Source organism: Aeromonas sp. 30P, assembly GCF_051919805.1.
Lineage (GTDB): Bacteria > Pseudomonadota > Gammaproteobacteria > Enterobacterales > Aeromonadaceae > Aeromonas > Aeromonas veronii.
Genome location: NZ_JBQBEA010000001.1, coordinates 4,483,224 through 4,537,500, shown reverse-complemented (window position 1 = coordinate 4,537,500; position 54,277 = coordinate 4,483,224). Strand labels below are relative to the sequence as shown.

Genomic DNA, 54,277 nt, shown 5'->3' with positions numbered 1-54,277 from the left:
TCCTGACTGACCGATAGTGAACCAGTACCGTGAGGGAAAGGCGAAAAGAACCCCTGTGAGGGGAGTGAAATAGAACCTGAAACCGTGTACGTACAAGCAGTGGGAGCCCTTCGGGGTGACTGCGTACCTTTTGTATAATGGGTCAGCGACTTACATTTTGTAGCGAGGTTAACCGTATAGGGGAGCCGTAGGGAAACCGAGTCTTAACTGGGCGTCTAGTTGCAAGGTGTAGACCCGAAACCGGGTGATCTAGCCATGGGCAGGTTGAAGGTTGAGTAACATCAACTGGAGGACCGAACCCACTAACGTTGCAAAGTTAGGGGATGACCTGTGGCTGGGGGTGAAAGGCCAATCAAACTCGGAGATAGCTGGTTCTCCCCGAAAGCTATTTAGGTAGCGCCTCGGACGAATACTACTGGGGGTAGAGCACTGTTTGGGCTAGGGGGTCATCCCGACTTACCAACCCCATGCAAACTCCGAATACCAGTAAGTAATATCCGGGAGACACACGGCGGGTGCTAACGTCCGTCGTGAAGAGGGAAACAACCCAGACCGCCGGCTAAGGTCCCAAAGTTCTGGTTAAGTGGGAAACGATGTGGGAAGGCTCAGACAGCTAGGATGTTGGCTTAGAAGCAGCCATCATTTAAAGAAAGCGTAATAGCTCACTAGTCGAGTCGGCCTGCGCGGAAGATGTAACGGGGCTCAAACCAGGCACCGAAGCCGCGGATTCATACTTATGTATGAGTGGTAGGGGAGCGTTCTGTAAGTCTGCGAAGGTGTATCGAGAGGTATGCTGGAGATATCAGAAGTGCGAATGCTGACGTAAGTAACGATAAAGGGGGTGAAAAGCCTCCTCGCCGGAAGACCAAGGGTTCCTGTCCAACGTTAATCGGGGCAGGGTGAGTCGACCCCTAAGGCGAGGCCGAAAGGCGTAGTCGATGGGAAGCAGGTTAATATTCCTGCACGACTTGTAATTGCGATGGGGGGACGGAGAAGGCTAGGTGGGCCAGGCGACGGTTGTCCTGGTGAAAGTGCGTAGGTGGTGTTTCTAGGCAAATCCGGAGACACAACACTGAGACACGAGACGAACACACTACGGTGTGGAAGCCATTGATGCCCTGCTTCCAGGAAAAGCCTCTAAGCTTCAGATTACAAGTCATCGTACCCCAAACCGACACAGGTGGTCGGGTAGAGAATACCAAGGCGCTTGAGAGAACTCGGGTGAAGGAACTAGGCAAAATAGAACCGTAACTTCGGGAGAAGGTTCGCTCTTGACAGTGAAGTCCCTCGCGGATGGAGCAGTTGGGAGTCGCAGTGACCAGATGGCTGGGACTGTTTATCAAAAACACAGCACTCTGCAAACACGAAAGTGGACGTATAGGGTGTGACACCTGCCCGGTGCCGGAAGGTTAATTGATGGGGTTAGCGCAAGCGAAGCTCTTGATCGAAGCCCCGGTAAACGGCGGCCGTAACTATAACGGTCCTAAGGTAGCGAAATTCCTTGTCGGGTAAGTTCCGACCTGCACGAATGGTGTAACCATGGCCATGCTGTCTCCACCCGAGACTCAGTGAAATCGAATTCGCCGTGAAGATGCGGTGTACCCGCGGCTAGACGGAAAGACCCCGTGAACCTTTACTACAGCTTGGCACTGAACATTGAACCTACATGTGTAGGATAGGTGGGAGGCTTTGAAGGCGTGACGCCAGTTGCGCTGGAGCCGTCCTTGAAATACCACCCTTGTATGTTTGATGTTCTAACGCAGGGCCCTGAATCGGGCTCGCGGACAGTGCCTGGTGGGTAGTTTGACTGGGGCGGTCTCCTCCCAAAGAGTAACGGAGGAGCACGAAGGTTGGCTAATCCTGGTCGGACATCAGGAGGTTAGTGCAATGGCATAAGCCAGCTTAACTGCGAGACGGACAGGTCGAGCAGGTACGAAAGTAGGTCATAGTGATCCGGTGGTTCTGAATGGAAGGGCCATCGCTCAACGGATAAAAGGTACTCCGGGGATAACAGGCTGATACCGCCCAAGAGTTCATATCGACGGCGGTGTTTGGCACCTCGATGTCGGCTCATCACATCCTGGGGCTGAAGTCGGTCCCAAGGGTATGGCTGTTCGCCATTTAAAGTGGTACGCGAGCTGGGTTCAGAACGTCGTGAGACAGTTCGGTCCCTATCTGCCGTGGGCGTTGGATGATTGAAGGGAGTTGCTCCTAGTACGAGAGGACCGGAGTGAACGAACCTCTGGTGTTCGGGTTGTCACGCCAGTGGCACTGCCCGGTAGCTAAGTTCGGAATCGATAACCGCTGAAAGCATCTAAGCGGGAAGCGAGCCCTGAGATGAGTCATCCCTGACCCCTTGAGGGTCCTAAAGGGCCGTTGGAGACCACAACGTTGATAGGTGGGGTGTGTAAGCGCAGTGACGTGTTGAGCTAACCCATACTAATTACCCGTGAGGCTTAACCATACAACACCCAAGAAGTGTTCTAAGGCTTGTAGCAAATACGAACGAATTACTTACGTCAGCTTTCTCAGATTGAAGAATTTGCCTGGCGGCCATAGCGCCGTGGAACCACCTGATCCCATGCCGAACTCAGAAGTGAAACGCGGTAGCGCCGATGGTAGTGTGGCATTCGCCATGCGAGAGTAGGACACTGCCAGGCACCCAATTTAAGAACCCCGCTCATCGAGCGGGGTTTTTTATTGCCTGAAATCCTGGCGTCTGGTTTGCTGTTATCAGCACTGGTTTGCAGCCTGCTCCTACCAATCTCTTCTATAAGTAAACTTATCATTATAAATCATGATGTTATATAGCATCTGCCTCATGCTTCGCGTTCAAGCGGATTTAACTATAATTGCTTAAATGATAATGATTATTGTTTGATTGATCTTGCCCTGGTCGTTACAATCCCGACCGATTAATAATTTGCGTTTCAAATAAGCATTTATTAATCACCGTTCCCGGCAGGAAGCCGGGTCTTGTAACGAGTGAAGTAAGGGAATACGCCACTTTCCTACTTGAAACGTTCAGGCCAAATCATGACAACAATACAACCAAGCAAGCTTGCCTTGCTGATCTGCTCCCTTCTTGCGACCCAGGCCTATGCTGCCGAACAAGAGGTGATGGTCGTCACCGCTTCTGGCTTCCAGCAGAAGATTGAAGACTCTGCCGCCTCCATCTCCGTGATTACCCGTGAGCAGCTGGAAAAACGGGCATATCGCGATGTGACCGATGCCCTGAAGGATGTGCCCGGTGTTGTGGTGACCGGCGGTGGCAGCAGCAGTGATATCAGCATTCGTGGTATGGGGTCGAAATACACCCTGATGCTGGTTGATGGAAAGAAGGTGGATAGCCGTGGCACTCGCCCGAACAGCGATGGTCCGGGTATCGAGCAGGGCTGGCTGCCGCCACTGCAGGCGATTGAGCGCATTGAGGTCGTCCGTGGCCCCATGTCATCACGTTATGGTTCCGATGCCATGGGGGGCGTGATTAACGTGATTACCCGCAAGACCACCGGCCTGGCCTGGCAGGGCTCGGTTCATGCTGATTCTACCTTCCAGGAGAACAAGGATGCCGGCAATAGCTTCCAGACCGATGCCTATACCGCAGGTTCACTGATCGATGGCGTGTTGGGGTTGCGTTTCAATGGTCAGCTTGCCCATCGTGGTGAAGACAAATTTACCCAGGGTTTTGCCGAGCAGGAGACTCGCAGTGGCACGGCCGTGCTCAGCTTCAAGCCTGATGACCATAACCGCTTCGATCTGGAAGCCAGTCGCAGCCTACAGGATCGGAATCGCACGGCCGGCAATTCGCTGGCTGCCAAGGCGAAAGATAACCTTTATCGCTACGAGCGCACCAACTATGCGCTGACCCATGATGGCCAGTATGATTTCGGCTCTTCCAGCAGCTATCTGCAGCAGGAGACCAACAGCAACCCCGCTCGCAAGATGGAGCTTACCAACACCATCGCCGATACCCATACCCAGTTTATTCTGGGGGATCACTACCTGAGTGTCGGTGGTCAGTATCGCTATGAGGATCTGCACGACCAGGGCAATAACCTGAAAGTAGCCAACCCTGCCGAGCAGCTGACCCGCTGGAGTTGGGCGATGTTTGTCGAGGATGAGTGGTCACTTACTGACAGCTTTGCCCTGACCGGGGGCGCACGCATGGATCGGGACCAGAACTACGGTTCTCACTGGAGCCCGCGTCTCTACGGCGTCTGGCATCTGGATGATAGCTGGACCTTGAAAGGGGGCGTATCAACCGGTTACCGCTCTCCTGACTTGCGGATGTCAGCGGCCAACTGGGGTCAGGTCACCGGTGGTGGTAGCCTGGATGGCATGCTGGTCGGTAATCCTGATCTCAAACCCGAGACCAGCGTGAGTGAAGAGATCGGCCTGCTGTGGAATGGCCATCAGGGCTTCAACGCCGGAGTGACCCTGTTCAACACCGACTTCAAGAACAAGATCTCCGAAGTGCGTCGCTGCACCAGCAAGAGTGATCCCGCCTGTACCCTCAATGGGTACAGTTATGACTTCATCAGTGATAGGGTCAACGTCGACAAGGCGAACATGCGCGGTGTCGAGGGGATGATGGATTGGGCCATCAATGAGGATTGGTCGGTCAGCTCCAGCTACACCTTTACCCAGTCCGAGCAGAAAAGTGGTCCACTGGCGGGTCATGCCCTCAACCAGATGCCCCGCCATATGTTCAACGGCAGCGTAGACTGGCAGACCACCGAGGATCTCAGCCTCTGGTCACGGGTCAACTTCCGTGGCGAGACCTCCGAGTACCTGAGCCGGGTCAAGATGGCGGAGGGGACCCCTTCCTATACCTTCTTTGACATGGGCTTGGTCTACAAGGCCAACAAGCATCTGGATCTGACTGCCGGGGTCTACAACCTGTTCGACAAGACGGTGGATTACAGCAGCTATGGCACTGTGCTGGATGGTCGCCGCTACAACCTGGGCGTGACCTACAACTTCTGATAGGGAACCTCTCATGCGGCCGCCATCTTCCGATGGCGGCCGTTTTTATTGCGCCTCCGTCAGGGGGCTATGCCTGATAGGGGGCGGCTTGCCAGGTATTGCGCCCCAGTCCCTTGGCCTGATACATGAGGGCGTCAGCCTGCCGTAGTAGCTGGTCGGCATCAGCCTCTCTCTCTGCGGCGACCCAGACTGCCCCGGTGCTGATGGAGAGGGTCACCTCGCCGCTGCTGGTGTGCAGGGTTTGCCGGTTGCTCTCCAGGCAAATACGCTCGGCCCATTGCTCTGTCTCAGCCAATGTAGCCAGCGGCAGCAGCAGGCAAAACTCCTCGCCGCCGATGCGGGCCAGCAGAGCCTCTTCGGGCAACAGGTTCGTCACAGTCGTGGCCAGCTTTTCCAGCAACAGATCCCCGATGCCATGACCAAAGCGGTCATTGGTCTCCTTGAAGTGATCCACATCGAACAGCAACAGGGCACAGGGCATGCCGCTTGCCAGCCGCTGCTCCATGGCAGGCATGAATGCCCGTCGGTTGAGCAGGCCGGTCAGGGGATCTGTACTGGCTTGTTGCTCCAGTCTGGCGTTGGCGCGGCTCAACTCGGTGGTGCGGCTGGCAACAGCGCGGCGCAGTTGCACTATGTAGGCCACCATGATCAGCACTCCGGCCAACAGCAACCAGGGACCGAGATGGATGGGGTAGACGGTTTCGACATGCATCCACTTGCGGATGATCCGCTCGCGATCGCTCTCTTTGATCTTGGCGAATCCCTCTTCCAGCCGGTGTAACAGGGCAAGGTCGCCTTTTTTCACCGCAAAGCGGATCTGGTCGGTATAGAGGTGGCGAACCGGAATAAAGCGGGTGGGATCGTCCGAGGTATAGATGTAGAAGTTGGCGACCTGCAGATCGGCGATAAAGGCTTTTATGTCGCCCCGAAAGGCCGCCGCCAGCAGGGTGTCATTGTCATTGAAGGTTTGCAGTCTGGTGCCGGGGAAGTAGCGTCTGGCGTAATACTCCTCGTAGCCACCGGCTACCACACCCACCGTTTCATGGAGCAGGTAGTAATGTACATCGGTGCCGCGCAATTCGCTCGAGAAGAAGAGCTGGGAGTCGAGCTGGGCGAGAGGCCGGCCATAGTCGAACAGTTTGTCCCGCTCCGGTGACCAGAGCAGTCCGGCGTGAACGTCCGCGTTCCCCTCATGGAGCAGGTCGAGGGAGCCTTGCCAGTCGACCAGCCTGAACTCGATCTTCTGGCCGGTCACCCGGGCATATTCACGCCACAAATCGATCAGCAGGCCATCCGGCTGGCCCGACTCATTGATATAGGAGAAGGGCTGCCAGGCTTTGGAGTTGGTAATGATGATCGGCTCTTCCGGGGCTTTGGCCCATGCAGGCAGGGCAAGGGCGAGCAGCAGGAGCCCCCACCCGATACTGACTATGACTCCTGTCCTGGAAGAGGCCATCCTTGCTCCAATCCGTTGCCGTATACCGTCCAGTGGTCATCGATTATCACCGCCTTTCTCATCGAAGAACAAGCGCCCAAATGATGAAGTTTGCATGATGCAAATGGTGCCATGACAAGGCTGGCGGATAGAGTAACTACTTACAGCGGCAGGCTGATCCGCGCCTCAAGTCCCCCCTGTGGCCGATTGAGCAGGGTCAGCTCGCCGCCGTGCTGATGGACCAGGGTGCGGGCGATGGAGAGGCCCAACCCCACACTGCCGGACTCGGTGTTGCGCGCTTCATCGAGTCGCACGAACGGCTTGAACACATCCTCCAGCCGCGCCGGATCGATCCCCGGCCCGTTATCGCAGACCCGGATCAACAGCTCCTCCTTGCGCCGCTCCAGCGACACTTCGGCGCTGCCGGCATATTTGATGGCGTTGCCGATCAGATTTTGCAGCACCCGGCGCAGGGTGTTGGCCCGACAGGCGTAGACCTCTTTGCCCTCCGCCAGACAGGTGACCGGCTGGCCGGTATCGGCATAGTCATCGCACAGGCTGACCAGCAGGCTGACCAGATCCAGCTCGCGGGTGGCCTCCTGCTGCCCCTCCTCGCGAGCAAAGCTGAGGGTGGCCGCCAGCATCTGCTCCATCTGTTGCAGGGTCTGCTGGATGCGCTCCTTGTCCTCGCCATCGGCCAGAAACTCGGTGCGCAGCCGCAGGCTGGTGATGGGGGTGCGCAGATCGTGGGAGATGGCCGCCAGCATCCGGGTTCTGTCCTGCACGAAGCGGTCGAGCCGGGTGTGCATCCGGTTGAATGCCTGAATTGATTCGCGGATCTCGGTCGGCCCCTCCTCTTTCAAGGGCTCGATATCCTCGCCCCGTCCGAGCCGCTCCGCATTGCCTGCCAGCTGCTTGAGCGGGCGGGTGGCGCGGCGAAACAGCAGCACCATCAGCCCGATCACCAGACTGGCGACCAGCATCAGGTTGAGGGTGGTCTGCCACGACCAGCTGCCCGCCTCCTTGTCGACCAGCGAACTGAACTGCAGCCAGCCCCCCTGCGGCAGTTCGATGGAGCCATAGAGCCGCATATCCCGCGGTGGGGGCGGCCCCTTGCGATCCCGCATCATGCGGGCATGATGTTCCCACGCCTTGCTGCGCTGAGTATCCTCTTTCAGCTCGGCGCTGATCTCGACCGTGAGGCCGGGGGGATAGTTGAGGCGCGAGCGCACCAGCTGCTCGAAGCGGGGGCTGCGGTTATCCGGTTGCAGCGGCTCGTCGGAGAGGCGCAGCAGCAGGGTCTCGCTGCGGCTCGCCTTGAGGATCTCGTCATAGAGGGACGGGGGGAGAGGGAGAGCAGTCTGACCACAGAGATGATCCGCTGCATGGCGTTGCGGCTGTTGACGAAGCCGAGCGCCTCCTCCCGATCCGTGCGGTAGATCTGGATACTGAGCAGCTGGATCAGGATCAACCCCGCCAGCGCCACCAGAATGATCTGGCCGGTCAGCCCCTTGGGCCACATCCGTGCCCACAGTCGTCGCAAGGTGCCCACTGCTTAAACCTGCGTCACGTCGGCTGAGAACATATAGCCGCCACCCCAGATGGTTTTGATCAGTTCCGGATTCTTGGGATCCCGCTCCAGCTTGCGGCGCAGGCGGCTCACCAGGGTATCGATGGCGCGATCAAAGGCTACCGCCTCGCGGCCACGGGCCAGGTCCAGCAGTTGATCCCGGCTCAATACCCGCTGCGGGCGTTCGAGAAACACCTTGAGCAGATCAAACTCGGCGGTGGAGAGGCTGAGGCCCACCCCATCCTCATCCACCAGCTCCCGGCGATTGACGTCGAGTAGCCAGCGATCGAAGCGCAGATCCCGGGTCAGGGTTTCGGCGGCAGGCTGGGTTTCGGCCTGGGTGCGGCGCATCACCGCCTTGATCCGCGCCAGTAACTCGCGCGGATTGAAAGGCTTGGCCAGATAGTCGTCGGCCCCCATCTCCAATCCGATGATGCGGTCGGTCTCTTCTCCCATGGCAGTCAGCATGATGATAGGTAGGTTCGATTTGACCCGCAGCTCGCGGCAGAGGGTCAGGCCATCTTCACCCGGCATCATCAGATCCAGCACCAGCAGGTCGAACTCCCGCTCCTCCAGCAGCCGCTTCATCTCCTTGCCATCCCGGGCACAGCTGACTCGCAGGCCGTGCTGTTCCAGAAAGCGCTTCAACAGATCGCGGATCTCGCTGTGATCGTCGACCACCAGAATGTGGGTGTTGCCCTGGTTCATGAATACCTCCCCTGCTTGGCGTTGGCACGAGTATACGAAAATCCGCCCGGCGGTTTGTGTCAAAGTGTGCCAGATCCGCACGATGCCACACTCTGCTACAAAAAAGGGCGATGCTGGCAAAGTTCAGACACCGATAGGGTGTTTACTTGAGGGCAAGGCAAGAGCGCCGAACCAGAATCATCCCTACAGGAGATAGACCATGAAAAAGCTGACCAAAACCCTGCTGACCGCCACCCTGATCCTTGGTCTGCCGCTGGGCGCCTATGCAGCCAGTGAAGCAGCCCCCACCGGCCAGCCCGGTGCCATGGTGGATTGCCCGATGGACGGCGGCATGATGGGTGGCAAACACCACGGTGGTCGCCACGACAAGATGGCCCGCATGCAGAACATGACCCCGGAGCAGATCCAGGCCAACCTGCAGCAACGTTATGACCGCATTGAAGATCCTGCCAAGAAGGCGGAATTCATCAAGAAGCTCAACGAGCGTGCCGCCGGCATGACCAAGCACGCCGAAGCGATGAAGCAGTTTGCCGAAGCGAACCAGTAAGCCATACGTGACAAGGTGTGCCGAAGATGAGAGAGGGGGAGCACGTTGCTCCCCCTCTCTTTGTTATGGCGAATGGCGCTGGCAAAGCAGTGTTGATTCACCGCCACTTTTTTAAAACAGTTTGGGTATCTCCCGCACCAGCCAGCTTTTGGCCTTGCCCATGGTGTCTCGCCGCCAGGCCAGCACGACCTGGATCTGATGGCGATATTCGGGGCTGATCACCTTGAGTCGTCCGGCCCGGATGTCCTCCTCAATCCAGCTCTGTGGCATGGTGCCGACCCCGATCCCTGCCAGCAGGGCATCCCGTTTCTCCGTCATGGTGCTGACGGTGAGGCGCGGCTGCTTGTCCAGCAGGCGGTAGGTGAGCACCGGCTTGCGCAGCGCGGTATCGGCGACGGCGATGGCGCGGTAGCGGCGCAGGGTCTCGTCGGCCAGAGGCTCCGGCTCCTGATGTAGCGGATGATCGGGATGGGCGACATAGAGCATCACCTCCTCTTTCAGCACCTGATGCTTGATGCCGGTCATCATGATGTCCGGGTTGATGGAGGAGATCAGCAGGTCGGCGCGGCCATCTTCCAGACACTCCCAGCTACCCGCCAGCACCTCGGCCCGCAGCCGCAGTCGGGTATCGGTCTGCTCGGCCAGCTTCTCCACCAAGGGGTAGAGGGCCTGCACCGGGACCAGCGCATCGACGGCGACTGTGATGTCGGTCTCCCAGCCTCGGGCCAATGCCCGGGTCTCGCCTACCAGATGTTCGGCTGCCTCCAGCAGTACCCGGCCGCGCTCCAGCAGCATGCGTCCGGCCGGGGTGAACTTGGTGCGGTGGCCGCTGCGGTCAAACAGCATAGCATCCAGTTCGTCTTCCAGCTTCTGCACCGTATAGCTCAATGCCGAGGGCACCTTGCCCAGCTCGTCGGCCGCCGCCGCAAAGCTGCCGCGGCGGTCGATGGCGTCCAGCACCCGGATTGCCTCCAGGGTCAGCGCCCGCTCCTTGTTCGATTCCTTGGCCATTCCTCACCTTCAATTTTTTTGAATATGTTTGCCAGTTTATCTCGCTAACAAGTTAGGTCATGTCACTTTAATATTCAATCAACGCTTAGGCAGGAACGTCGAGCGGCCAAATATGCGGGTAGTTCCGCACTGTGACACACCAAATCGGTCTGTCTGATGTCGGTGAAAGAACAACACACTATTTGAATAACCTCTTGCATGGATGCATTGATTCTGGCCGAAAAGGCCTTGGCAATGACATATAAAATAAGAGAGTGAATGAACATGAAAAACGTAATCAAGATGCTGGCCGTTGCAGGCCTGATGACCACTGGTTTCGCCCAAGCTTCCGTACCGGCTGACTTCAATGCCATGCCCGGCGTGCTGTTTGTGAACTGGAACGCCACTGCCGCAATGGATGGCAAAGCCAATCCGATGCTGGAAGTGCGTGACGAGTCTGGCGATCTGCTGGCATCAGTCCACGCCAATCTGACAGGCACCCAGCAGGTGCGGATCCCGAGCCGTACCCAGGGCAACCTGACCGTCAGCCTGGCTGACCAGAGCAGCGAATACCGTATTCCGTTCGGTATCGGTAGCGGCAAACAGCGTTAATCAACCGTCCCGGTAGGTGAGGAGCAGACCATGATGCAATTGAGAGCCGCAGAAGCGCGGGGCAAGGCCAACTTTGGCTGGCTGGACGCACGCCACAGTTTCTCCTTCGGTCACTACTATGACCCGGAGTGGATGGGGCACTCGGTACTGCGGGTGATCAATCAGGATTTGGTTGCGCCGGGTGGCGGATTCGCCACCCACCCTCACGCCAATATGGAGATCCTCACCTGCGTGCTGCAAGGCACCATAGAGCACAAGGACAGCCTCGGCCATGCCGAGCAGATCCCGGCAGGGGATTTCCAGCTGATGAGTGCAGGCAGCGGGATCCGCCACAGCGAGTACAACCCCTCGCAGACGGATCCTCTCTCCCTGTTGCAGATCTGGATCGAGCCGAACGAGTTCGGCACGCCACCCGGGTATCAGCAGAAGAAGATCGAGTCCAGACCGGGCATGACGCTGGTGGCGTCACCGGATGGCGAGGCGGGATCGCTGCGGATCCGCCAACAGGCCCGCGTATGGCGGCTGGAACTGGCCCCGGGCGAGACGCTCGAATGGGCACTGGCTGGCCGACACGGTTACCTGCAGATGATTTCAGGGGAGTTGACCGCCAACGGTCTGGCTGCCCGACCCGGCGACGGGGTACTCAGTCGTGATGAATACCGGTGGGAGCTGGTTGCGACCAGTGCCAGCCAAGCTCTGTTATTTGACCTACCCTGAAGCAGTCAGCGGTGATGTGACACAAACGAGGAATATGAAATGGACAAGATGAAAGATGTAGCGCTGCTGGCGGGTCGTGTACTGCTGGCGCTGATGTTCGTAATGGCGGGCTGGAGCAAGATCGGCGGCTATGCCGGTACTCAGGGCTATATGGAAGCGATGGGCGTACCGGGTTTTATGTTGCCGCTGGTAATCCTGCTTGAGCTGGGTGGTGGCCTTGCCGTCGTGCTCGGTCTCTTTACCCGCAGCCTCTCCGTGCTGCTGGCCGGTTTCACCCTGATGGCTGCCTTTATTTTCCACTATCAGCCTGCCGAACAGATGCAGATGCTGATGTTTATGAAGAACGTCTCAGTGGCCGGTGGTTTCCTGGCGCTGGCGGCGGCCGGAGCAGGGGCTTTCAGTGTGGATGCCCGTCTCGGCAAAAACTGGTAATGCCCTGAAGAGTCAAGTTTTCCAATGCCTTTTGGCCGGTGCAACTGCACCGGCTTTTTTCTGTCTGCGTTTTCCGAGGCTGTGAGGCAGCTGCACAAATCTGCGGCCCCCCTCATGGTTCAGCGGTTTGCCCGCCTGCTGGCCACAAGAGCCTTTTGCATCTTCCCCCTCGATCCCCGACAATTCTCACTCTTGTGAAGTGACGGAAATGGCTCGCCTTTTCCCTCGCCCCCTCTCATCCACAGGCGGGAATTGCTCATGTTTACCCTCTACCACTCCAATCAGCTGGATCTGCTCAAAGAGCTGCTGGTGAGCCGCATCCGGCAGGCCCCTCTCTCTCACCCCTTCGATCGGGAGCAGATCCTGGTGCAGAGTCCGGGCATGGCCCAGTGGCTCAAGCTGGAGCTGGCCAAAGCCTTCGGCATCGCTGCCAATATCGACTTTCCGCTGCCCGCCAGCTTTATCTGGGAGATGTTCACCCGGGTGCTGGCGGATGTGCCGCGCCAGAGCCCCTACAACAAGGGATCCATGAGCTGGCAGCTGATGACCATTCTGCCTGCCTTGCTGGAGCGGCCCGCCTTTGCCCCGCTCGCCGCCTATCTGGGCGGTGGAGATGAGGAGGATCCCGCCCAGGATCCCGAGCAGGTGCGGCTGTGGCAGCTCTGCCAGAAGGTAGCGGATCTCTTTGACCAGTATCTGGTCTACCGGCCGGACTGGATCGCCCGTTGGGAAGAGGGGGAAGGATTGAGTCAGGAGCTGGCCGGGGTGAGCGGTCAGGATTGGCAGCCGGAGCTGTGGCGTGAGCTGGTGGCCCGCACGTTGGCGCTCTCTCCGAGCGGTTACCACCGCGCCAACCTCTACGAGGAGTTTATCCACGAGCTGGCACGCACCGCCGATCTGCCGGGCAAGCTGCCGCAGCGGGTCTTTGTGTTCGGCATCTCGGCGCTGCCGCCGCGCTATGTGGAGGCGCTGCGGGCCCTCGGCAGCCGGCCTGAGGTGGAGGTACACCTGTTCGTCACCAACCCCTGTCGCTACTACTGGGGGGATCTGCTGGATCGCAAGACGTTGGCGCGGCTGGAGAACAAGCTCAAACCCGGTACCGACATCGAGACATTGCAAGGCCCCGCCAACCCGCTGCTCGCCTCCATGGGCAAGCTGGGGCGCGACTACCTGCATCAGCTGATGGAGCTGGAGGTGCCGCAAATCGAGGCATTCGTCGATATCGACGAGGTGGATGGCAAGGGCAATGTCAGCCTGCTGCGCGCCATCCAGAAGGATGTGCTGGAGCTGGCCGAGCGAGGCGCCGGTCAGTTCGATCTCGACAGCAGCCATCACAAGAGCCCGATCGATCCGGCGGATGGATCCTTGCAGATCCACGCCTGCCACGGCCCGATGCGGGAACTTGAAGTGCTGCACGACCGGCTGCTGGCGCTGTTCGAACAGGATCCCACCCTCACCCCGAAAGATGTGGTGGTGATGATGCCGGATGTGAACAGCTACGGCCCCTACATTCAGGCGGTGTTTGGCGCGCGGGGTCAGATCCCGTTTGCGGTCTCGGATCGGGCGGCGAGTCAGGAGAGTCCGCTGCTGCAAAGCTTCCTCGCCCTGCTCAGACTGCCCAACGCCCGCTTCGGGGCAGGGGAGCTGCTCGCCATTCTCGAGGTGCCCGCCGTGCTGCGCCGCTTCGAGCTGGATGACGACGAATTCAACCAGCTGCGGGTCTGGGTGCAGGAGACCGGCATCCGCTGGGGGCTGGATGACGGTTACCCAGTCCGCTTCGATCTGCCGCCCATGTCCGGCAACAGCTGGCTGTTCGGCCTGCGCCGCATGCTGCTCGGCTTCGCCATGGGGGATGGCGAGCCGGTGGCGGGCATTCTGCCCTACGCCGATATCGAGGGTCAGCAGGGGCTGGCACTCGGCAAGCTCGCCTGGTTCGTCGATTCGTTGGCCGAATTTTTGCCCCGCCTGCAACAGGCGCAGCCGCTGGTCGAGTGGAACGCCTGCCTGCTGGCGCTGCTGGAGCGCTTCTATCTGGCCGACGAGGATGAAGAGCGTCAGCTTCAGCTCATTCGCAGTCAGCTGGCCGAGTGGCAGACCCAGCTTGGCGAGGCCCGCTTCGAGCAGCCCATCACCGCCGATCTGCTGCAGGATTACCTCGGCAGCGTGCTGGGGGAGTCCCGCTCCAGTCAGCGCTTCCTCGCCGGTCAGGTCAACTTCTGTACCCTGATGCCGATGCGCTCCATCCCCTTCAAGCAGGTCTGCCTGCTCGGCATGAACGACGGCGTCTACCCGCGCACCCTGGCCCCCATGGGGTTCGACTTGATGGCGGTGGCGTCGCGGCGGGGGGATCGCTCCCGACGCGATGACGACCGTTACCTCTTCCTCGAGGCGCTGCTCAGCGCCCAGCAGGGACTCTATATCAGCTATCAGGGTTTCAGCGCCCAGGACAACAGCGACAAGGTGCCCTCGGTGCTGCTGGCGGAGCTGATCGACTATGTGCGGCAGGGCTTTGTGCTGGCGGGGGATGAGGATCTCGATGACGAAACCTCCGGCAAGCGGCTGCTCAACCACCTGATGGTGGCGCATCCGCTCACCCCCTACAGCCGCAACTACTTCTATCCGGAGGCGGGTTCGCGCCTCTTTACCTATGCCGCCGACTGGTTGCCCGCCCTCAATCCGGTGCGTGGCGCGGCCAACTTCCAGAGCGGCGAGCTGCCTTTACCTCCCGAATGGGGCAAGGAGCAGGGGCTGGAGCTGGCGGAGCTGCTGCGCTTCTATCGCCAGCCCACCAAATATTTCCTCAACCGCCGTCTCAAAGTGTGGTTTGAGTTGAACGAAGCCAACATCGAGGACAGCGAGCCGTTCGAGCTGGATGGCCTGCAACATTATCAGCTGAAAGATCTGCTGCTCGATGCCCATCTGGCGGAAGGTGAAAGTACCGAGCGTCGCGAGCGGTTGCAGCTCACCGGCCTGCTGCCGCAAGGGTGGTTCGGCAGCCTGCTGCTGGACGATCTGGATGCCGAGATGGGCAAGCTGGCGGATCGGCTGCGGCCATGGGTTGCGGCCAATGAGTCAGAAAAACAGGCGGTGGAGATCGATATCGCCCTCACTCAGGGCCAGCTGCAAGGGTGGATCGACACTCAGAAGGGGCGCTTGCTGGTGGTCAAACCCGGCAGCTTCAACGGCAAGGATCTGCTGCTGGGCTGGATCCAGCACCTCTGCCTCTCATTGAGTGGCACCCCCGGCGACACCCTGTTGTTCGATGCCAAACAGAGTCTGCGACTGCCTGCTCTTGCTGCCGACGAGGCGCGCCCCAAGCTGGCGGCGCTGGTGGCGTGCTGGGCGCAGGGGATGAAGCGGCCGCTGCCGTTCTTCCCCAACACCGCATGGGATTGGCTCAAGGCGATCGAGAAGGATCCCGACAAGCCGGAGGCGGCCGACAAGGCGGCCCTCACCCGTTTCAACGGCGGCTGGATGATCAACGGGGAGGGGCAAGATCCTTACGTCGCCCGCTGCTTCCCCGAACTCGATGATGAGGTGCTTGGTCAGTTGCAGGCGCTGGCCCGCGAACACCTGACCCCGCTGCTCAAGACCCTGGAGGAGCTGAAATAATGGCTAACCCGCTCAATACCCTGCGTTTTCCCCTCCATGGTGAACGACTGATCGAAGCCTCCGCCGGTACCGGCAAGACCTACACCATCGCCGGTCTCTACCTGCGCCTGCTGCTGGGCCACGGCCCGCTCATCGAAGAGGGCGCCGATGTGGGTCAGCCGAGCGCCCATGAACGGCCGCTCTCGGTGACCGAAATTCTGGTGGTGACCTTTACCGAAGCGGCCACCGCCGAGCTGCGCGGGCGGATCCGCGGTCGCATCCACGAGGCGCGGCTCGCCTTTATGCGCGGCCATAGCAATGATGCCCTGCTGGCCCAATTGCTGGCAGAGGTGGCGGATCACGAGCTGGCTGCCCGCCGCCTGCTGGCCGCCGAGCGGCAGATGGACGAGGCGGCGGTCTTTACCATCCACGGCTTCTGCCAGCGGATGCTGAAACAGAACGCCTTCGAATCGGGTGCTCTCTTTGAAACCGAATTTCTTACCGACGACAGCCAGCTCAGGCTGCAGGCGGTGAGCGACTACTGGCGCGCCGAGTTCTATCCGGTGGATAAAGCCCTCGCCAGCGCGGTGCGCGCGCTCTGGCCGAGCCCCGCCGCCCTGCTGCGGGAGATGGGTAGCTGGCTCGACAACAGCGAGCTGGAGATCCACCCCGCGCTGGGGGATGAGACCCTTGCTGCCCGCCATCAGGCGGCCATGAGCCGCATCGCGGCGGTGAAGAGCGAATGGCTGGCGCAGACGGACGAGATCCGCCGCCAGACCGACGGCCAGATCAGCCGCTACACCGGCAAGAACTACGAAGGGTGGCTTGCCAAGATAGCCGACTGGGCACAGGACGAGGCCAGTGGTTACGCCATTCCCAAGGAGCTGGAGCGCTTCGGCCAGACGGTGCTGGAGGAGAACCTCAAGAAGGGGGGCGCAGTGCCGACCCTGCCGCTGTTCAGTCAGATAGACGAGCTGCTGGCCAGCCGCCCCGGTATTCGGGATCTGATCCTGCAACGGGCCGCCAAGGTGGTGCGCAGCCGGATGCAGGCCAGCAAGCGGCAGGCTCATCAGCTCTCGTTCGATGACCTGCTCAAAGATCTCGACGGGGCGCTCGGCTCCAGCCTTGGCGAGCGGCTCTGCGAGCGCATTCGCGCCACCTATCGGGTGGTGATGATCGATGAATTTCAGGATACCGACCCCCAGCAGTACCGCATCTTCCATCGGCTTTACGGCGGCCACACAGACACGGCGCTGTTGATGATCGGTGACCCCAAGCAGGCCATCTACGGCTTTCGCGGCGCCGATATCTTTACCTACATTCAGGCGCGGCGAAATGTGAGCGCCCACTACACCCTCGGGCGCAACTGGCGCTCCAGCAGTGCGCTGGTGGGGGCGGTCAACGGCTTGTTCGAACGGGCCAAGGATCCCTTTATCTACGAGGCGGATATCCCCTTCCTGCCGGTGGAGGCGCAGGGCAAAAGCAAGGCGCTGCAGCTCGATGGCGTTACCGCCCCAGTGCTCCATTGCTGGCAGCTGACCGGCCAGCCCACCTTCAATCGGGGGGATTACCAGAGCAAGATGGCCCGCGCCACCGCCGCCGAGATCCACCGCCTGCTGACCCTGGCCCGCGAGGGTAAGGCGCTGATCGGTGACAAGGCGGTAAAGGCCGGGGATATCGCCGTGCTGGTGCGCACTGGCGCCGAGGGCAAGCTGGTGCAGCAGGAGCTGGCGCGCCTCGCCATCGCCTCCGTCTATCTGTCGAACCGCGAGAGCGTGCTGGAGCAGGTGGAGGCGCGGGAGATTTTGCTGATTTTGCACGCCTGCCAGAACCCGAGCGAAGAGCGTAGCCTGCGGGCGGCGCTCGCCACCGGGTTGTTTGATCTCGATGCCAAGGCGCTCGATGGGCTGGCCAGCGACGAGCGGGCGTGGGAGAGCGCGGTGCAGGAGTTTATGGAGTACCGCAAGGTCTGGCACCGCCGCGGCGTGCTGGCCATGCTGCGGGCCCTGCTGCACCGGCGCAATCTCGCCTCTTCGCTGTTGGCGAGCCCCTATGGCGAGCGGCGGCTGACCAACTTCCTCCATCTTGGCGAGCTGCTGCAACAGGTGAGCAGCGAGCTGGACGGGGAGTACGCCCTGCTGCGCTGGCTGGGGGAGGCGGTGAGTCGCCCCAACGGGCAGGATGCGGAGCAGGTACTGCGCCTCGAGTCCGAGCGGAAATTGGTGCAGATCGTCACCATCCACAAATCCAAGGGGCTGGAGTACCCGCTGGTGTTCCTGCCCTTTCTCTGCAGCCACAGAACCGCCGAGACCCCGCTCTATCACGAGGCGGACGAGGCGGGAAATCGCACCATTCTCGATCTGACCGGCGCCGACTCGTCGCTCGCCGAAGCGGACAGGGAGCGCCTTGCCGAAGATTTGCGGCTGCTCTATGTGGCGCTGACCCGGGGCGTCTACGCCACCTGGCTGGGGCTGGCGCCGGTGCGGGCGGGGGCGGGCAAGTCGGAGAAGACCGACCTGCACCACACCGCCATCGGCTACCTGTTGCAAAAGGGTGAAGAGGGGGATGCGCAGACGCTGGCGACCGCGCTGACCGAGCTGGCGCAGGCGCTGCCCGGGGTGGCCGTCGGTGAGCCCTCGCTCACCCGTCCGGCCCCGCTGCCGCCAGAGGAGGAGCAGCTGGGCGAGCCGCAGGTGCGCCATTTTAGCGGTTCCCTTGAGCGGGACTGGTGGATCAGCTCCTACTCCGGGCTGGCGGCGCAGGGCCACGGTCACAGCAAGGGCGTGCTTGCCAATCCCGGCTTCGATGACGAGGTGGTGACCGAGGCGGCCGCGCTGGTTTCCGAGCAACCGGAGGAGGCTCCCCAGCCCTCCATCTTCACCTTCCCGAAAGGCGCGCGCCCCGGCACCCTGCTGCACAGCCTGTTCGAGACCATCGACTTTCAGAGCGCCGCGGGCGAGCCGCTGGCCGAGCATATCGCCAGCTTGTTGACGCAGGATGGTTTCGACGAGAGCTGGGCCCAAGTGCTGCAACAGCAGGTGGAGGCGGTGCTGGATACCCCGCTGGAAACGGGCTTTGGTGAGCCGGTGCGGCTGCGGGATCTGGCGCCCGAGCGCAAGCAGGTGGAGCTGGAGTTCTTCCTGCCCATGGGGCGGGTGACGGCACCGGCGCTGACCGCCCTCTGCCAGCAGCACGACCCGCTGTCGCGGGGCAACAAGCCGCTCAGCTTTGCCACCGTGCAGGGGATGCTCAAGGGCTTTATCGATCTGGTGTTCGAGTGGCAGGGGCGCTGGTATCTGCTCGACTATAAATCGAATCACCTTGGCATGAGCCCCGCCGATTACAGCCGTCCGGCGCTGGAGCGGGCGATGGCCGAGCACCGCTATGACCTGCAATACCAGCTCTACTCGCTGGCGCTGCACCGGCTGCTCACCCTGCGCCTGCCGGGCTACGACTTCGAGCAGCATTTTGGCGGGGTTTTCTATCTGTTCCTGCGCGGCATGCCGCAAGGGGGCATTTTCCATACCCGCCCGAGCCGTGAACTGGTGCTGGGGCTGGATGAGTTGTTTAGAAATGGTGATCGCTCTGGCGGTGTTTCATCAACAGAATTAAACGAGGTAGAAGCATGAGCGGCACCATGATCAGCACCGCGACCAGCGCAATGATGGTTGAACGGCTCAAAACGCTGGCGCTGGCTGGCCGCATCCGCCAGCTGGATCTGCAATTTGCCCGGCTGGTGGCCGACCTTGGCGGTAGCCCCGAGCTGGTGCTGGGGGCGGCGCTCACCTGCTTCGAACTGGGGCGCGGCCATGTCTGTTTGCCGCTGGAGATGCTCGCTACCGGATCCCTGCGGCCGTTCGGGCTGGATCCCCAGCAGAGCCGGGATCTGTTGGCTGATCTGGCGGATCCTGCCCGCTGGCCCACCCTGTTTGCGGCCAGCCCCCTGGTGGGTACCGAGCAGGATGAGGGGCTCGCCCCGCGCTGGCCGCTGCGGCTGTGGCACGGGCGGCTCTACCTCACCCGCTACCACGATTTTGAACTGGGGGTGGCCCACCATCTGCGCGCTTTGAGCGAGCGCGCCGAATGGCCGGAGATTGCTCCGGCCCTGTCGCGGCTGTTTGCCCGCGACTACGGACTGGTGTTCGCGGCGCTGCTCAAGGCCCGCCTCGCCCCCGACTTCTCGGCCCGTCACTTTACCCTGAAGTATCTCGATCTGGTGTTCCCGAGCGAGGTGGATTGGCCCGCCATCGAAGGGCTGCTGGCCAGTGCCCAGGCGGCGAGCGACCTGAGCAAGCTGGATAAGCTGGTGCCCGAGGCGCTCTGCTGCAACGGCCAGAAGCTGGCGGCGGCCACCGCGGCAGCGCGCCCCTTTGCGGTCATCTCCGGCGGCCCCGGCACCGGCAAGACCACTACGGTCGCCAAACTGCTCGCCATTCTGGTGGAGACCGGCCTGCAAGCGGGCAAAGCCCCGGCGATCCGGCTGGTGGCCCCCACCGGCAAGGCGGCGGCGCGCCTCACCGAGAGTATCGGCTCTGCCCTGCAGGCCCTCGATCTGCCCCCAGAATGGGTGGAGGCCATCCCCACCGAAGCGGGCACCTTGCACCGGCTGCTCGGGGTCATTCCGGGGCGCAGCCAGTTCCGCCACCACGCGGGCAACCCGCTGCACCTCGACTTGCTGGTGGTGGATGAGGCCTCCATGGTCGACTTGCCGATGATGGCGCGCCTGCTCGATGCGTTGCCGAGCCACGCCCGCCTGATCCTGCTCGGTGACAAGGATCAGCTCGCCTCGGTGGAGGCGGGGGCCGTGCTCGGCGATATCTGCAGCTTTATCGAACAGGGCATCAGCCCGGCGCAGGCGGACTGGCTCTCCCGCCAGACCGGCTACCGCCTGCAGGGCACGCCCGCAGGGGCGCCGGTGCGCGACAGCCTCTGCTTGCTGGCCAAGAGCTGGCGCTTTGATCAGCACTCCGGCATCGGTCAGCTGGCGCGCGCCTGCAACAGCGGCGATGCCACTGCGGTGGAATCAGTCTGGGGCGCAGGATTCGCCGATATCAGCCTGCACCCCTGGGCCGGGGAGGCCTACGATGCCCTGATTGCCCAGGGGGTAGCCGGTTACGGCAGCTATCTGAAGGCGGCCCGCGCGGGGGAAGCGCCCGCCGCCGTATTCAAGGCATTCAACAGCTTCCAGATCCTCTGCGCCCTGCGCGACGGCCCGTTCGGGGTGCTGGGGCTTAACGAGCGGCTCGAACTGGCCCTGTCACGGGCCGGCCTTATCGCCCGCGATGGCGACTGGTATGCCGGTCGCCCGGTGATGGTGGTGCGCAACGACCACGGGGTCGGCCTCTACAACGGCGATATGGGGCTCTGCCTGCCCGACGGAACTGGCCGGTTAAAGGTATGGTTTGAGCAGCCGGACGGCACCCTGCGGGCGCTTTTGCCAAGCCGCTTGCCGCCCCACGAGACTGTCTACGCCATGACCATCCACAAATCCCAGGGGTCCGAGTTTGCCCATACCGTGCTGGTGCTGCCCGACTGCCCCAGCCCGCTGCTGACCCGCGAGCTGGTCTATACCGGCATCACCCGCGCCAAGGCCCGGCTCGATCTCTACGGCGATCGCGCTCTGCTGGCACAAGCGGTACGGAAAAAGACCGAGCGTTATTCCGGATTGGCACAGAGGTTGGGGGAGTGATTGATGGCGGCGGTAAAGGGATTTACCGGTGTTTGATTACGTTTCACTCATAAGAACTAAGACTATCTGGGGTTATTTTGGATGAAAATTAAAGAATTAAACTTTTTTGACGACTATCTGATGACAGTTCAGTTTGAATTGGATGGTGATGAATATGTTGGTTCATTAGTAATAGGTAAATCAAAGGCCCCGACGCTACAAATAAAGACAAATAACCCTGCCATTCTGTTTGATGAACGTAGGTTAATTTCTTCACCAATAACTTGTAAAGAGGTTGGAACAGGACAGGTTTATAGACTTCATGATTCATCATTGTGGAGAGGTGTCATATACTCAGAGTTCGTTGAGTCCATAATTATGGACGCAGAAAATCATGATTTTTATGATATCATTGAAGTATCTCTTACTGGAATATCTGAACAATGCGAAAGCTGGCGCACCTATGAGTTATCTCAAGATGAATTTAAAAGAGAGTTGGGGGTAGATAAGTTTTCAATTGAATTTTCCTTTAAAGGGAATTGGTATCGTATAAATAACACCAGAAATGTTTCAGCTGAGCAGATTAGTCTCGCAGAACAGGTAATAAAAATACAAGATGGATTCGTTATCAAGAAAATAAATGCTAGCTTTTCATTTAACGAAATAAAAGATCTTTCACAAGAGATTAGAAATTTATTTTCTCTCATTTTCGGCGGCGCCCTGTCAATCAGGTCAGTATATCTTTCGTCATCTTTAAGTAAGGTTTTTTATAGTTCTTTGATATTTCCTTGTATAACATACGAGCCAAATCCAATGGGTCGTGTTCGTCAAGCTATATGTGACTTTAGCAACATATTTAGGTGGCAGCTATGGGATACGATATTTAATAACTATTTCAGTAAAAAATCATTCAGAGAGATATGGTGTCGTATAGTGCCATCATTATCCGATAAACTTATTGGATATTGGGAGCACAACATATTGTCAGTGGTGGTTACACTAGAGATGTATTGTGAGTTGACATCTAAAGGGCATGGGCACAAGTTAAACACTGTGCAGTTCAAAGCATTGAAGGAGCAGCTCACTGAGGTACTAACTAATTTTGAAAAGACAGAAGAATTATCCGTTGATGATATAAGTCTCATTCATAATTTGGCGGGTGCCATTAAGCAGTTAAAAAATACATCACATGCAACGCTACAGAATAAGTATGACTTTTTAATGGGGCAAACATCACTACAAATTAGAGACGTTATTGGTTTTAGTGAGGTTGACTTCAATATAATTAAAAAGCTAAGAAATAGTGTGGCTCATGGAACGATATATAAGACGGTAGAGGAAGGTGAGATAACCAAAGAGCTTGAAATTAAGGATAAACTGTTAGTGTTGCTTATGTACTTTGTGTTTAATGAATTAGGGTTTAGTGACATACAAATCGCCCAGTTATTTGACAGAACTAGAAATGAAATAATTATGCGGGCTGGTTTGAATGAAAAAGCAAGGGATAGAATTACTGGGAATGCAAAATTTATAACATTAGCTGGCATGGCAAATATTGATGGATTGAAATATTATCAACCTATAGTTATTATCTATAATCAAGATGACGATGAATATCATCTTGACGATCGACTTACTCATAAGACTCAGAATGAGTGGCATAACAGTGGATTTAGTGATGTTCGTGATTTCGTGAAATCTTTAACATCAAAAGATCAATATTCAAAGTTAGAGTACTTGAACAAAATCTATCTTGTGCTTCAGGGGCATGAGCATCTTTTTATGGGCGCAATTTTGTTAACTAAGTAATTTTTATATCTTGTAGGTTGGATGTATCTCATATGCGGGGCTTCGCAGACTCAGCACCAATCTACCGATTGTGTAGGTTGTGGCTGAGCCTAGCGAAGCCCAACGTTTACCGTGAAATCTCTTTTTCTTTCCCCTTATCCCCGACCCCTCTCCTCCTTTTTAATAAATGGGAGAAGGGAACAATTCCGTTACCGCTGTCCGATTACGCTTCGCTAATCGAACCTACACGGCTGACGATCATATTTCCGGTGCTGCTTTATCCCCTCTCCCTTTGAGAGATGGTCAGGGTGAGGGGAGCGGGTTGGCACAATATGCTGCACTTGGTCACCCCTCTTGCTCAGCCCGATTATTCCATCCCCCAAATGACTGAATCGTGAGTTAAATCCGGTAAATGGGGTGCGCTTGAGCCACACTTATGACCACCCTGATTCAGCCTGTGCCGTGAGTGGCCGATAACCGGGGAAACGGTGGTGCGGTAGGGTTCTGGCTGACAGATCTGTTGCAATATGCCAAGGTAGCGCCTCACGACAACAGTGCGATTCCCCGTGGTGGCGCGGGGCGGAAGAACAAGGATAACTGCTATGGTGCAGGACAGTGACACGATCAGGATCTCGGATGTCAGCGAGGCCGTGGTGCATGGCATTCTGGAGGTGACCAGCGATGGCATCTGGGATTGGCATGCCAATACCGGTTTTGTCTATCGCAACCCCGGCTGGTACCGGATGCTGGGTTACGAGCCTCACTCCCTCGGCAATACCGTCTTCACCTGGGAGAACGTGATCCACCCCGACGATCTGGCGGCAGTGATGGCGAAGTTCGATCTCTGTCTAAGCGGCAGCGCCCACGAGTATCGCGCCGAGTACCGTTGCCGCTGCCGGGATGGCAGTTACCTCTGGATTGAGGATTGCGGCCGCATCATTGAGCGCAATCCCGATGGCTCTGTGGCGCGGATGATCGGCGCCCATCGCGATATCCACGCCAGCAAGCTGTTGCTGGAGCAGCTGGAGCGGCGCAATCAGTCGCTGGAGCAGCAGGTTGCCGAGCGTACCGCCGAGCTGGTGCGACTCAACGAGGCGCTGCAACAGAAAGCCGAGGAGAACCGTCTGCTGGCAGAGACCGATGCCCTGACTGGCGCCGCCAGCCGCTATCGGCTGGAGCGGGCATTGCAGCTGGAGTGCGAGCGGGCGCGCCGCTTCCATCAGCCGTTTACGGTGATCGCCATGGATGTGGACAACTTCAAGCAGATCAACGACAGCTATGGCCACAACGCCGGGGATCAGACCCTGATCAACATAGTGGCGCTGGTGCGCCGCCATATCCGCGAGATCGATCTGCTGGCCCGCTGGGGCGGTGACGAGTTTATGGTGTTGTTGCCCAACACCGGCCGCGAGGATGCGCTGGTGGTGGCGAGCAAGTTTCAGGCATTGATGGCGAGCGAGCCCATCTGCCCCCACGCGCCCGCTACCATGAGCTTCGGGTTGGCGGAGTATCAGCAGGATGAGCAGAAGGAGAGCCTGATGGTGCGTGCCGATCGGGCGCTCTATCAGGCCAAGCAGCTGGGTAAAGACCAGATCTGCTAACGCGGGTTACGGAAAGAAGAACAGTAGAAAGGGCCGCAGGTTTGAAACCTGCGGCCCTTTTGTATTGTTACTAACGCGGCGCGACTTAGAAGTGGTAGCGCAGACCCAGCTTGAAGGTATCCAGAGAGTAGTGCTCGTCACCCAGGCTCAGGGCGTCGAACTGGCGCTCGTAACCGATACCGGCAGAGAAGTGGTCGTTGAAGGCGTAGTCCAGACCTACTTCCAGATTGGGGTGTACCTTGCTCTTGGTTGCGCTCTTGCTTACCTGATCGCTGAAACCGAGGAAGGTGGCGTTGCCGACAACTTCCAATTCGGTGCGGGTGTAGGCGATACCCGGTTTGGCATAAGCGCTGAAGCCCCAGGCCAGCGGCTGGCTCAGCTTGGCGGCCAGGCTGATGCTGCGGGTTTCGATGGTGGTGTCGGCAAAGCCGCTTGCAATCGGGGAGGTTACCCAGGTCAGCTGATCCATCTGTTGGGCGTGCAAGCCACCTTCAACCGCCAGCCAGGGTTTGAAGCTGTAACCCACGATCAGGCTGCCGCCGTCGAGCTGGTCGTCGATCACTTTGGCGTCATAGGCGTCTTTGGCAGCACCATCGAGATCCATCTTGGAGGTGGTCAGATCCAGACCTACATACCAGCCTTCGGCATGGGCGCCGCCATTCATGGCCAGAGCAAGCAGGGAGAAAGCGGCAATTTTATTAAACTTGTTCATGGATAAATAACCTTGTGTTGCGTGAACTGCGTGTGATTTATATTGCTCAATCCATGAAGCTTTTTATATTTCCGTCATTGCTCTGCTTTCACAGAGGGGCCGCAGTATAGTCAGCGAATTTCTGAATAACAAGAGAGTGATTTTCCCATTCTTCTAAATATGACTGGCTGCAAGCAGGGGCATTTTGTTTAATAAATGGTGTTATTAGAGTTTTAGCTTTATTGAGGTTTAAATAATTAACTGGTGAGGCAAATGACAGGCTGCGAGTTCGATTTTGATTCTATGTGATTGATTTGTATCAGCATTAAATTTTCATTCGAGCGTAGCCGTGATGAGTTGTCTAAAAATTGGCATCTCAGATGTCACTCACAGGTGTCAGGCTCTTTTCGATGATTTTTTGAACGCCTCACAAGGTGAAACCGTGAGAAAAAAACCTATCTTTTTGCCTGTTTTTTGCTCTTTTCTAGGGTTGGGATTGTTCCCATTGCAGATTTTGGTGGTCTTTTGAGGCTGTTTTGCGAAGGCGATGCTACCCATCAGATACGCGAATGGGCTCTTTGGGTGGCTTTTCTCTTCACCCGGTAGCAGTTGTTGGGGTGGGAGCGGGGAGTGATAAGTAAATATTGGTAGTACTGGTTGATTAATTTTGTTGTCTTATATATACAAGCCATTTAAAAGATAGGTTTTTGGAGTTTTAAATAACTTTAATATATTCGTTTCTATATTTGGAGAAGCTTTCCAAGCAGGCCATTTAAATATATTGCATAGCAATACCACGGTATTGATGATCGTTTAGGATACCTTGCCAGAACGGTCGTGGTGGCTGGCGCATCAGTGGGCGGCGGGTGGCCGGTGACACTTCCCCTTGCCGGGGCCCTTGACCTGACCTGCGAATTCAGGGAAAAGAAAAGGGCGGTGCTATCAGCGCCGCCCAATGCCAGGAAAGAGAAAAAACCTTACGGTTTAAAAGATAAAAATTTGGAAGCAAACAATCGATTTCTCAACCAGGAAGGGTCTTGAATTCGATACGTTTCGATTATGCGCGATGTTCTATGCAGCACTAGCAAAATGTTTGCGGGTTGAAAGATATGCACTGTCTGGTGTCAGATTTTGCGACCTCATCGTTCAACTGGTCTGTCCTGATGGGCTTTACAGGAGATTTTTTCTCTAGGCTGTTTTTTCGGTGTCAATATCTGAGCCTTGAAGGTAAAAACAGGTCAGAAGCTGACTCGGCATAACCATGCAATGAAAGTGCGATAACAAGGAAGAGTGGCATGACCTACAGCCAGACCCTGGCCAACAATATTCTCGACACCCTGAAGAAGACCCTGACCGACAAGGGGATCCGCTATCAGACCCTGGCAGAAGCCATGGGTGTCTCCATCGCGACCGTGAAGAGGATGATGAACAAGCCCTCCCTGCCGTTCGATACCCTGCTGGAGATCTGCCATCTGGTGGGGCTCTCGTTCGAGGAGCTGCTGGATCGCACTCAGGACGCTCAGAGCCGCCGCGCCGTCTTTACCCAGGAGCAGGACGAGGCGTTTCACAACGAGCCGGGGCTCTACGCCTTTCTCGCCAATATCTTCTGGCGCGACAAGACGCTGATCGATCTCAAGCGGGAGTACGGCCTGACCGATGCCTCCTGCTACCTCTATCTGCGCAAGCTGGAGAAGCTCGGCATTTTGCAACTCGGTATCGACAACAGTTACCACTTCCTGATCAGCGAGCGGATCAGCTTCGAGCAGCACAGCCGCTTCGCCCGCCAGCAGGCACGGCAGGCGATGTCGGTGCTGGGGGAGTATCTGGTGGAGAACATGCACAAGTCGAACAACTATATGGCGCTCTGCCAGCTGCACCTCAACGAGGGAGAGGCGATGGCGCTGATCGACCGGATGAAGGAGTACTGGCATCAGGAGATCAAGCTCAACCGCCCCGCCATCGGCCAGCAGGAGCACGCCAAGACCTACACCATGTCGCTGCAACTGGCCGACTGCGGCTATCAGAGCTTTGACGACATGATCCCCAATATCGACAACTGATCCCGTCGGATCCTGCGGGATCCGCTCTGTTGGCTGGAGTCTAATCGGCGACCCGGGTTTGTTGCAGCTTGCCTGCGATCGGTTGCAGCGCTCGGGTATCCAGACAAATGCGGATGGCATCCGGTCGCCAGTGTTCGATATCGCAATCCACCAGACCGCCTCGCTCGTCATAGTTGACCCGCACCAGCCGCAGCACGGCGCTCCCCTCCGCCAGATTGAGGGCGCGGGCGATGGCGCCGCGCGCTGCCGAGGGGGTGATCTCGAGACTCGCCCCGCCCTGGCCTATGCCATAACGCTGCTGATAGAGCTCGGTGAGGGAGCTGGCCAGCGGCGCGCTGGCGATATCGGGAAAGCGGCTCGCCAGCAGGTGGTGGCTGACGTGGAGCACCGGGCGACCGTCGATCAGCCGTTGGCGGCGGATCTCGTAGAGCGGCGTGAAGGGTTCCAATCCCATCCAGCGGCACAGTTCGCTGCTGGCCAGCTCGCTGCCGTGGGCCAGCACCCGGGTTTCGGCGGTGCGCTGCTGTTCGCCGATCCACTGGTGAAAGTGGGTGTGGATGGCGGGATCGTAGGTGAGGCGGGGCGGGGCCACGAACCAGCCACGGCGCTCGGCCCGGTAGATAAGGCCATCCGCCTCGAGGCTGGAGAGCGCCTCCTTGATGGTGATGCGGGTGGTGGCGAAACGCTCGCTCAGGGCCCGTTCGGCGGGCAGCTGCTGCCCGGCCCCCAACTGGCCGCTGCCGATATAGCGGCGCAGAGTCTGGCAAATCTGTTCGCACTTGGAGGAGGAGCGGCCATCGGCAATGCTCTGTTCGTTCACTCTCTGCTCGCTCAATCTCGGCTCGGTCACACTCTTGTCCCTGTTGCTTATTCAGAAGGCGGGTGGCTGGCCAATCCCTTACTGGAATAGTCCAGCCTCACTCGGGTTCAGAGTTGTAACTGCTGTGGATGACAGCGCCATGACAGGGTGATTGTCATCAAACTGCCATTAAAGCGCCCCGCCACCGTCACAATTCCCCTCTAGCATCCCTCTCGAACCTTAACTGACCTAGTCCAGAGGGATGGGATGATGAAAAGCGTGATCGCAAGTGCACTGGCCATGGTGGCCATCAGCCAACCGTTGTTTGCCACAAATAGCTATGCAGCTGAAAATATCGCGGATCTCGAAAAGGCCGCCCGTGGCGAAGGCCAGCTCCACAGCATCGGCATGCCTGACAGCTGGGCCAACTGGAAGGATACCTGGCAGCAGCTGGGCAGCATCTACGGCATCAAGCATCAGGATACCGACATGAGCTCGGCGCAGGAGATCGCCAAGTTCGCCGCCGAGAAGGCCAATGCCACCGCCGATATCGGCGATGTGGGTGGTGCCTTCGGCCCGGTTGCGGTCAAGCAGGGGGTCACCCAGCCCTACAAACCCTCCACCTGGGCTGATATTCCCAACTGGGCCAAGGATGCGGACGGTCACTGGATGCTGGCCTATACCGGCACCATCGCCTTCCTGATCAACAAGGATCTGGTCAAGGCCGCTCCCACCAGCTGGCAATCCCTGCTGGGTGGCGACTACAAGGTGACCCTGGGTGACGTGGGCGTTGCCTCTCAGGCCAACAACGGCGTGCTGGCGGCAGCCTATGCCACCGGTGGTAGCGAGAAGAATCTCAAGCCCGCCCTGGAGTTGTTCGGCAAGCTGGCCCAGCAGGGTCGTCTCTCCCTGAACGATCCCACCATCGCCAACATCGAGAAGGGCGAGGTGGAAGTGGGTGTGCTGTGGGACTTCAACGCCCTCAACTACCGCGACCAGATCGACCCCAAGAAGTTTGATGTGGTGATCCCGAGTGACGGTTCAGTCATCGCCGGTTACACCACCATCATCAACAAGTGGGCCAAGAACCCCAACGCCGCCAAACTGGCCCGTGAATACATCCTCTCCGATGCCGGTCAAATCAACCTGGCCCGCGGCTACGCCCGCCCGATCCGCAGCAACGTGACCCTGCCGGATGACGTGAAGGCCAAGCTGCTGCCGGCCGAGCAGTACGCCAATGCCAAGCCGGTGCAGGATCACGCCGCCTGGGAGCAGAGCTCCAAGGCCCTGCCGCGCCAGTGGCAAGAAACCGTCATGATCAACATGCAGTAAGGGAATCCAGTGCAACACAAGGTGATAGTGGTACTTGTGGATGGTCTGGCAGCCGAGGTAGCCCACACCATGGGCTACCTCGGTGGCATGGTGGAGGCGGGGCGGGGCCTGCATACGACCCTGAATGCTGCCCTGCCGTCTCTCTCCCGACCCCTCTACGAGTGCATCCTGACCGGCGTGCCGCCGGTGGTGAGCGGCATCACCCACAACGGGGTGAGTCGCCTCAGTCTGCATGACTCCATCTTCCATCTGGCCCGCGCCGCGGGCAAACGCACCGCAGCGGCGGCTTATCATTGGGTGAGCGAACTCTACAACCGCAGCCCCTGGCTGGCTGCCCGTGATCGCTTTACTCACGACGAGCTGCTGCCGATCCAACACGGTTGCTTCTACTGGGATGACAACTATCCCGACAGCCATCTGCTGATGGATGGGGAATGGCTCAGAACCCAATATGACCCCGATTTTCTGCTGATCCACCCGATGGGGGTGGACGATGTGGGCCACAAGTTTGGCCTCGATTCCCGCCAGTACCGCAATCAGGCGCGCCGCATGGACAGCCTGCTGGCCGATCTGCTGCCCCAGTGGCTGGCTGAGGGGTATCAGGTGGTGATCACCTCGGATCACGGCATGAACAATGACCTGAGCCACGGCGGCACCCTGCCCGAAGAGCGCACCGTGCCACTCTGGCTGTTTGGCGATGCCTTTATCGAGCGCTGGCCGGATGGGGTGGCGATCGCCCAGACCCAGCTCTGCGCCCTGATGGCCGATCTGCTGGGGGTTTCCCACGACAAGCCGGCGGCGCCACCGCTGCTCAAGGCGGCCTTTATGCGCGAGGTGCACTGATGATGCCTGCCACCACCGAGATCCTCGCGGATCAACCCGTGGCCACCAAGCACAAGGTGCGCCGCCACTGGCTGCCTGCACTGGTATTGCTGCCCTTTATCCTCTTGATGATCCTGTTCCAGCTCGCCCCCATGGTGTGGGTGCTGGTGGGCAGTTTCCAGACCCCGGATGGCTGGGGCCTCGACTACTACCTGGAGATATTGAGCTCCCCCTTCTACCTGCAATCGTTCGGCAACTCGTTGCGCATTGCCGGTATCGCCAGTCTGGCGGGGCTTGCCATCGGTACTCTCGGGGCGGCGGCGCTGCGCCACAGCGGCGAGCGAGTCAAGCGGCTGCTGCTGGCCTTCGTCACCATGACCGGCAACTTCAGCGGGGTGCCGCTGGCATTCGCCTTTATCATCATTCTCGGCATCAATGGTGCGGTGACCCTGCTGCTGAAATCATGGGGATTGATCGACGGCTTCAACCTCTACTCGGGTAGCGGCCTTATCCTCATCTACACCTACTTCCAGGTCCCGCTCGCCCTGCTGCTGCTCTACCCGGCGTTTGATGCGCTGCAGGATGAGTGGCCGCAGGCTGCGGCGCTGCTGGGGGCGAGCAAGGGGCAGTATGTGTGGCACGTGGCACTGCCGGTGCTGACGCCTGCGCTGCTCGGCACCCTGATCATCCTGTTTGCCAACGCGGTGGGGGCCTATGCCTCTGCCTATGCCCTCACCACCGGCAACTTCAATCTGGTGACCATCCGGGTGGCCAGTCTGGTCTCCGGCGACATCTTCCTCGAGCCCAATATGGCGGCGGCGCTGGCAGTGATCCTGATGGTGCTGCTGGGGGTAGTGACGGCCGCCAACCAGTGGCTGCTGAAAAAGAGCTATGTGAACAAGGGGCAATCCCATGCATGATTTGACGCCGCGCTGGCCCAAGTGGGTGCTGGGTGGGCTGGTCGCCACCCTGCTGCTGCCGCTGCTGGCTACCTTTCTCTACTCCATCTCCACCCGCTGGGGGGCGACCCTGCTGCCGGATGGCTTCACCCTCGACTGGTATCTCAAGTTGTGGGGCGATCCGCGCTTTCTGGCGGCGTTTGGCCGCAGCCTCCTGGTCTGCTTCGCCACCCTGCTGCTGGGGACCTTGGTGCTGGTACCCACCGTGCTGGTGGTGGCCTACTACTTCCCAAAGCTGGATCCCTGGATGAACCTGTTGATCCTGCTCCCCTTCGCGGTGCCGCCGGTGGTCTCGTCAGTGGGGCTGCTGCAGATCTACGCCGACGGCGTTCTGCCGATTATCGGCACGCCGTGGATCCTGATCGGTACCTGGTTCACCGTGGTGCTCCCTTTTATGTATCGGGCGCTGGCCAACAGCCTGCAAGGGGTACCGCTCAGGGATTTGATGGATGCCGCCCATCTGCTGGGGGCCAGTAGTCGGCGCGCCTTTCTGTTGGTGGTGATCCCCTGCCTGCGCAAGGGGCTGCTGGCGGCGCTGTTTCTCTCCCTCTCCTTCCTGCTCGGCGAGTTCGTGTTTGCCAACATGCTGGTGGGCACCCGTTACGAGACCCTGCAGGTTTACCTCTACAACATGCGCGCCACTTCGGGCCACTTCACCAGTGCGCTGGTGATGAGCTACTTCCTGCTGACCCTGCTGCTCACCTGGGCGGCCAACAGATTTCATCGGTGAACAAAGATGTTTCATTTAGAAGTCAATCAGTTGCATAAATCCTACGGCGACACCAAGGTGTTCGAGGGGATTGAATTCGGTATCCGCAAGGGGGAGCTGGTGACCCTGCTCGGCCCCTCCGGCTGCGGCAAATCGACCCTGCTACGGGCGCTGGCCGGGCTCACTCCGGTGGATGGCGGTCAGGTGCGGGTGGCCGGTGAAGATATCACCTGGCAGGAGCCCCAGAAGCGCGGCATCGGCATGGTGTTCCAGAGCTATGCGCTGTTCCCCAACATGACGGTGTGGGACAACGTTGCCTTCGGCCTCAAGATGAAACCCCAGCCGGGGCGGGATCTCGCCGCCAGCGTGCAGGAGGCGCTTGAGCTGGTAGAGCTGACCGGCTTCGAGCGCCGCTATCCGGCCGAGCTCTCCGGTGGCCAGCGTCAGCGGGTAGCGCTGGCCCGGGCGCTGGTGGTGCAGCCGCGGATCCTGCTGCTGGACGAGCCGCTCTCGGCGCTGGATGCCCGCATCCGCCGCAGCCTGCGCCAGCAGATCCGCGAGATCCAGCAGCGCCTTGAGCTCACCACCCTCTTCGTGACCCACGATCAGGAGGAGGCGCTAACCATGTCGGACCGGATCTTCCTGATGAACAAGGGATCCATCGTCCAGAGCGGCACGCCGGAGCAGATCTATACCCGTCCCGCCAGCGAGTTTGTGGCGGGCTTTATCGGCAACTACAACCTGCTTGGCGCCGAGCAGGGCAAGTCGCTGTTCGGCCCCCGTTTTCAGGGCAAGCTGGCGCTGCGGCCGGAGTCCATTACCCTGCTGCCCGCCGGGGCGGCCAGCAGCGAACCCAGCCTGCCCGGCATCGTTCGTCAGCAACAGCTGCTCGGCAACGTGATCCGCTATCAGGTGGAGTGCGAGGCGGGGCTGTTGACAGTGGATTGCCTCAACCGTTCGGCTGGCGATCTGCTGGCCATCGGCAGTGCCGTGACCCTGGCGGTGGCCCGGGATCAACTCTGTGAGGTAGCATGAGGCCGCATTTCATTTCCATTTTCACTGCGAGGAGCGCCCATGGCACTGGCACTGTTTGATCTGGACGAGACCCTGATTGCGGGGGATTCCGCCAGCCTCTGGCTCGAGTACATGGTGGCCGAGGAGCTGGCTCCGGCCAGCATGATCGCGGAGGAGCAGGCCATGATGTCCCTCTACCATCAGGGCAAGATGGATATGCACCAGTACATGGCCTTCACTCTGCAACCGCTGGCGGGCAAGACGCGCCAGTGGCTGGAGCAGCAGTGCCACCACTTCGCCGAGCAGGTGCTGCGCGAGCGCCTCTACCCGGAGGGGTTGGCGCGCATCGAGTGGCACCGCCAGCGTGGTGACGAGCTGGTACTGATCTCCGCCTCCGGCGAGCATCTGGTGGCCCCCATGGCGAAGATGCTGGGGATGGATCACTGCGTCGCCATCCTGCTCGATGAGGAGGAGGGGATGCTGACCGGCCAGACCCGCGGCACCCTCAGCTTTCGCGAAGGCAAGGTGGCCCGCATCAACCAGCTCTTTGCAGGCAGGGACCATCTCTGGCAGGGGAGCTTTGGCTACAGCGATTCCCACAACGATCTGCCCATGCTGCGGGCAGTGAGCCATCCTCATGCGGTCAATCCGGCCCCCGCGCTCCGTCAGTGCGCCTCGGAGCTGGGCTGGCCGGTGTGGGAGTGGCAGCGCTGAGTCGTGCGCCACACAGGCTTAACGTGCGGCAAGGAGCACGATAAACAAAGAGAGAGGCAGGAGCCTCTCTCTTTGTTTTTGCTGACAGCGTTGTGGTTGATGTTGGCGGTGGTGGCTACCCCTCGTTGGTTTGTTGCCGGGGCTCGCCAAAGGCGGGAATGTCCTCCTCGGCACTCTGGTGAGGGGTGTGGCGCAGCGGGAAGCAGATACGGTTTTTCCCCTCCCGCTTGGCCTGATAGACCCCCTTGTCGGCCAGCTCCACCAGCTCTTTGGCCGAGAGCCCGGAGCGGCTGAAGGCCACCCCGCCGCTGATAGTGATAGTGAGATCGGGTTCGCGCCACTCCAGCTGCTCCACCCCGAGCCGGAACGCTTCCAGCAGGGAGGGGAGCATCGGCTGCTCTTCGCCGTAACGGAAGATCAGCACCAGCTCCTCGCCGCCATAGCGGCAGAACCAGCCCCACTCGTGGAACAGATTCATGCCCAGCTTGCTCACCCGCTTGAGCACCACATCCCCCGCCTGATGGCCGTGGGTATCGTTGACTCGCTTGAAATCATCCAGATCGAACATCACCACCCCGAAGGGAGCGCCACTGTTGAGCTGCTTCTGCAGGCACTCGTCGAAGAAGCGACGATTGTAGAGCCCGGTGAGCTTGTCCTGATTGGCTTGCAGCCGGATCTGGGCAAAGTCCTGGCTGGCGGCCTCCATCTCTTCATAGACCTTGGCCAGCTCCAGCATGCGGCGGCCGTTGTAGGCGATACCGCCGGAGCGGCTGGCGCGGATCAGCAGGGTGATCTCCCCCAGCATGCGGCGGAAGTAACGGGACCAGAGCAGGGCCAGCAGCAGATAGAGAATGCAGGCGACGGCAATCATCAGCTGCACGTTGATGGAGACGCTGTCGATCACCTGTTGCATGCTGGCAGTCGGCTCGACGCTGAGCAGGATCCAGCGCTGCTCGGGGATGCGGTAGTAGGAGACCATCAGGCCGCTGGCATCATCGAGGAAAAAGCCCTGCGGCTGTTGCATCCGGGCCAGCCAGTCGGGGTGGGCGAGGGGTTTGAATACCCGTTCGCGATCTGGATGGGCCAGCACCAGCCCGTCATGGTTGAGCAGGAGCTGATAGCCATTACCCAGATGGTGACTCTGAGCATGCCGACTGTTTAGCCAGCTGGCGAGGGGGGTGAGCTGGGTATCCAGCGAGAGTACGCCAACCCGCTTGCCGTCAGGATCTTTAATTACCCGAGCCAGCGCCATGGTGAGAGTGCCCAAGGTGTAGTCGTAATAAGGATCAGTCCAGACAATCTGTCCGGGATGGCTGGCGGCCAGCAGATACCAGGGGCGGGTTCTGGGATCGAACTTCTCGTCGGCCTGCCAGGATGGGTGGATCAGCATCTTGCGATGCTCGGTGCCCACGTAGACGTAATCGAGCTCCATCACCTTGTGATAGGCCTGCCACTGTTGCAGGTAGCGCTCGCCGTTGCGGATCTCCGGACCGCTGAAATCCCGATAATTTACCTGCTGATAAATGAGCGTAAACTGGCGTTTGAGGGTCGCCAGATAGGGTTCTATCAGGGTATGGAAATACTGGGTGTTGCGAGCAATCAGATATTGTTGCTGCTCGTGGCGCAGGGTGCGCTCCATATGCAGGTAGTAGATGCTGCCGAGCAGCAACACAGGGATAAAGAGCAAGAGGAAGCCCAGCCGCATGCGGGTGATCAAAGACCAAGTGTTCTTGGGCTTGGCGGGGGACATGAACAGATCCTTTTCGTCTCGGGTGACACCAGCATATATGATGCTGTGCGGCTCGTCTAAAGGCAGAAAATGAGATGTTTCCGATGCTGAACCACACTCTGCTCTCAATGATTCATTATGGCAGCATAGCGGTGCTGATCCTTGCCCTCTGTGTCGAGTATCTGATCTTTCGGCGCGGCCTGAACATGCTGCGAGTGCGCCGCCTGCTGCTGGCAGATGGGGTGGCGGCGCTGGCGCTCTTCTCCATCTTTGCGACCGGGTGTCTGCTGGCCCTCGAGCATGCCAGCTCGGTGGCAGAGATCTTTGCCCATCCTTCCCACGGCCTCAAGATGGGGCTGTTTCTGCTGATTGTCGGCTCCCTCGTTTATCCCAGCCGCCTCTTCTATCGCTGGCGTCGCGCCCTGCGTCTGGGCAAGGCGCCGATGATCTCCATCCAGCAGCACTTCCGGGTGGTGTGGATCCTGCGGGGCAATCTGCTACTGATTGCCCTGTTGGCCGTGTTCACCAAGCCCTCGCTGCTGTAACACTCGCTGTGCTCAAAAGCAGTGCGATGCAGCGCGTTGAGAGCGAGAGCGAAGACAAAGAGTGGAGACAAGAGGATAGGGAGGCGGGTATCTTGGATCGGATAACCCGTCACGCGCCGATTTAAGGAAGAATCGCCATGCGCTCCAATCTGATGTTGCTGATGGCTGCCACCATCTGGGGTATGGGCTTTGTCGCCCAGCGCCTCGGGATGGATCACATGGGGCCCTATACCTTCAATGGCCTGCGCTTTCTGCTCGGCGCCCTCTCCCTGTTGCCGCTGCTCTGGTGGCTCAAATCCCGACAACCTGTTGCCGTCGCGGGCGACCATCGCCAACTGCTGATCGGTGGTGTGCTGGCCGGGCTGGTGCTGTTCTGTGCCGCCTCCCTGCAGCAGGTGGGGCTGCTCTACACCACGGCCGCCAAGGCCGGTTTCATCACCGGGCTCTACATCATTCTGGTGCCGGTACTGGGGCTGCTGCTGCGCCACAAGAGCGGGCTCAATACCTGGATCGGCGCCATCATAGCGCTGGCCGGTCTCTATGTGTTGAGCGTCACCGACGAGTTCACCATCGGCTTTGGCGATCTGTTGCAGGTAGTTGGTGCCCTGTTCTGGGCTGTGCATCTGCTGCTGGTGGATCACTACTCCAACCGGGTTGCCCCCATCAAGCTGGCTGGAGTGCAGTTCGTGGTCTGCGGCCTGCTCAGCCTCGCCACCGCCTTTGTCATCGAAACCCCGACTGTTAGCGGCGCCGTGGCCGGTTGGCAGGCGCTGCTCTACGCCGGGCTGGTGTCGGTCGGGGTGGGTTATACCCTGCAGGTGGTGGGGCAGCGGGGCGCCCATCCGGCCCATGCCGCCATCATCCTCAGTCTGGAGACCGTCTTTGCCGCCGTGGGTGGCGTGTTGCTGTTGGGTGAGACGCTGGATGAGCGCGCCATTGCCGGTTGCGCCCTGATGCTGGCGGGGATGCTCATCTCCCAGATCCGCTTGAGGTGGTGGTGGAAGTCGCGCCGGGACAAGGTGCCCGCGACCAAGTAGACCGCGCTTGCTGCATAACAAAACGCCCCGACAGTCGGGGCGTTTTGCATGATGGCGACTCGGGTCAGGGGCGCTGATCCAGCTCGCGCTCCAGCTTACCGCCTTCTGACGGGCCGGATGGGTATTGAGCCGCTGCCAGTAGGCTTGCAGATGCGGGAAGTGGGCCAGCTGGCCGCTTTGCGCCAGCAGATCCACCAGAAAGGAGTTCATGATGTCGGCGCCGGAGAGGCGATCCCCCACCAGATAGTGGCGATTCGCCAGTACCTCATTGAGGTAGCCCAGCACCTTGGCACACTCCGCCTTGGCGTAGTCCGGCAGGAAGCGCATCGGGCTGCCATCCTTGCGCACGAACATGTCGAGCAGCAGCGGCAGGATGCCGGAGCTCTCGGCAAAGTGGAGCCACTGCAGATATTCGGGATACTCCGGGCTATCTGGTGCCGGTGCCAGCCGCTCGGCGGCGTAGCGGGCGATCAGGTACTCGGTGATGGCGCCCGATTCCGCCAGCACCCGGCCGTCGAACTCGATGACCGGCGACTTGCCGAGGGGGTGGATGGCTTTGAGCTCGGGCGGTGCCAGAAAGGTGGTGGCATCGCGCTGATACGCCTTGATCTCATAGGGCTGGCCCAGCTCTTCGAGCAGCCAGATAATGCGCTGGGAGCGGGATTTGTTCAGGTGGTGCAGGACTATCATAACGACCTCGATTCGGTGGCAGGATGGGGTATACGAGCAGGCGAGGATGGCGGTTCACCGATGGCTAAAAAAGAGCGGGCTGATGCCCGCTCCCTTGCTGACTGACTCAGGCCTCCAGCGCCTGATCCAGGTCCGCCAGTATGTCCTCGATCGCCTCGATCCCGACCGACAGCCGGATCATCTCCGGTTTCACCCCGGCCTTGGCCTGCTCCTCCTCGCTCAACTGGCGATGGGTGGTGGAGGCGGGGTGGCAGGCCAGCGACTTGGCATCGCCGATGTTGACCAGCCGCTTGAAGATCTTGAGCGCATCGTAGAAGCGCACGCCCGCCTCGTAACCATCCTTCAGACCGAACGAGAGGATGGCCGAGGGGCGACCGGCCATGTACTTCTCTGCCAGCAGATAGTGCGGGTGGCCCGGCAGACCGGCATAGCTGACCCAGGCCACCTTGGGGTGATGCTTGAGGTGATGGGCGACCCGCAGGGCGTTGTCCACGTGGCGCTCCATGCGCAGGCTCAGGGTCTCCAACCCCTGCAGCAGCAGGAAGGCGTTCATCGGCGCCAGCGCTGCGCCGGTATTGCGCAGCGGCACGGTGCGTACCCGCCCGATAAAGGCAGCCGGACCAAAGGCCTCGGTATAGACCACCCCGTGGTAGGAGGGCTCTGGTTTGGTCAGCTGGGGGAAGCGCTCGGCGTGATCCGCCCAGGGGAACTTGCCCGAGTCGACCACCACGCCGCCCAGCGAGTTGCCGTGGCCGCCGACATATTTGGTCAGGCTGTGGACGACGATGTCAGCACCATGTTCGATGGGTTTGCAGAGCACCGGAGTGGCGACCGTGTTGTCGACGATTAGCGGCACGCCGCGGGCGTGGGCGGCCTTGGCCAGCGCGGCCAGATCGACGATGTTGCCCGCCGGGTTGCCGATGCTCTCGCAGTAGACCGCCTTGGTCTTGTCGTCGATAAGGGCGGCGATGGCTTCGGCGCTGTCATCCTTGGCGAAGCGCACCTCGACCCCGAAACTCGGCAGCATGTGGGCGAACAAGGTGTAGGTGCCGCCATAGAGCTGGGGCGTGGAGACTATGTTGTCACCGGCGGCGGTCAGCGCCTGAATGGCGTAGGTGATGGCGGCGGAACCTGCCGAGACCACCAGCGCGGCGATCCCCCCTTCCAGCGCAGCCATCCGCTGCTCCAGCACATCGTTGGTGGGGTTCATGATGCGGGTGTAGATGTTGCCCGGCACCGCCAGATTGAACAGATCCGCCCCGTGCTGGGCGCTCTCGAACTCGTAGGCCACCGTCTGGTAGATGGGCACGGCGACCGCCTTGGTGGTGGGGTCGTTGGAAAAGCCGTGGTGCAGGGCCAGGGTCGCATCTTTCATCACACACTCCTTGTTGGATGTTGCTTATGGCAGTTATAGATGGATAGACGTCCAATCTATCAGGCCCGTGGCCGATGTAAACAGCAAGATCCGGCAAAGCAATGTCGCCCGCAGGGGATGCGTGTCCCGAGTGGTTGGTATGGCCCGCACTCAGAGACGACGGCGATACTCCTTGTCATCGATCTGGTTCATATCCCACTGCATCAGGCGGTTGAGCTGCTGCATGGGATCTTCGATAAGTGGCAGCGGGCGCGGCAGGATCCGCTTGAAGTAACGGCGCAAGGTCTGCTGGATCCGGTTCGGTTTGAGGGGATTGGCGTGGCTCATGATGGTGCTCCTCTGCTGTGGTTCTCACGTTCATCAGCAGTATTGAGCTAAAATGCGGAAGTAAAAACTGATGACTTATAGCAACAGGATTTCCTCTTTTATGCCGACCGGTCGCCTCTACCAGCAATTTCAACGACTCGCCCAGCTGCTTGGCAGCGACGAGCGGGAGATCAGCCTCGCCGAGGTGGCGGATCTGCTCTGCTGCACCCCGCGCAACGCTCGCCTGCTGCTGCGGCGGATGCAGGATCAGGGCTGGCTCAGCTGGTCGGCGGAAGCGGGGCGGGGGCGGCGCTCCCGACTCACCTTGCTCGATAGTCAGGAGAGCCTCACCCGGCGCCGCTTGCGGGATCTGCTCAGTCAGGGCCAGCTGGCGCAGGCGGTGCGGCTGGCCGAGGATCGCCTCGATTTGCTCACTCCGTTGCTGATCGAACAGCTCGGTCAGGCCACCCGCGAGGGGCGCCAGATCCTGCGGGTGCCCTACTATCGGCCGCTGCCGCAATTGCTGCCCACCGGCCCGATGCGCCGCTCCGAAATTCACCTGAGCCGCCAGATCTTCAACGGCCTCACCCGGCGAAATGAGGAAAATGGGGAAATTGAAGGGGATCTCGCCCACCACTGGGAGTGTCTGGGCCCCTGTCACTGGCGTTTCTACCTGCGCCCGGCGGTGCGCTTTCACCACGGTCGCGAGCTGGTGGTGGAAGATGTGATGGAGAGCCTGCTGGCCCTGCGGGATCGCCCGCTGTTTGCACATCTGGCTCGGCTGGAGAGCCCCTGGCCGCGCACCCTGGATCTCTATCTCGACAGCCCGGACCCCTGGCTGCCCCACCTGCTGGCAGAGCCGGTGGCGACCATTTTGCCACGGGAGCTCAAGGGGGAGGCGGGATTTGCCCTGCAACCGGTGGGCACCGGCCCTTACCGGGTGGCCGCCAACGATCCACTGCATCTTTGCCTTGCGGCGTTTGACGACTACTTCGGCCTGCGCGCCCTGCTCGACGAGATCGATATCTGGATGCTGCCGGAGCTGGCGGAGCGGCTGGAGACCCACCTGCAGCTGGGACGCGACAGCCCTGAGCTCGGCACCATGCGCGGCGAATCGGAGCTGGAGTCGGGCTGCTACTTCCTGTTGCAGGACGATCGTTCCGGATCCTTGCAGGATCCCGCCCTGCGCCAGTGGCTCGGCCAACTGCTCAATCCGGTGGTTCTGATGGGGCGGGTCGCCCCCGAGTTGCAACGGGGCTGGACCACCGCCCTCGGCCTGCTGCCCCACTGGCGCGAAGCGCTACCCGCGCCCTTGCCCACACCGGCGCAGTTGCCGACGACCTTGGTGCTTGCCTGCTTCAACCAGCATCTGGAGTTCAACGAGTGCGCCAACGCCATGAGCAGCCTGCTGGCCGAACAGGGGATCAGGCTCGAGGTGCGCACCCTCGATTACGGTCGTTGGGTGAGTGGCGAGGATGAAGACGTGGATCTCTGGCTCGGCACCCTCAACCTCGAACATGCCGGCCCCTTTGCCCCCTACGCCTGGTTGCAGGGCACCCCGTTGCTGCGCAAGGTGTGGAGCAGCCAGTACGAGCTGTGGCAAGGGTTGATGCAGTGGCGCGCCAGCGGTGAGGAGCCTGGCCCCCGCGCCCTGCTGGCAACTGTGCAGCAGCAGAGCTGGTTTGTGCCGCTGTTTCACCACTGGCTGGAGCTGGAGAGCCGGGTCGGCGTGCACGGGGTGCGGATGACAGCGCTCGGCTGGTTCGATTTTCGCAGCGCCTGGTTGCGGCCGGAACCGCCCCATCAGCCCGCAGAGGCGCCATAGTTCGTCCAATTTCTGTCGCGGCCGACGAGTGCTCCGTGGCCGCTTGCGTGAAAGATCCGTAAATCGGCCGCTGCTGCACAGTTTGTGTCACGCCTCTGTGCCATGCTGTTTCAGGTTATGGACAGCAGAGCAAATGAGGAAAACGATGAGCAACAATTCAGACAGTTCCGCAGGAAAATGCCCGGTCATGCACGGGGGAACCACCTCCGTCGAGACGTCCAGAATGGAGTGGTGGCCGAAGAGCCTCAACCTCGACATTCTTCACCAACACGATACCAAGACCAATCCGCTGGGGGCCGGTTTCAACTATCGGGAAGCCTTGAAGGGGCTCGATATGGCGGCCCTCAAGCAGGATGTGACAGCCCTGATGACCGACAGTCAGGAGTGGTGGCCCGCCGACTGGGGCCACTACGGCGGCCTGATGATCCGCATGGCCTGGCACTCGGCCGGGACTTACCGCATCGCCGATGGCCGCGGCGGCGGTGGCAGCGGCAACCAGCGTTTCGCCCCTCTCAACTCCTGGCCGGATAACGCCAACCTCGACAAGGCCCGTCGCCTGCTGTGGCCCATCAAGAAGAAGTACGGCAACAAGATCAGCTGGGCCGATCTGATCATTCTGGCGGGCACCGTGGCCTATGAGTCCATGGGGCTCAAGACCTTCGGCTTCGCCTTTGGCCGCGAGGATATCTGGCACCCGGAGAAGGATATCTACTGGGGATCGGAGAAGGAATGGCTGGCGCCCAGCGGCAAGCCGGGCGGTCGTTACTCCGGCGAGCGGGATCTGGAAAACCCGCTGGCGGCGGTGATGATGGGGCTTATCTACGTCAACCCGGAAGGGGTGGATGGCCAGCCCGATCCCCTGAAAACCGCGCAGGATATGCGGGTCACCTTCGCCCGCATGGCGATGGATGACGAAGAGACGGTGGCACTGACCGCCGGTGGCCACACAGTCGGCAAGGCTCACGGCAACGGCGACGCCAAACAGCTTGGGCCCGAGCCGGAAGGGGCCAGCCTCGAGGAGCAGGGACTGGGCTGGATCAATCACCACAGCCGCGGCATCGGCCGCAACACTGTGACCAGCGGCATCGAAGGGGCCTGGACCACCCACCCGACCCAATGGGACAACGGCTACTTCGATCTGCTGTTCAAGTACGACTGGTGGTTGCAAAAATCTCCGGCGGGGGCCCATCAGTGGGAACCGATCAATATCGCCGAAGAGGATATGCCGGTGGATGTGGAGGACCCGTCGATCCGCTGCAAACCCATGATGACGGATGCCGACATGGCGCTCAAATTCGATCCCGAGTATCGCAAGATTGCCGAGCGCTTCCGCGATGACCCGGCGGCCTTCTCCGACGCCTTCGCCCGCGCCTGGTTCAAGCTGACCCACAGGGATATGGGGCCGAAGAGCCGCTATGTCGGCCCCTATGTGCCGACAGAAGATCTGATCTGGCAGGATCCGGTGCCTGCCGGACGTGCCGATTATGACGTGGCGGCGGTGAAGGCCAGGATTGCCGCCAGCGGCCTCTCCATCAGCGAGCGGGTGAGTACCGCCTGGGATAGTGCCCGTACCTTCCGTGGCTCCGACAAGCGGGGTGGCGCCAACGGTGCCCGCATCCGGCTGGCGCCGCAGAAGGATTGGCCGGGCAACGAACCGGCGAGGCTGGCGAAGGTGCTGGCGGTCTATGACAAGCTCGCGGCCGAGTGTGGCGTCAGCGTCGCGGATCTCATCGTGCTGGGGGGCAACCTCGCCATCGAGCAGGCTGCCCAGGCAGCCGGGGTGACGGTGAGCGTGCCGTTTGCGCCTGGCCGGGGGGACGCCACTCAGGCTCAGACCGATGTGGCCTCGTTCGAGGTGCTGGAGCCGCTGGCCGACGGCTTCCGCAACTGGCTGAAGCAGGACTATGTGGTGACGGCGGAGGAGTTGCTGCTGGATCGCGCTCAGCTGATGGGGCTCACCGCCTGCGAGATGACGGCGCTGGTCGGCGGGATGCGGGTGCTCGGCACCAACCACGGCGGTACCGGGCACGGGGTCTTTACCGATCGGGTCGGGGTACTCAGCAACGACTTCTTCGTCAACCTGACCGACATGGGCTACCAGTGGCTGCCGAAAGCGAGCAATCTCTACGAGATCCGCGATCGCCGCAGCGGCGCCCTGAAATGGACGGCCACCCGGGTGGATCTGGTGTTCGGCTCCAATTCGGTGCTGCGCGCTTATGCTGAGGTCTATGCCCAGGATGACAACAAGGAGAAGTTTGTCTGTGACTTCATCACCGCCTGGAACAAGGTGATGAATGCGGATCGCTTCGATCTGCTCGGCTAGTCCCCAAGCCGTTTGGTTATCTGCACCAGCCCCGCACAGCCAAGATGTGCGGGGCTTTTTACTGCCCGCTTTTCTGTGCAGCCCTACCATCCGCCGCGCTGCGACACCTGCTGGCCGGTCGCGCAGGGCCGCTGGCATCCCTGTGCTTGGGCCAGCAGTATCATGTAACATGCTGATCCGCTGATGATGCCCGGCGGCCACCCATTGGCCACTGATGTCCCATGAACGGACAAGGACAGAAACAAAGAGACAAGGAGTCAACCCATGCTGGAAATGCAGATCCAACCCCGCTTTCAGGAGACGGATGCCCTCGGCCATATCAACAATACGGTGCCGGCGGTTTGGTTCGAATCGGCGCGAGATCCCCTGTTCCGGATCTTCTCCCCCGATCTGGATGTGCATAACTGGCACCTGATCATCGCGGGCTATACGGTGCAGTTCAAACGGGAGCTGTTCTACGGCCAGCCGGTCACCATCAAGACCGGCGTGCGCCGCATCGGCACCAGCTCCTTTACGGTCTGGCAGGAGGCCTGGCAGGGCGGCGAACTGGCCGTCACCGCCGAAACGACCCTGATCCATTTTGACTACCGGGCCCGCCAATCCCTGCCCCTGAGCGATGCTCACCGGGAAGGGCTGCGGGCCTGGCTGACAGAGAGTTAACCACGGGCCGGATGGCCCATCACAGGAGTGTTATGTACAACTCAATGCGCAACACAGCGATCGCGCTGACCTTGGGATTCTGCTCCCTCCCTTCTCTGGCCGCTTCTCTCGCCGAGCAGTTTACCCTGATGGAGAAGGGGGCCGAGAGCGCCCTCGATACCCGTCAATTCAGCCATGACGGCGTCGATATCAAGGCCTGGATCGATGGCGCCCCCGTCATCATCGCCGTGCCCATCATGAACGAGCTGGGCAAGCTGGAAGGGGAGAGCCGCTACTACTTCAAGGGCGGCAAGCTGTTCGGGGTCAAAGAGCCCGCCGCCCAGTTCGCCTTTGATGACAGCGGCAAGCTGACCCAGTGGCTGGACGAGAAGGGGCAGCCCGCCGAGTTCGTCAGCAAGATGAGCATGCAGCAGCGTCAGGAGTGGCTCACCAAGCGGGCCGCCGAGCTGAGCAAGCTGTTTGTGGTGAGCGCGGCCGAACAGAAGGTGGCCAAGGGGGGCGTCAAGCTGAAGGGGGCGGATCTCGCTCACTGGCTCTGCAACGGTAAGCTGATGGATCTCGCCCACGGCGACAAGGTGATCTTCGAGCAGGATAAGCTGAAGATTGGCGAGCAGGGGATCGAAGGGGAGGTCTCCCTGCGTCAGGATAAGGGGTGGCAGGAGCTGAGCCTCAAGTGCGAGGTGCAGGGCACTCAGGTGACCCGCCTCACCTGGCAGCCGCTGCCGGGTGCCAACAAGCCGCAATAAGCGCAATAGCAAGGGGGCCCATCACGGGCCCCCTTCTCATTCGGTGTGTGGCTCCCCCAGATTGAGCCGGGTGAGTGCCTCGACCCGGCGCCACTGTCCGGGTTCGAACCAGCGGGCCAGCAGCTCCTGCTGCTGTTCGGCCCGGGCCTCGTTCGGCAGTTGTCTGAGATCGGCCAGAAAGCCGCTGAGCTGCTCCTCGAACCCTTGCCGGTTCTGCTCCAGCTGGCGCATCCGATCCACCGCTTCCGGCCCCCCCGTATCCAGCAGCAGAGTCTCCCGTTTGGCCGGGTCCATCTGCGCCAGCCCTTGCAACTCCTCAAGCAGACGGCTGTTGGCCTCCGCCTCGCGAAACCAGCCCGGTTGCTCCGCCAGCCAGAGATCCAGCTCGCTGGCCAGCTGCGACTTGTCGCTGTCTCTCGCCTCCGCCAGCGCCCTGCGCCGCAGGGTCAACTGCTCCATCAGCCGATCCTCGGCAAACAGCTGGGCCTGCTCGGCCGGGGTAAAGCTCTGCTGGCGCAGCTGCTCCCGCTCGTCAAACAGGATCTGCAAGCTGGCGAGGGAGATCTCGGTGGGCACCGTCAGGCTGCTTTGGGCGGAGACAAAGGTGCGATAGCGCGCCTGCAGGGCATCGGCGGCCTCCTGCTCGGGATCGTGCGGGTGGCTCTGTGCATGCTGGCTGGCTTGAGCAGGGGATGAGTCTGTCGTCGGTGCCGTGGGCCAGAGCAACACCCCGCCAAGCAGCAGGGTGATGGCGCAGGGCACGACGAGCAGGGTGGCTATCTTCATAGTCCCAGCTCCTTGAGACGGTTGGCATGCTGGCGATAGAGGGTGACCGGATCGGTCTCGAACAGATGGTGGATGCCGAAGGACTGGTTCACCTCATCCAGATGGTTCATCCGGTAGCCGGTGCCGATCACCTTGCCGAGGTGACTGCTGCAGACTCCGACCAGTCCGTCATTGGGCTCCTTGAAGAAGGCGCCGGTCAGCGCCAGAGCAGGATCCACCGGATCCAGCAGATTGGTCAGGTTGCCGCGCCCGCTCCAGGAGAAGTAGTAGACGCCGTTGCTGGCCTGCATCGGCCCCTCGCCGCAATAGCGGCTGGGCAGCCCCTCCGGGTAGCGCTGGTTGAACTGGCTGGCCCCCTTGCTGGTGAGGGCATCGAGGGCTGCGACCGGATCTTGCGGCAGCTGGCTCCCGCCCGAGAGCAGTGAAATCATGCCGGAGAGGGCGTGGGCTGCGGCGGCAGCCAGCTTCTCGGCGGCCGAGCCGGGGGCGGCATTGGCCCGCACCAGATCGGCAATCTCGGATCCGTAGTTGACCCCGCCGACGCTGGTGGCGGAGGCGACCAGCTCGGGGGCGACCGAGGCGACATAGCGGATGGTAGGGCCGCCGTGGGAGTGGCCGATCAGGTTGACCTTCTCGGCGCCGGTGGCCGCCAGCAGCAGCTCAACCTGGGCGAGCAGTTGCTCCCCCCGTTGTTCCGAACTGGCGGTGGCCGATACCTGAGCCACGTAGACTTTGGCACCATCCCGGCTCAGGGCCTGGGGAATGCCGTAGAAGTAATCGACCCCGAGCAGCTTGTCGAAGCCGAACAGGCCGTGCACCAGCACTATGGGGTAGCGGGTCTGGGTGTATCCGCTGGCGTGTGCCAGCATGGGCAGGGTGCAGAGCAGCACCAGAAGCCATCTCTTCATCATCAGCATCCTTGTTGATTCGTGAGGAACAGATTGTGTGGCGTACTCCATGTTCGCCGGTGCCAGTATGGTGGCTGCTGACGGGAGAGGCTGTGAGGGGGATCGCAACTCGGGATTCAAAAGGGATTCAGGGTGCGGGCGGGGAAGCTGAGCTCCCCGCCCTGCGGCTTATTGCCACTCCACCAGGTGATACTGCTTCTTGCCCCGGCGCAGCAGCAGGTAGCGACCAAACAGCCGATCATTGGTACTCAGCTGTTCATCCTGCTTGATCACACCATTGAGGCTGATGGCCCCCGCCGCCAGCAGCTCGCGGGCGATGCGTTTGGAGTTCGCCAGACCGCAGCTGACCAGCAGGCTGACCAGATCCGTCTCGCCGCTGACGGTGCTGCATGGCATGCCATCCTGCGCCAGCTGGGCCAGATCGCTCTCGCCGAGGCGGGCCACATCGCCGCTAAACAGCAACTCGCTGATGCGCTGCACCGCCGCCAGCGCCGCCTTGCCGTGTACCAGCTCGGTCAGCTCGTCGGCCAGCACCTGCTGGGCCTGCTTGCGCCCCTGCCGCTTTGCGTCTTCCGCCTCCAGTGCATCAATCTCGCTCAGCGACATAAAGCTGTAGTAGCGCAGGAAGCGGTAGACATCCTCATCCGCGGTGCCGAGCCAGAACTGGTAGAAGGCGTAAGGGGAGGTGAGCGCCGGATCGAGCCAGACCGCGCCCCCCTCGGTCTTGCCGAACTTGGTGCCGTCTGCCTTGGTGATGAGGGGCAGGGTCATGCCGTGCACCTGAGCCTGATGGAGGCGACGGGTGAGATCCATGCCGCTGGTGATATTGCCCCACTGGTCGTTGCCGCCAATCTGCAGGGTGCAGCCGAGCCGCTGGTGCAGCACCGCAAAGTCGTAGGATTGCAGCAGAGCGTAGGAGAACTCGGTGAACGAGATGCCCTGATCCGGACGGGCCAGCCGCTGGCGCACCGATTCCCGCGCCAGCATGGCGTTGACCGAGAAGTGCTTGCCGATATCCCGCAGAAAATCGAGGGCGGACATCTGCCCCATCCAGTCGCCATTGTTGACCAGTTGCGGGGCCGACAGGCCATCATCGGCGGGCAGCAGCGCCCTGATTTGGGCCGACAGGCTGGCGACCCAAGCCTGCACGGTATCGGCACTGTTGAGGCTGCGCTCGGTCGCCTTGAAGCTGGGATCGCCGATAAGACCTGTCGCCCCGCCCACCAGTGCCACCGGGGTGTGCCCAGCCAGCTGGAAGCGGCGCAGCATCAAGAGCGGCACCAGATGACCGATATGCAGGCTGCCAGCGGTGGGATCGAACCCGCAATAGACGGTGCGCGGGGTGGCAAGATGATCGGCCAGGGCCGCCGGGTCGGAATTCTGGGCCACAAGGCCGCGCTCGGTCAGCTCATCGAGCAGGTGGGGGTTGATCATGGGTTCTCCAACAGCAGGGGGAAAAACCGTCATCCTCGCCGTTCTGGCCGGTGGTGGATATGTCCCCTGAGGGACAGTTTTGCCACTCTCGTGCTAGCATTCAGCCATAGCGGGGAATCGCTCCCCGTCACCGGAAACGTGCCACCATGACCCAGCCATTCACTACAGATGCCTTGACCCGCAGCATGACCGAGGTGGTCGATGCCCTGCACAGCAGCGCCTTTCCGGCGGCGCTGGTGCGGCTGATCCAGCAACAGGTGGCGTTTGATTGCGCGCTGCTGCTCGGTGTGGGACAGCGCCCCGTCTACCTCTACGACAACCTCAACCATCAGCGGGCTCTGCTGTTTGATCGCTACCTCACCAGCCACTTCAGTCAGGATCCCTTTATGCAGGCGCTGGAGCAGGGCTTGCCTGCCGGCGTCTGGACCCTGGCGCAGGTCTCCCAAGGGCGGCTCGATCCCGAATATCGCCACCACTTCTATCAGGCCACCGGCTGGCAGGAAGAGGTGGGACTGATCCTGCCGGTGCGGGACGGACTGACGCTGATGCTGTTTCTGGGGCGACTCGACAAGCGCAGCACCCTCAGCCGTGACGAGCTGGCAAGGCTGGAGCAGCTGTTCCCGCTGGTACATTCGCTCTGTCGTCAGCAGTGGCGGCAGAGCCAGCCGCTGCTGGCCCAGAGCACTGTGCTGCCAGACAGCGCCAGCCTCCGGAGTGCAGTGGAGCAGGCTATGTCGACTGTCGGGGGGGATCTGCTCACCCGGCGCGAGCGGCAGGTGGCGGAGTTGCTGCTGCAGGGGCTGGATACCGAGGCGATTGCCGCAGCGCTCGGGATTGGCAGCGGCACGGTGAAGAATCACCGCAAGCATCTCTATGGCAAACTGCGGCTCGGCTCGCGGGCCGAGCTGTTCAATCTCTTTCTGAACCACCTCATTACGGCGCCGGTAGAGGCATCGCAGGCGTCATCGGCGGGAGATACAACGAGCCCGCCATAGGGCGGGCCGGGGTTACTCGAGGCGCGGGATGGTGGGAGTGGTTTCGGGCAGGATACTGAGCAACTGGTAGCGCTTCATCAGCTGCTTGTATTCATCCCCCTGTTTGACCTTGTCCAGCGCCTGTTGCAGGCGGGCAACCTGTTGCTTGTCTGCCCTCAGGTTGAAGGCGAAGCAGTTGTCCTGCTCTTCAATGATCGCGACGGTGACAAAATCCTCGCTGGGAAAACCCAACTCCTTGGCCTGATGGCGCAACATCACCTCGTTGCCCGCTACCAGGTCGGTGCGCGCCATGATGAGCTGGCGCACCACCTGATCCATGCGCTCCACCGACATCATATTGCTCGGGCTGATCCCGCGGTTGAGTAGCAACTGTTCCCCGACATCCGCCTGCATCACGCCGATCTGCAGCTTGGCGAGATCCGCTTTGCTGGCCACTTTGGGGGCATCCTGCTTGCGGCCGACCAGCGCGACCCTGGAGTGGCTGATGGGGCAGACCCAGAGGAAGTGGGGATCCCGCTCCTTGGTATGCGCCGTGGTAAAGAGCACGGCCTCTTGCTGTTGGGTCAGCAGATACCAGCCGCGGGCCCAGGGCAGAAAGTGGATGGGTTGCTCCGGCTCTCCCATTTCGCGCCATATCAGGCGCAGCAACTCGACCGCCAACCCCACAGGCTGACCATTTTTATCCTGGCCATTGAGTGGCATGTTCTGCTCCGAATAGTAGATAAGTGCCGGAGCCGGGAGCGCGATAAACAGAGCGAGAAAAGCGAGAGCAGGGAGCAGACGACGCATGATGCACTCCTTGTGCGGGTAGTTACCTAACAGTCTATGTGGCCTTTTCCATAACGTCATGATCCGGTAGCGGGATAAAAAACAGGCCACCTTGCGGTGGCCTGTTGGTTTATTTGAGCAGGGCTTCCATCTCTGCTTCTGCCTTGGCGCGAGCCTTGGCTTCCGCCGCTCTGGCGGCATCGGCGACGCTCTCTCCGGCCGTATGAGAGGCTGCACTGACAGCCTGTTTGGCTGGATCGGCAACGGCCTTGGTTGCCTCTTGCTTCACGGTAGCGGCGGCACTGCTGACTGACTGTTTGGCCGGAGCGACAACAGCTTTGGTGGCTTCCTGTGTCACGGTCGCCGCGGCACTGCTGACGGTCTGTTTGGCTGGAGCGGCAACAGCCTTGGTGGCCTCTTGCGTCGCGGTCGCAGCGGCGCTACTGACGGCTTGCTTGGCAGGAGTGGTAACGGCTTTGGCCGCTTCTTGCGTCACGGTGGCGGCAGTGCTGCTGACGGCCTGTTTGGCGGGGGCGGCCACAGCCTTGGTGGCTTCCTGCGTCACGGTGGCAGCTGCGCTGCTAGCTGCCTGTTTGGCCGGCGCGGTGACTGCGGTGGTCGCACTGCGAGTCAGGTCGGTCGCGCTCTGGCTCACCGCTTGGGTGGCCTGTCCGGTGGCCTGTCTGGTGGCGTGGGAGGCTGCGCCGCTGATAGCCTGACTTGCGCTGTTGGTCAGCGAGCCGGTGACGCCGCGAGTCACTGTGCCCAGCGCGCTGCCAAGGAGAAGGGGGAGGCGCCACTCTGACTGGTCGCCGCGCCGGTCAGGGCATTGGTAGTCGGGGTGAGCTGGCTGGTGGGGGTCTGCCAGCCCTGCATGGCGGTTGGCCAGGTCGGTGCCGTGCCCGCCAGATTTTCGCCGAAGGTCAGGGTGGTGCCATCCCCTTTTTGCAACAACACAGACATCTGGTTGGTTTGCGAGTTCCACACCATCCCCGCCTGCTTGGCTATATCGGGTACAGGTGCGTAACGGGATACGACGTAAAACAGCGGACCCTCCTGCTGCAATTCATTGGCGGTCTTGAGCAATTGCATGGTGCTGTCGTAGTTGGGGCCAAGGATAGCGGTCATCCGATCCTTGATCAGGGGTTGTTCGAACAGATTGACCTCGTTCGGGTCAAAGCCGACCAGCGGCTTGAGCAGGGCCCACATCAGCTGGCTGGTGGGTCCCATCATCAGCAATGGGGCAACGCAGGCGGACAACATCAGGCTCAGGCAGGCCGCTTGAAATAATGGCATGATACGCATTGGGATAATATCCAAATAACGACTTGATAAATAAGGTTATGTTTTGTCAGAACGTGACAAATTCACCGGAAGTTTGCGCGTGGCAGCGAGAGACTGCCCGCAGGCGCTGGCAGGCTACCATATTGGTTCCACAATGCCAGCAGGCAGTATGATTGTCAGTCAAGTAAACTCCGGGGCTGGTCGACTCTTCGAGAATGCCTCCCATCGAAACAGGATCCCCCTCATGAAAAATGTACTGCTCTGCCTGCTGGCTTCCCTCTGGCTTATCCCCGCTCTGGCCGCGTCCAAAACCACTGTGGTGGGTGAGTCTGCCAGTCCCGAGCTGGTGTTGCCGCTGGGCTCATTGCCCGAGCGGGTCTGCTGGTTTGCGGATCAGAAATATTCCGAAGGGGCCCGCATTCTGCAGGGAGATATCTGGCTGGAGTGCGGCCCGCAGAACGACCTCGAGAGCAATGGCCCACTGGCCTGGCGCTCTCCTGCGGTGGTGTTGCCTGCCACCCGGGGAGCAAAAGATCAGAAGACGATTTCCGTGGGTCAGTGAGGCTTTTCTTGATCCAGCTAAAGACATGGACGTGATCCCTGTCGCATAATGCAGCTCCTTTCTTCTCTTGGCTGGAACCTAAGAAATGGCTCGTCGCTCTTCCAATGCACAACGTCGTCGCAGTAGCTGGTGGTACAAACGCCTGTTGGCAAGGGAGCGGGAAGAGCGTGAAGCGCGTTCCGTCCGGGATTGATACAGCAGTGAAAACAGAGCCTTGGGCTCTGTTTTTTTATTTATCAAATACCGTCATGACGAGAACGGGGGCCATCAGGCCCCCGTTTTGTTTTTGTAGAGTTTTCCTGCTTGCGGCTTAGCGCTGCAAGGCGGCCAGTGCCAGTTCGACCCGTTTGGCGTACTCGGGGTCGGCCTGCTCGAAGTGTTTGAGCTGGGCCGCGACGATGGCGTCATCCTCCACATTGATAAGGGAGCGGGCCAGGTTGGCGGCGAGCCGTGAACGCTGCCCCTCGTCCATGATGCGGAACAGGTTACCCGGCTGGCTGTAGTAGTCGCTGTCGTAGTCACGGAAGTCGTAGTGCAGGGCGGCCCCTTCCAGACTCAGCGCCGGTTCGTGCTGTTCGCTCGGCTGCTGGGTACCGAAACGGTTCGGCTGATAGTTGGGGCTGGCGCCGCCATTGCTGTCCGCCCGCATGGCACCGTCACGATGGGCACCGTGATGGAACGGGCAGCGCGGGGCGTTGACCGGCAGCAGACCGTGGTTGACGCCAAGGCGATAGCGCTGGGTGTCACCGTAGGAGAAGAGTCGCCCTTGCAACATGCGATCCGGCGAGAAGCCGATACCGGGCACCACGTTGGCCGGGGTAAAGGCGGCCTGCTCCACATGGGCGAAGTAGTTGTCCGGGTTCTGGTTGAGCTCCAGCATGCCCACCGGGATCCGCGGGTAGTCGCTGTGCGGCCACACCTTGGTCAGGTCGAACGGGTGGATGTTGTAAGTCTGGGCTTCGGCCTCCGGCATCACCTGCACATAGACCTTCCAGCGCGGGAAGTCGCCCCGCTCGATGGCATTGAACAGATCCGCCTGACTGGTCTCCCTATCCTGCCCGACGGCGGTGGCGGCCTCTTCATCGGTGTAGAAGCTGTGGCCCTGCTCGGTCTTGAAGTGGAACTTGACCCAGAAGCGCTCGTTGGCGTCGTTGATAAAGCTGAAGGTGTGGCTGCCGTAGCCGTTCATCTCCCGCAGGCTCTTGGGGATGCCGCGATCGCTGAACAGTATGGTGACCTGATGCAGGGATTCCGGATGGCGTGACCAGAAGTCCCAGGCGGCAGTGGCGCTGCGCAGGTTGGTGCGCGGATCCCGCTTCTGGGTGTGGATGAAGTCAGGGAATTTCAGCGGATCGCGGATGAAAAAGACCGGGGTGTTGTTGCCCACCAGATCCCAGTTGCCCTGCTCGGTATAGAACTTGAGGGCGAAGCCGCGCACATCGCGTTCGGCATCGGCGGCGCCCTTCTCACCAGCTACGGTGGAGAAACGCAGGAACACCGGTGTTTGCTTGCCGATGGCGCTGAACAGATCGGCCTTGCTGAACTGGCTGATGTCGTGGGTCACGGTAAAGGTGCCGTAGGCGCCCGAGCCCTTAGCGTGAACCACCCGCTCGGGAATGCGCTCGCGGTCGAAGTGGGCGAGTTTCTCCATCAACCAGATATCTTGCATCAGGATGGGGCCGCGCGGGCCGGCGGTGAGGCTGTTGTTGTTGTCGACGACGGGGGCGCCGTTGGCGCTGTGCAGGGTCTTGTCAGTCATGGCTTCTCTCCTTGTTGATATGGGGCCAGCCTACGGATCTGCGCAGTGATGGGCCAATGGGCCTTTCCTCACCCTTTGATAGGCAAGACAAATGGGTGCAGGTGGGGGATGTGTAACCGTGCTGGATATTGCATGATGGAGGTTTCGAGAAGGAGCCTCATATGCAGATTACTATCCGTCATGCCGAACCCGCCGATGCCCCCGCCTTGCGGGATCTTTACGCCATGCCCAATGCCCAGGCGGGCACTTTGCACTTGCCTATGCCACCCCTTAGCCAGTGGCAAAAACGGTTGGAGAACGGTGACGTGGTCGCCTTAGTGGCGGAGGCCGATGGGAGGCTGGTGGGTCAGATCTCCTTGCATGTGGAGCCCAATCCCAGACGCAAGCATGTGGCCGGGATTGGCATGGGAGTGCGGGATGACTGGGCTGGCAAGGGGGTTGGCTCTGCCCTGATGGCCGCGGCGCTGGATCTGGCCGATAACTGGCTCAACCTGCACCGGATTGAACTGACGGTTTTTGTCGATAACGAAGCGGCGCTGGCGCTCTATCGCAAGTTTGGCTTTGTGGAGGAGGGGCGGGCTCGCGACTATGCCTTCCGCCAGGGGCGCTATGTGGATGTGTTCTATATGGGCAGAGTCGCGGGGGGCGCCAGTCGCTAACGGTATGGTCGATTATCAGGCCAGATTGCGCCCGGTGCTCCGGGCGCTGGAGCAGAATCCCGATCTCTCCATCGGAACGCTGGCAAGCAGTGCCTGCTTGTCTTTCTACCATTTTCACCGGGTGTTTACGGCTGTGGC

At 60.4% G+C, this 54,277-nt stretch carries 40 protein-coding genes, 2 rRNA genes and 3 pseudogenes (2 of these 45 only partly in view); 29 read left to right on the top strand and 16 right to left on the bottom strand.

Going from position 1 to position 54,277, the window contains the following annotated elements; all coding sequences use genetic code 11:
- From ACTG2B_RS21565 to ACTG2B_RS21555, 3 genes are all read left to right on the top strand, one after another.
- A 23S ribosomal RNA gene (locus ACTG2B_RS21565) occupies positions 1-2,464 on the top strand; it begins 426 nt to the left of the window's first position.
- Positions 2,465-2,545: 81 nt separating this feature from the next.
- Positions 2,546-2,660 (top strand): 5S ribosomal RNA (rrf, locus tag ACTG2B_RS21560).
- 376 nt (positions 2,661-3,036) lie between these two features.
- Positions 3,037-4,989, top strand: coding sequence for a ligand-gated channel protein (locus ACTG2B_RS21555; RefSeq protein WP_439996831.1), 1,953 nt, complete (start codon positions 3,037-3,039; stop codon positions 4,987-4,989).
- A gap of 67 nt (positions 4,990-5,056) precedes the next feature.
- On the opposite strand, the gene ACTG2B_RS21550 is transcribed toward ACTG2B_RS21555, so the two are convergent.
- From ACTG2B_RS21550 to ACTG2B_RS21540, 3 genes and pseudogenes are all read right to left on the bottom strand, one after another.
- Complete coding sequence (locus ACTG2B_RS21550) at positions 5,057-6,445, bottom strand: transporter substrate-binding domain-containing diguanylate cyclase (protein ID WP_439996830.1); 1,389 nt, start codon at positions 6,443-6,445, stop codon at positions 5,057-5,059.
- A 140-nt stretch (positions 6,446-6,585) separates the two neighbouring features.
- Positions 6,586-7,946: pseudogene (locus ACTG2B_RS21545) on the bottom strand (ATP-binding protein).
- Positions 7,947-7,979: 33 nt separating this feature from the next.
- Complete coding sequence (locus ACTG2B_RS21540; protein ID WP_005336534.1) at positions 7,980-8,702, bottom strand: response regulator; 723 nt, start codon at positions 8,700-8,702, stop codon at positions 7,980-7,982.
- Positions 8,703-8,901: 199 nt separating this feature from the next.
- On the opposite strand from ACTG2B_RS21540, the gene ACTG2B_RS21535 reads away from it, so the two are divergent.
- A complete protein-coding gene (locus ACTG2B_RS21535) occupies positions 8,902-9,249 on the top strand; it encodes a hypothetical protein (protein WP_100652356.1) in 348 nt (115 codons plus the stop codon).
- Between the two features lie 111 nt (positions 9,250-9,360).
- Here the strand turns inward: ACTG2B_RS21535 and ACTG2B_RS21530 are convergent, their stop codons facing one another.
- Positions 9,361-10,260: a LysR family transcriptional regulator gene (locus tag ACTG2B_RS21530; RefSeq protein WP_439996829.1), complete on the bottom strand. Its 900-nt coding sequence runs from the start codon at positions 10,258-10,260 to the stop codon at positions 9,361-9,363.
- 258 nt (positions 10,261-10,518) lie between these two features.
- Between ACTG2B_RS21530 and ACTG2B_RS21525 the strand changes: the two genes are divergently transcribed.
- The 8 genes from ACTG2B_RS21525 to ACTG2B_RS21490 all read left to right on the top strand — a co-directional run bounded on the left by ACTG2B_RS21525 (position 10,519) and on the right by ACTG2B_RS21490 (position 24,648).
- Positions 10,519-10,851 (top strand): hypothetical protein, encoded by a 333-nt coding sequence (locus ACTG2B_RS21525; protein WP_013723379.1) that lies wholly within the window; start codon positions 10,519-10,521, stop codon positions 10,849-10,851.
- Positions 10,852-10,881: 30 nt separating this feature from the next.
- Positions 10,882-11,568, top strand: a complete 687-nt coding sequence (locus ACTG2B_RS21520) for a pirin family protein (protein ID WP_005336514.1) — start codon at positions 10,882-10,884, stop codon at positions 11,566-11,568.
- Between the two features lie 39 nt (positions 11,569-11,607).
- On the top strand, positions 11,608-12,000 hold the full coding sequence (locus ACTG2B_RS21515; RefSeq protein ID WP_005336513.1) for a DoxX family protein: 393 nt from the start codon (positions 11,608-11,610) through the stop codon (positions 11,998-12,000).
- Positions 12,001-12,258: 258 nt separating this feature from the next.
- Positions 12,259-15,612, top strand: a complete 3,354-nt coding sequence (recC, locus tag ACTG2B_RS21510) for an exodeoxyribonuclease V subunit gamma (protein WP_439996828.1) — start codon at positions 12,259-12,261, stop codon at positions 15,610-15,612.
- Positions 15,612-19,220, top strand: a complete 3,609-nt coding sequence (gene recB / locus ACTG2B_RS21505) for an exodeoxyribonuclease V subunit beta (protein ID WP_439996827.1) — start codon at positions 15,612-15,614, stop codon at positions 19,218-19,220. The genes recC and recB overlap by 1 nt, the downstream gene beginning before the upstream one ends.
- Positions 19,217-21,280, top strand: a complete 2,064-nt coding sequence (gene recD / locus ACTG2B_RS21500) for an exodeoxyribonuclease V subunit alpha (RefSeq protein WP_439996826.1) — start codon at positions 19,217-19,219, stop codon at positions 21,278-21,280. Before recB ends, recD begins: the two co-directional genes overlap by 4 nt.
- An 81-nt stretch (positions 21,281-21,361) precedes the next feature.
- Entirely contained in the window at positions 21,362-23,068 is a 1,707-nt protein-coding gene (locus ACTG2B_RS21495) for a hypothetical protein (protein WP_416015161.1), read from the top strand.
- A 581-nt stretch (positions 23,069-23,649) separates the two neighbouring features.
- On the top strand, positions 23,650-24,648 hold the full coding sequence (locus tag ACTG2B_RS21490) for a sensor domain-containing diguanylate cyclase (protein ID WP_058057085.1): 999 nt from the start codon (positions 23,650-23,652) through the stop codon (positions 24,646-24,648).
- Between the two features lie 85 nt (positions 24,649-24,733).
- Here the strand turns inward: ACTG2B_RS21490 and ACTG2B_RS21485 are convergent, their stop codons facing one another.
- Positions 24,734-25,360 (bottom strand): porin family protein, encoded by a 627-nt coding sequence (locus ACTG2B_RS21485; protein ID WP_439996825.1) that lies wholly within the window; start codon positions 25,358-25,360, stop codon positions 24,734-24,736.
- A gap of 1,274 nt (positions 25,361-26,634) precedes the next feature.
- On the opposite strand from ACTG2B_RS21485, the gene ACTG2B_RS21480 reads away from it, so the two are divergent.
- Complete coding sequence (locus ACTG2B_RS21480) at positions 26,635-27,399, top strand: helix-turn-helix domain-containing protein (protein WP_005336490.1); 765 nt, start codon at positions 26,635-26,637, stop codon at positions 27,397-27,399.
- Between the two features lie 40 nt (positions 27,400-27,439).
- On the opposite strand, the gene ACTG2B_RS21475 is transcribed toward ACTG2B_RS21480, so the two are convergent.
- Positions 27,440-28,249: a UTRA domain-containing protein gene (locus ACTG2B_RS21475; protein WP_439996824.1), complete on the bottom strand. Its 810-nt coding sequence runs from the start codon at positions 28,247-28,249 to the stop codon at positions 27,440-27,442.
- Positions 28,250-28,468: 219 nt separating this feature from the next.
- Between ACTG2B_RS21475 and ACTG2B_RS21470 the strand changes: the two genes are divergently transcribed.
- The 6 genes from ACTG2B_RS21470 to ACTG2B_RS21445 are packed head-to-tail and all read left to right on the top strand — an operon-like array spanning position 28,469 to position 33,748.
- Positions 28,469-29,530, top strand: a complete 1,062-nt coding sequence (locus ACTG2B_RS21470; RefSeq protein ID WP_110303940.1) for an ABC transporter substrate-binding protein — start codon at positions 28,469-28,471, stop codon at positions 29,528-29,530.
- A gap of 9 nt (positions 29,531-29,539) precedes the next feature.
- Entirely contained in the window at positions 29,540-30,373 is an 834-nt protein-coding gene (locus ACTG2B_RS21465) for an alkaline phosphatase family protein (RefSeq protein WP_439996823.1), read from the top strand.
- Positions 30,373-31,272 (top strand): ABC transporter permease, encoded by a 900-nt coding sequence (locus tag ACTG2B_RS21460; protein WP_439996822.1) that lies wholly within the window; start codon positions 30,373-30,375, stop codon positions 31,270-31,272. The genes ACTG2B_RS21465 and ACTG2B_RS21460 overlap by 1 nt, the downstream gene beginning before the upstream one ends.
- Positions 31,265-32,041 (top strand): ABC transporter permease, encoded by a 777-nt coding sequence (locus tag ACTG2B_RS21455; protein WP_005355251.1) that lies wholly within the window; start codon positions 31,265-31,267, stop codon positions 32,039-32,041. Before ACTG2B_RS21460 ends, ACTG2B_RS21455 begins: the two co-directional genes overlap by 8 nt.
- A gap of 6 nt (positions 32,042-32,047) precedes the next feature.
- The gene (locus ACTG2B_RS21450; RefSeq protein WP_439996821.1) at positions 32,048-33,055 is read left to right on the top strand and encodes an ABC transporter ATP-binding protein; all 1,008 of its coding nucleotides are present in this window, start codon (positions 32,048-32,050) and stop codon (positions 33,053-33,055) included.
- 39 nt (positions 33,056-33,094) lie between these two features.
- On the top strand, positions 33,095-33,748 hold the full coding sequence (locus ACTG2B_RS21445) for an HAD family hydrolase (RefSeq protein WP_439996820.1): 654 nt from the start codon (positions 33,095-33,097) through the stop codon (positions 33,746-33,748).
- 115 nt (positions 33,749-33,863) lie between these two features.
- Here the strand turns inward: ACTG2B_RS21445 and ACTG2B_RS21440 are convergent, their stop codons facing one another.
- Positions 33,864-35,498 carry a sensor domain-containing diguanylate cyclase gene (locus tag ACTG2B_RS21440; RefSeq protein WP_439996819.1) on the bottom strand — a complete coding sequence of 545 codons (1,635 nt, stop codon included), beginning with the start codon at positions 35,496-35,498 and terminating at the stop codon, positions 33,864-33,866.
- An 83-nt stretch (positions 35,499-35,581) separates the two neighbouring features.
- On the opposite strand from ACTG2B_RS21440, the gene ACTG2B_RS21435 reads away from it, so the two are divergent.
- Together ACTG2B_RS21435 and ACTG2B_RS21430 are read left to right on the top strand one after the other, a co-directional pair.
- Positions 35,582-36,022, top strand: coding sequence for a DUF2214 family protein (locus ACTG2B_RS21435; RefSeq protein WP_118854472.1), 441 nt, complete (start codon positions 35,582-35,584; stop codon positions 36,020-36,022).
- Between the two features lie 137 nt (positions 36,023-36,159).
- Positions 36,160-37,059, top strand: a complete 900-nt coding sequence (locus ACTG2B_RS21430) for a DMT family transporter (RefSeq protein WP_005336466.1) — start codon at positions 36,160-36,162, stop codon at positions 37,057-37,059.
- A 64-nt stretch (positions 37,060-37,123) separates the two neighbouring features.
- Here the strand turns inward: ACTG2B_RS21430 and ACTG2B_RS21425 are convergent.
- The 3 genes and pseudogenes from ACTG2B_RS21425 to ACTG2B_RS21415 all read right to left on the bottom strand — a co-directional run bounded on the left by ACTG2B_RS21425 (position 37,124) and on the right by ACTG2B_RS21415 (position 39,451).
- Positions 37,124-37,749, bottom strand: a pseudogene (locus ACTG2B_RS21425) (glutathione S-transferase family protein).
- Positions 37,750-37,855: 106 nt separating this feature from the next.
- Positions 37,856-39,124, bottom strand: a complete 1,269-nt coding sequence (locus ACTG2B_RS21420) for an O-acetylhomoserine aminocarboxypropyltransferase/cysteine synthase family protein (protein ID WP_005355241.1) — start codon at positions 39,122-39,124, stop codon at positions 37,856-37,858.
- Positions 39,125-39,274: 150 nt separating this feature from the next.
- Positions 39,275-39,451 carry a hypothetical protein gene (locus ACTG2B_RS21415; RefSeq protein WP_005336463.1) on the bottom strand — a complete coding sequence of 59 codons (177 nt, stop codon included), beginning with the start codon at positions 39,449-39,451 and terminating at the stop codon, positions 39,275-39,277.
- Positions 39,452-39,551: 100 nt separating this feature from the next.
- On the opposite strand from ACTG2B_RS21415, the gene sgrR reads away from it, so the two are divergent.
- The 4 genes from sgrR (at position 39,552) to ACTG2B_RS21395 (ending at position 44,984) form a co-directional block, all read left to right on the top strand.
- Complete coding sequence (gene sgrR, locus ACTG2B_RS21410) at positions 39,552-41,255, top strand: HTH-type transcriptional regulator SgrR (protein WP_439996818.1); 1,704 nt, start codon at positions 39,552-39,554, stop codon at positions 41,253-41,255.
- A 145-nt stretch (positions 41,256-41,400) separates the two neighbouring features.
- Positions 41,401-43,578 (top strand): catalase/peroxidase HPI, encoded by a 2,178-nt coding sequence (gene katG / locus ACTG2B_RS21405; protein WP_429073882.1) that lies wholly within the window; start codon positions 41,401-41,403, stop codon positions 43,576-43,578.
- A gap of 264 nt (positions 43,579-43,842) precedes the next feature.
- Positions 43,843-44,238 carry an acyl-CoA thioesterase gene (locus tag ACTG2B_RS21400; protein ID WP_005336457.1) on the top strand — a complete coding sequence of 132 codons (396 nt, stop codon included), beginning with the start codon at positions 43,843-43,845 and terminating at the stop codon, positions 44,236-44,238.
- Positions 44,239-44,282: 44 nt separating this feature from the next.
- The gene (locus ACTG2B_RS21395) at positions 44,283-44,984 is read left to right on the top strand and encodes a hypothetical protein (protein WP_041915436.1); all 702 of its coding nucleotides are present in this window, start codon (positions 44,283-44,285) and stop codon (positions 44,982-44,984) included.
- Between the two features lie 36 nt (positions 44,985-45,020).
- Here ACTG2B_RS21395 and ACTG2B_RS21390 read toward each other — a convergent pair whose 3' ends face one another.
- The 3 genes from ACTG2B_RS21390 to tyrS all read right to left on the bottom strand — a co-directional run bounded on the left by ACTG2B_RS21390 (position 45,021) and on the right by tyrS (position 48,112).
- On the bottom strand, positions 45,021-45,770 hold the full coding sequence (locus tag ACTG2B_RS21390) for a lipase secretion chaperone (RefSeq protein ID WP_439996817.1): 750 nt from the start codon (positions 45,768-45,770) through the stop codon (positions 45,021-45,023).
- Entirely contained in the window at positions 45,767-46,678 is a 912-nt protein-coding gene (locus tag ACTG2B_RS21385; protein WP_136501650.1) for a lipase family alpha/beta hydrolase, read from the bottom strand. Before ACTG2B_RS21385 ends, ACTG2B_RS21390 begins: the two co-directional genes overlap by 4 nt.
- Before the next feature lie 168 nt (positions 46,679-46,846).
- Positions 46,847-48,112, bottom strand: coding sequence for a tyrosine--tRNA ligase (gene tyrS / locus ACTG2B_RS21380; protein ID WP_439996816.1), 1,266 nt, complete (start codon positions 48,110-48,112; stop codon positions 46,847-46,849).
- Positions 48,113-48,258: 146 nt separating this feature from the next.
- Here tyrS and ACTG2B_RS21375 point away from each other — a divergent pair, with 146 nt between their 5' ends.
- Complete coding sequence (locus tag ACTG2B_RS21375; RefSeq protein ID WP_411241554.1) at positions 48,259-49,107, top strand: helix-turn-helix transcriptional regulator; 849 nt, start codon at positions 48,259-48,261, stop codon at positions 49,105-49,107.
- 12 nt (positions 49,108-49,119) lie between these two features.
- On the opposite strand, the gene ACTG2B_RS21370 is transcribed toward ACTG2B_RS21375, so the two are convergent.
- Both ACTG2B_RS21370 and ACTG2B_RS21365 read right to left on the bottom strand, forming a co-directional pair.
- Complete coding sequence (locus tag ACTG2B_RS21370; protein ID WP_439996815.1) at positions 49,120-49,896, bottom strand: substrate-binding periplasmic protein; 777 nt, start codon at positions 49,894-49,896, stop codon at positions 49,120-49,122.
- A gap of 109 nt (positions 49,897-50,005) precedes the next feature.
- A pseudogene (locus ACTG2B_RS21365) lies at positions 50,006-51,180 on the bottom strand (hypothetical protein).
- A gap of 223 nt (positions 51,181-51,403) precedes the next feature.
- Here ACTG2B_RS21365 and ACTG2B_RS21360 point away from each other — a divergent pair.
- A complete protein-coding gene (locus tag ACTG2B_RS21360) occupies positions 51,404-51,721 on the top strand; it encodes a YnjH family protein (RefSeq protein ID WP_139460868.1) in 318 nt (105 codons plus the stop codon).
- Positions 51,722-52,031: 310 nt separating this feature from the next.
- Here the strand turns inward: ACTG2B_RS21360 and ACTG2B_RS21355 are convergent, their stop codons facing one another.
- Positions 52,032-53,480 (bottom strand): catalase, encoded by a 1,449-nt coding sequence (locus tag ACTG2B_RS21355; protein ID WP_439996814.1) that lies wholly within the window; start codon positions 53,478-53,480, stop codon positions 52,032-52,034.
- 161 nt (positions 53,481-53,641) lie between these two features.
- On the opposite strand from ACTG2B_RS21355, the gene ACTG2B_RS21350 reads away from it, so the two are divergent.
- Both ACTG2B_RS21350 and ACTG2B_RS21345 read left to right on the top strand, forming a co-directional pair.
- On the top strand, positions 53,642-54,139 hold the full coding sequence (locus tag ACTG2B_RS21350) for a GNAT family N-acetyltransferase (protein ID WP_439996813.1): 498 nt from the start codon (positions 53,642-53,644) through the stop codon (positions 54,137-54,139).
- 4 nt (positions 54,140-54,143) lie between these two features.
- Positions 54,144-54,277, top strand: partial view of an AraC family transcriptional regulator gene (locus ACTG2B_RS21345; protein WP_439996970.1) — the beginning only. It continues 727 nt past the right edge of the window; the window shows 134 of its 861 coding nt (coding positions 1-134); the start codon lies at positions 54,144-54,146; its stop codon lies beyond the right edge, outside the window.

Coding starts and splice junctions, on each gene's coding strand:
- ACTG2B_RS21555 (WP_439996831.1), top strand. CDS start 3,037: ATGACAACAATACAACCAAGCAAGCTTGCCTTGCTGATCTGCTCCCTT.
- ACTG2B_RS21550 (WP_439996830.1), bottom strand. CDS start 6,445: ATGGCCTCTTCCAGGACAGGAGTCATAGTCAGTATCGGGTGGGGGCTC.
- ACTG2B_RS21540 (WP_005336534.1), bottom strand. CDS start 8,702: ATGAACCAGGGCAACACCCACATTCTGGTGGTCGACGATCACAGCGAG.
- ACTG2B_RS21535 (WP_100652356.1), top strand. CDS start 8,902: ATGAAAAAGCTGACCAAAACCCTGCTGACCGCCACCCTGATCCTTGGT.
- ACTG2B_RS21530 (WP_439996829.1), bottom strand. CDS start 10,260: ATGGCCAAGGAATCGAACAAGGAGCGGGCGCTGACCCTGGAGGCAATC.
- ACTG2B_RS21525 (WP_013723379.1), top strand. CDS start 10,519: ATGAACATGAAAAACGTAATCAAGATGCTGGCCGTTGCAGGCCTGATG.
- ACTG2B_RS21520 (WP_005336514.1), top strand. CDS start 10,882: ATGATGCAATTGAGAGCCGCAGAAGCGCGGGGCAAGGCCAACTTTGGC.
- ACTG2B_RS21515 (WP_005336513.1), top strand. CDS start 11,608: ATGGACAAGATGAAAGATGTAGCGCTGCTGGCGGGTCGTGTACTGCTG.
- recC (WP_439996828.1), top strand. CDS start 12,259: ATGTTTACCCTCTACCACTCCAATCAGCTGGATCTGCTCAAAGAGCTG.
- recB (WP_439996827.1), top strand. CDS start 15,612: ATGGCTAACCCGCTCAATACCCTGCGTTTTCCCCTCCATGGTGAACGA.
- recD (WP_439996826.1), top strand. CDS start 19,217: ATGAGCGGCACCATGATCAGCACCGCGACCAGCGCAATGATGGTTGAA.
- ACTG2B_RS21495 (WP_416015161.1), top strand. CDS start 21,362: ATGAAAATTAAAGAATTAAACTTTTTTGACGACTATCTGATGACAGTT.
- ACTG2B_RS21490 (WP_058057085.1), top strand. CDS start 23,650: ATGGTGCAGGACAGTGACACGATCAGGATCTCGGATGTCAGCGAGGCC.
- ACTG2B_RS21485 (WP_439996825.1), bottom strand. CDS start 25,360: ATGAACAAGTTTAATAAAATTGCCGCTTTCTCCCTGCTTGCTCTGGCC.
- ACTG2B_RS21480 (WP_005336490.1), top strand. CDS start 26,635: ATGACCTACAGCCAGACCCTGGCCAACAATATTCTCGACACCCTGAAG.
- ACTG2B_RS21470 (WP_110303940.1), top strand. CDS start 28,469: ATGAAAAGCGTGATCGCAAGTGCACTGGCCATGGTGGCCATCAGCCAA.
- ACTG2B_RS21460 (WP_439996822.1), top strand. CDS start 30,373: ATGATGCCTGCCACCACCGAGATCCTCGCGGATCAACCCGTGGCCACC.
- ACTG2B_RS21455 (WP_005355251.1), top strand. CDS start 31,265: ATGCATGATTTGACGCCGCGCTGGCCCAAGTGGGTGCTGGGTGGGCTG.
- ACTG2B_RS21450 (WP_439996821.1), top strand. CDS start 32,048: ATGTTTCATTTAGAAGTCAATCAGTTGCATAAATCCTACGGCGACACC.
- ACTG2B_RS21445 (WP_439996820.1), top strand. CDS start 33,095: ATGGCACTGGCACTGTTTGATCTGGACGAGACCCTGATTGCGGGGGAT.
- ACTG2B_RS21440 (WP_439996819.1), bottom strand. CDS start 35,498: ATGTCCCCCGCCAAGCCCAAGAACACTTGGTCTTTGATCACCCGCATG.
- ACTG2B_RS21435 (WP_118854472.1), top strand. CDS start 35,582: ATGCTGAACCACACTCTGCTCTCAATGATTCATTATGGCAGCATAGCG.
- ACTG2B_RS21430 (WP_005336466.1), top strand. CDS start 36,160: ATGCGCTCCAATCTGATGTTGCTGATGGCTGCCACCATCTGGGGTATG.
- ACTG2B_RS21420 (WP_005355241.1), bottom strand. CDS start 39,124: ATGAAAGATGCGACCCTGGCCCTGCACCACGGCTTTTCCAACGACCCC.
- ACTG2B_RS21415 (WP_005336463.1), bottom strand. CDS start 39,451: ATGAGCCACGCCAATCCCCTCAAACCGAACCGGATCCAGCAGACCTTG.
- sgrR (WP_439996818.1), top strand. CDS start 39,552: ATGCCGACCGGTCGCCTCTACCAGCAATTTCAACGACTCGCCCAGCTG.
- katG (WP_429073882.1), top strand. CDS start 41,401: ATGAGCAACAATTCAGACAGTTCCGCAGGAAAATGCCCGGTCATGCAC.
- ACTG2B_RS21400 (WP_005336457.1), top strand. CDS start 43,843: ATGCTGGAAATGCAGATCCAACCCCGCTTTCAGGAGACGGATGCCCTC.
- ACTG2B_RS21395 (WP_041915436.1), top strand. CDS start 44,283: ATGCGCAACACAGCGATCGCGCTGACCTTGGGATTCTGCTCCCTCCCT.
- ACTG2B_RS21390 (WP_439996817.1), bottom strand. CDS start 45,770: ATGAAGATAGCCACCCTGCTCGTCGTGCCCTGCGCCATCACCCTGCTG.
- ACTG2B_RS21385 (WP_136501650.1), bottom strand. CDS start 46,678: ATGAAGAGATGGCTTCTGGTGCTGCTCTGCACCCTGCCCATGCTGGCA.
- tyrS (WP_439996816.1), bottom strand. CDS start 48,112: ATGATCAACCCCCACCTGCTCGATGAGCTGACCGAGCGCGGCCTTGTG.
- ACTG2B_RS21375 (WP_411241554.1), top strand. CDS start 48,259: ATGACCCAGCCATTCACTACAGATGCCTTGACCCGCAGCATGACCGAG.
- ACTG2B_RS21370 (WP_439996815.1), bottom strand. CDS start 49,896: ATGCGTCGTCTGCTCCCTGCTCTCGCTTTTCTCGCTCTGTTTATCGCG.
- ACTG2B_RS21360 (WP_139460868.1), top strand. CDS start 51,404: ATGAAAAATGTACTGCTCTGCCTGCTGGCTTCCCTCTGGCTTATCCCC.
- ACTG2B_RS21355 (WP_439996814.1), bottom strand. CDS start 53,480: ATGACTGACAAGACCCTGCACAGCGCCAACGGCGCCCCCGTCGTCGAC.
- ACTG2B_RS21350 (WP_439996813.1), top strand. CDS start 53,642: ATGCAGATTACTATCCGTCATGCCGAACCCGCCGATGCCCCCGCCTTG.